Here is a 44,277-nt window from a genome sequence, read left to right on the forward strand (position 1 = left end):
TGGCCGCGGGCAGCGCCCCGACGGCGCTGCTCGGTGCGCTCGCGTGGGCCGTGATGACGGCGACGTACTGCCCGATGCTGCGCTACTACCGCCAGCCCTTGTGGCTGGCTCCGCTGCTGCCGTTCACCGCGTTCCTGTATCTCGTGATGACGGTGGACTCGGCCGTGCAGCACTACAGGGGTCGTGGCGCGGCATGGAAGGGGCGTACCTACGCCCGGCCCGATGCCGTGCCCGAACAGCAGTGAACGGGGCGCTACGACGCGCTACTTCCGGCCGGGCGTCCAGTTCATGCCCCACCCGTAGACGTGATCCACGGTGCGCTGGGGGCTGACGCCCCGGTCGGGGACGAGGTAGCGGGCCTCGCGCTGGACGGTCAGATCGCCGCCGTCGCTGGTGATGAGGGCGAGCGCGCACACCGTGGAGGGGACCGTGCACTCGTCCAGGGAGAAGTCGATGGGCGCCCCGTTCAGCGGTTGCAGGGTGACGGTCGCGTGGAGGTCGGCGAAGCTGCGCGCGCCTTCGTAGATCGTCACGAAGATCAGGATGCGGCGGAAAGCGTCCTTGTGGTCGAGGTTGATGCTGAGGTTCTCACCGGTGGCGACGGTTCCGCTGCGGTCGTCGCCGTCGAGATGGATGTACGGGGGCTGGTGCAGCGACCCGAAGGCGTTGCCCAGGGCCTGGACGACTCCTTTGCGTCCGTCGGCGAGTTCGAAGAGGGCACACAGGTCGAGATCGAGGTCCCGGTGGTTCGCCGTCGCCCGGCCGCGCTTGCTCCCCCAGCCGCTGAACTGTTTGCGCATCTCCCAGTTGAGGTTCACGCGCATCGCGCCGGACGTGCCGCCCTGTTTCGCGAGGGACACGGTGGGCGCCGACTTGGTGAGCGTGATCTTGGACAGTCGTACGGGCTCGGGTGCGAGCGGCGCCGCTGCGGGCGGCGGGCCCACCGGAGCCGCCGGGGCCACGGGGGCTGCCGGGGCCGGCGCGGCCTGTTGCGGCTCGTCCACGCTGATCCCATAGTCCGTGGCGAGCCCTTCGAGGCCGCTGTCGTAGCCCTGGCCGACCGCGCGGAACTTCCAGGCGCCCTGCCGCCGGTACAGCTCGCCCAGCACGAAAGCGGTCTCCACCGTCGCGTCGGCGCTGTCGAAGCGGGCCAGCTCGGTACCGGCGGCCGCGTCGACGACCCGGATGTACAGGCCCGGCACCCGGCCGAACGTGCCGCCGTCCGCGGACGCGGCGAGGACCACCCGCTCGATGTCCGGCTCCACGCGCGCGAGGTCGACGGAGAGGGTGTCCGTCACCGCGCCGTCCTGGGTGCTCTTGCCGTCGTGCCGCACCGCGCCCGACGCGTGCGCGGGCTGGTTGTAGAACACGAAGTCCGCGTCGGAGCGCACCTTTCCGGAGACAAGGAGGAGCGCCGAGGCGTCGGCGTCGGGCACCCCGGGACCGGAACGCCAGCCCAATTCGACGCGTACAGCCGGGGCCGGCACCGCGACATTCGAACCCTTAGCCATTGTCATGTCTGCCCCCAAAGTTCATCTCCGGATTCCCCCGCCAACCTATTCCCCGGACCGTAAAAGACCCCTGAGACGCGTGCGAAGATCGTCCGCCGACGACCGCCGGTCAACCCTCGGTAACCCGTCAGGAACGCCGCATTTACACGATCCCGACGCCGCGCGACGACCGTTTTCCCCAAGTTCGCTCACATTGGGGACGTGCCGTCACTGCCGACACGCAAAAGAACCCTCTTATCGGTCTACCCCAACGACCACATCGTGGGCTTAACTTATGTGCCATGACCTCCCCCCGCTCCACCTATGGCGGCGGTTACTACTCCGCGCCGTCCTTCCCGGACACTCCGATCTACGATTCCCTCGTCGCCGAGCGGGGCACTCCCCAGATCGCCCCGATCCGGGTTCCCTCCGCTTACGACACCGGCAGCCATCTGCCCGCCCTGCCGTCGGCCCTGCCCGCGCTCCCGTCCGCGCCGTCGCCGCAGTACGGCTACGGAGCCCAGCAGCACGCTCCGATGCAGCACGCTCCGATGCAGGCCGCCCCGATGCAGGCCGCCCCGACCGCGTACATCCCGCAGCAGGCCGCGGCCCCGCGTGGTTACCAGCAGCAGGCGCAGCCACAGCGCCCGGCGCCCGGTACCGGCTACGAGGCGATGCGTCCGGCCGCGCCCCGGCCCGCCCCGGCGCCGTACGAGGATCCGTACAACCGCCAGCAGTACCGCGGTTACTGAGCCACCGGATCCCGACGGATTCGCTCCGCCCGCGCAGGGGGCCCTCGGTGCCGGCTGGCAGGATGGCCCCATGTCGCAACCTGTACTCAGTTCGATACACATCCACCCGCTGAAAGCGGTTCGGGGGCACGCACCGCGTGAGGCGGTCGTGGAACCGTGGGGGCTCGCGGGGGACCGCCGCTGGGTGCTGGTCGACGCCGAGGACAAGATCGTCACGCAACGCCAGCATCCGCGTCTGGCGTTGGCCGCCGCCGAGCAGCTGCCCGGCGGCGTCCGTGTGTCCGCGCCCGGCAGGGAGCCGCTGACGGTCGAGGTGCCCGAGCCCGCCGGGCCCGCCGCGACGACCACGATCCAGGTCTGGAAGGACAAGGTCGAGGCGGTGCTCTGCGACCCGGCGGCGCACGCCTGGTGGAGCGCCTACCTGGAGACGGACATCCGGATGCTGCACCTGGACGACCCGGCGACCAGGCGGCCCCTGGACCCCGCGTACGCACGGCCCGGCGAGACGGTCAGTTTCGCCGACGGGTACCCGCTCCTGGTGACCACCCTCTCCTCCCTCGACGCCCTCAACTCCTTGATCGCACAGGGCGACCATGCCGACGAGGGCCCGCTGCCGATGAACCGTTTCCGGCCGAATGTGGTGGTCTCCGGCACCGCGCCCTGGGCCGAGGACGACTGGTCGCGCATCGCCATCGGCGAGGTCGCCTTCCGTATCACCAAGAAGTGCGGCCGCTGTGTGGTCACCACCACGGACCAGGAGACCGCCGAGCGCGGCAAGGAGCCGCTGCGCACGCTGGCCCGCCATCGCCGCTTCGGTGACCAGCTCTGTTTCGGGACGAACCTGGTGCCCGAGGGGCGCGGCCGGGTGCGCGTGGGGGATCCGGTCACGGTGCTCGAATAACCCTCCTCCGGGAGGGGAACCCGGTGGCCCGGCACGCTCGTTGAAGGACAATGGCAGCGTGCTGTCATCGAGAGTCCAGACGGGGGCGGAAGGGGGTGCGGGCCGTGCGGGCGATCACCGGGCTCTGGCGCTGGCGCCACAATCCGCTGCGCCGTGGGACGGACCTCGCGGAGGCCTGGGTCGCACTGGTCGCGCTGGTCCTCGTCGTCGTCGCCGCACCGGTCGTCGGCACCGTCGCGGGTTCCCTGTCCCGCGACGCCCTGTACCGCTCGGTCCAGGAGCAGCACGACCGGCGCCACGAGATCACGGCGACGGTGGTCAAGAAGGTGGCGCAGCCGCCGCTCGACCCCGACCCGGAGACCTCCACCGCGCGGGACGCGCACAGCCGGGTCGTCGCGACCTGGACGGCGCCGGACGGTTCGGCCCACCGTGACCGCGTCGTCGCCGGGCTCACCTCCCCGCGCGCGGGCGACACCTTCCCGCTGTGGACCGACGAGAAGGGCCACGTCGTGGGCCGCCCGCTCGACCGGGCGACCGCCACCACGCACGCGTTGCTCGCCGGGTTCGGTGCGGCCGTCGCCCTGATCGGCCTCGTGGAGGGCGCCCGCCGCCTCGTCGTATGGCGCATGGTCCGTCGCCGGTACGCGCGCCTGGACCGCGCCTGGGACATCGCCGGCCCCGACTGGGGCAGGACGGGCACGGGCAGCTGACAGGGTTCGGCTCCGGTCAACTGCCGTGCTCCGCGCACGCTACGGTGGACCCACCTTTCGCAGGACAGACGCCGGGCAGGGCACGGGCAGGGCGTGAAGACGACCCGCGTACGACGAGGTGGGGGCAGATCAGCGCCATGGCACAGGGCACGGTCCAGGTGACGCACACGGGCACATCGCGGTGGCGGCGCCGCACGGGTGAGTACGCGTCGCTGTCCGCCGCTCTGGAAGCAGCCGGTGACGGAGACGTCCTGACCATCGCGGCGGGCACGTACAGAGAGAATCTGGTCGTCCAGCGGGCGGTGACCCTGCGCGGCCCCGAGGGGTCCCCCGGCTCGGTGCGCATCGCGCCCGTCGACGGGGTGCCGCTGACCGTGCGGGCCTCGGCGACCGTGCAGGACCTGCACGTCGAGGGGCAGGACGCGGCGGCGCCCGCGCTGCTCGTCGAGGAGGGTGCTCCCGAACTCGTCGACATACGGGTGGTCACCCGGTCCGCGTCCGGGATCGAGGTGCGCGGCGGCGCCCGGCCGACCGTGCGGCGCTGCGTCGTGGACAATCCCGCGGGCATCGGCATCGCCGTCCTGGACGGCGGGGGCGGTGTGTTCGAGGAGTGCGAGGTCGTCGCCGCCGGACAGGCCGGTGTCGCCGTACGGGGCGGCGCGCACCCGCGCCTCGAGAGCTGCCGGGTGCACCACACGAGCGGTTCGGGTCTCTCCGCGACCGGCGAGAACAGCGGTCTGGAGGCCGTGGGCTGCGAGGTCTACGAGGTCAAGGGCTCGGGTGTGCAGATCACCGGCCGGGCCGCCGCCCACCTCACCGACTGCGACGTGCACCGCACGACGGCCGACGGTGTCACGCTCGACACGGACGCGGTGCTCACGCTCGCCGACTGCCGCATCCACGACATCCCGGAGAACGCGATCGACCTGCGCTCCCGGTCGGTGCTCACGCTGACCCGGTCCACGGTGCGGCAGTTCGGGCGCAACGGTCTGTCGGTGTGGGACCCGGGCACGCGCGTGGACGCCAACCAGTGCGAGATCTTCGACAGCACCGGTGACTACCCGGCGGTGTGGGTGAGCGACGGCGCGACCGCCGTCCTCGACGCGTGCCGGGTGCACGACGTGCCGGACGCGCTGTTCGTCCTCGACCGCGGTTCGCGCGTCGACGTCGTCGACAGCGACCTGAGCCAGGTGCGCAACACCGCCGTGTCGGTGAGCGACGGGGCGACCGCGCAGCTGGACGACTGCCGCATCCGTGAGGCCGCGACCGGCGCCTGGTTCCGCGACCACGGCAGCGGCGGCACCCTCGCCAACTGCACGGTGGACGCGACGCAGACGGGCATCATCGTCACCAAGGGCGCCGACCCCACGATCGAGCGCTGCACGGTCACCTCCCCCGCGGAGGCCGGCTTCTACGTGTCCGCCGGCGGCCGGGGCAGCTTCACCGGCTGCCGCGTCACGGGCAGCGGCGGCTACGGCTTCCATGTGCTCGACGGCTGCCGCACGACTCTGAAGAAGTGCCGTACGGAACGGTGTGCACGCGGGGGCTACGAGTTCGCCGAGGACGGCCCTCTCGTGGAGGAGTGCGCCAGCGACGAGAGCGGCGGCATCCGCCCCGGCGGCGCGTCGGCGGCCCCGGAACCGGCTGTGCAGACCGCCACGCAGACGGTCGGGCTGCTGAGCACCCTGCCCGACCAGCGGCCCGCCGCGCCCCAGGACGCGGCGCCGAAGCCCTCGCGCACGTCGAAGGACGTCCTCGGCGAACTCGACGCCCTGGTGGGCCTGGAGAGCGTCAAGCGGGAGGTACGGGCGCTCACCGACATGATCGAGGTCGGGCGCAGGCGGCAGCAGGCGGGCCTCAAGGCGGCGTCCGTGCGACGCCACCTGGTGTTCACGGGCTCCCCCGGCACCGGCAAGACGACGGTGGCACGGCTGTACGGCGAGATCCTGGCCGGGCTCGGCGTCCTGGAACAGGGGCATCTCGTCGAGGTGTCCCGCGTCGACCTGGTCGGCGAGCACATCGGGTCGACCGCGATCCGCACCCAGGAGGCCTTCCAGAAGGCCACGGGCGGCGTCCTGTTCATCGATGAGGCGTACGCCCTCTCCCCCGAGGACTCCGGGCGCGACTTCGGCCGTGAGGCGATCGACACGCTCGTGAAGCTCATGGAGGACCAGCGGGACTCCGTCGTCGTCATCGTCGCGGGCTACACCGCCGAGATGGAGCGGTTCCTGACGGTCAACCCCGGTGTGGCGTCCCGCTTCTCACGGACCATCACCTTCTCCGACTACGTCCCCGAGGAGCTGCTGCACATCGTGGAGCAGCAGGCCGAGGAGCACGAGTACCGGCTCGCCGACGGGACGTCGGAAGCGCTGCTCAAGTACTTCACAGCGCTCCCGAAGGGTCCGGCGTTCGGCAACGGACGCACCGCGCGCCAGACCTTCGAGTCGATGGTGGAGCGGCACGCGGGGCGGGTCGCCCAGGTCGACGAGCCGAGCACGGACGACCTCACCCTCCTCTACCCGGACGATCTGCCCGAGCTGCCCTGAGGATCCGCCTCCGGCCGTGGCTGCGGGACGCCCGGCTTGAGGCGGGCCAGGAGACGCGCCCGCTCCTCGGCGAAGGCCGGATCGGCCTGGTAGTCGCCGTGGCCCAGGATCGGTGCGGGCAGCGGGTGTTGCTCGGTGCGGCCGTAGGCGAGCGGGTCGAGCAGCGCCGGGCGGTCGACCTGTGGGCCGCACTCGCCGGTCAGGTTGATCGGGCCGCCTATGGGGTCGGTCTTGCGGTGCAGGTTGCGCCAGCAGTCGACCTGCCGGTGCAGCGACGCCAGAGCGGCGGGCCCGAAGTGCGCCGGGAACCACCGGCCGTACAGGCGCTCCAGCGGCGACCCATAGGTGAGCAGTCCGACGCGCTTCCTTACCGAAGGGTGCAGTTGCCAGGCGGCCGCGGCGGCGAGGACACTGCCCTGCGAATGACCGGACAGGATCAGACGGCCGCCCGTGGTACGCGTCCAGGTGGCCATGCGCCAGGTCAGGTCGGGGACGGCGCGCTCGGCGTAGCACGGGGGCGCGAAGGGGTGCGCGGCGCGCGGCCAGAAGGTGCCCACGTCCCAGAGGATGCCGATGGTGCGGCGGGCGGAGGGGTCCTTGTAGGCGCGCCGTCCCCAGGTGACGAACAGTATGAAGCCGAAGCCGATCAGCCAGGACCCGAGCGCCTGAGCGGTGTCCGCCGCGCCCTGGACTATGGAGTAGGAGCCCTCGGCCGCGGTCCCCGGCACCTCTCCGGTGGACCAGGCGCCGACCACGGCGAGGACGCCGAGCAGCAGCGTCACCGACGAGACGACCCCGATCATCAGGGGCGCCCGGTCGGTGAGGGCGGCACGCGCGCGCGTGCCCGCGATGCGCTCGGTGCGCGTCGGGTCCGCGGGTTCGCCGTTGTCGCCGGCCCGGTCGTGGAGGTGGTAGTCGAGCCGGACCTGGGCCGTCTCCCGCTTCCTCAGGCGCATGGTGCGGACGGCGAGCGCCGCGCACAGGACGGCGAGGACGACCAGCAGGGGCGGGATCACGGACGCCTGCCAGGAGAGCAGGGCCGGCGGGCCCTCGATGAGTCCGTTGGTGCCGTCGAGCCAGTCGGCGACACGCTGCGAGATGCCGCCCGTCATCACGCCGCCCAGGGCGCAGGCGAGCATGGCGGTCGCGGGGCCGCCGAGGCCGCGCAGGGCGGTGCGGGGGTCCCGGGCCCTGCGGTAGATCACCTTCGCGACGACGGCGAGGGCCACGATCAGGGCGATCTCGACGAGGGCGATGCCGCCGAAAGCCGCGTCGCCGGGCAGGCGCCCCGACGAACGCCACTCGGGGCGGGACCAGCCCGCGTAGAGCATGCTCAGCGCGAGCAGGGTGAGCGCGCCGTACGGGAGGATGCGCACGAGCGTGCGGTCGAGGGTGATGTCCAGCGTGTTCTCGCTGCGTCCCCGGTGGACGACGACGCCGATGACGGCGAGCGTCCCCGCGAGCAGGGCGCCGACCAGGACCCAGCCCAGGACGTCCAGGAGCGGCGGGCCGCCGGGCGCCCGGTCGTGGCGGGCCGCGGACGTGCCGACGGCCGCGGCGACGGTGAGCAGGCCCGCCGCGGAGTGCGCGGCGCGCAGCCGGGCGACGAGGCGGCGCCCGTACCAGAACCCGGGCCTGCCGAGCGCCGTGCTCGTCTCGCCGTAGTCGGGCTCGGGCTGCTGCGGCAGGGGGAGCTGGGACTCGTACGCGCTCCAGGTGCGGTGCGAGAGGTACCAGAGCAGGGCCGTCAGGGCGGTGGGCGCGAGCGCGGCCAGCGCGAGCCGGCGGCCGGGCTGACTCCACCAGCCGCCGTCGCCGTGCGCGTCCACGGCGAGGAAGCCGAGCCACGCCCGCTGCCCGCCGCAGGCCGCTGTTCCCGCGCACTGCCATGCCGTCAGATCGAGCGCGACCTCGCACGCGGTGGCGACGAAGAGGACGGTGAGGGTGAGTCCGGTCAGGCGGACGAGCAGGCCGTAGAGGCGTACGGCGCCCGATCTGCGCAGGGCGTTGGGCCGCATCCAATGGGCGAGGTTGACGACCATGAAGGGCAGCAACAGCAGCCACAGGGCCCGTGATCCGTTGCCCGAGGTGAGGTTGCACCAGACGTACGCCTCGGGCACGGGCTTGCCGCGGTAGTCCTCCGCCCGGCTCTCCGCGTCGGCGTCCTCGACCCGGCGGAAGACCGCCGCGGTCTCGTCGCCCGACACCCGGACCGTGCGCGGGTCGTCGAGCATCTCCTGGGGTGTCGTGCCGCCGACTCCGTGGACGAGGAGTTCCAGGGCGGTCTCGTCGGCCGGCGGTGTCTCGTCGGCCGGCGGTGTCTCGTCCGCCGCCGGCGCCTCGCCGTTCGTCCGGTTCTGCCGGCTCGTTCGGTTCTGTTGGCTCGTTCGGTTCTGCTGGTTCTCGTGCTTCATGATGTGCGTCCCCCGTTCTTGACCCATTGACAGGATCCCGGCTCAGGACTCGCGCGCGTACCCCCCGTCACGGAATCTCCCCGATCGTTGTGGCACCGATGTGCAGGCCGCACGCGCGGGCGGTGGTACGGCTGTCGGTGGCGCGTGCGAGGATGACGCAGCAGAGCAGGCCGGGTGGCAGGCGGTATCGGGTGAAGGGATCCGACGGGACGTGAGCGAGAATCAGAACCTCCTCGCAGAGCAGCGCCGCGCCCTCATCCTCGACGAGGTCCGCCGCCGCGGCGGCGTCCGGGTCAACGAACTGACCAGGAAGCTCGGCGTGTCCGACATGACGGTCCGCCGCGACCTCGACGCGCTGGCCCGGCAGGGCGTCCTGGAGAAGGTGCACGGCGGAGCCGTCCCGGTCGTCGAGGCGAGCACCCACGAGCCCGGCTTCGAGGCGAAGTCCGGCCTCGAGCTGACCGCCAAGGAGGACATCGCGCGCGCCGCGGCGACGCTGGCCGCGCCCGGCACCGCGATCGCCCTGTCCGGCGGTACGACGACATACGCGCTGGCCCAGCAGTTGCTCGACGTACCGGACCTGACGGTGGTCACCAACTCGGTGCGGGTCGCCGATGTCTTCCACGCCTCGCAGCGCAGCTCGGGCACGCGGCAGGGTGCGGCGACCGTCGTGCTGACCGGCGGAGTGCGCACACCCTCCGACTCGTTGGTGGGGCCGGTCGCCGACCAGGCGATCGCGGCGCTCCACTTCGACGTGCTCTTCCTCGGGGTGCACGGCATAAATCCGGAGGCCGGTCTCTCCACGCCGAACCTCGCGGAGGCGGAGACGAACCGGCGGCTCGTGCAGTCCGCGCGGCGTGTGGTGGTCGTGGCCGACCACACCAAGTGGGGGACGGTGGGCCTGAGTTCGTTCGCCTCCCTCGACCAGGTCGACACGCTGGTGACCGACGGGGGGCTGCCGGTCGAGGCGCGGGCCGAGGTCTGTGAGCATGTGCGGCTCGTCGTCGCCGGTGAGCCGGGCTCCGGTACAGACATCTGACGAGCCGACAGCTAGGGTGACCGTGCCCGTCGCACGGTGGCCGCGCCGCGCCACGTCGACCCTCTGTTCCGCTTGCCCGTCGGAGCGTCCTGTTCCCGTCGGGGCGTCCTGTTTGGGGGCTGAACGTTCATGGCACGCCGGCTTCGTCCCGTTGGCCTCGATTTCGTCGAGAGCGCTCCGCTGCGGCTCGTGTTCGCCCGTGAGGTGTCGGTCCCGCCGGGGGCCGTGTACCGGGCGCTCGCCGAGGATGTCGCGGGGTGGCCGCAGTGGTTCTCCGCGGTGACGCTGGCGCGGCCGTTGGACGGGGGCGCGCGGCGGGAGGTTCGGCTCAAGGGTGGGACGCGGTTCCTGGAGACGGTGGTCGCCGCCGAGCCCGACGCGGTGTACGCGTATCGGGTCGATCAGACCAACGCGCCAGGAATACGCGCCCTGTTGGAGGAGTGGCGGATCGAGGCCGTGCCCGGGGGGACGCGGGTGCAGTGGACTTTTGCGGCGGATGGGGTGTGGGTGTTCCGGGTGGGGTTGCAGGTGGGGCGGGGTGGGCTTGGGCGGGCGTTTCGGGGGGCGGTTGCCGCGCTTGAGCGGCGGGTGGGTGTGGGACCCGGCTCTGACGCCGGCGCTGGTCCCGGGGGCTGAGGTTGCGGGGCGCCGACCCGGACCCCGCTCCTCAATCGCCGGAGGGGCTTGATGTGGGGCGCCGCCCCGAGCCCCGCTCCTCAATCGCCGGAGAGGCTTATCGGGGCCATGTTCCCGTCGTCAGTAGTACGTCGATCGTTTGTGCGTACGGGGTGATGTCCAGGCCCTGTTGCTTCAGCCAGGCGTCCGAGTAGTACTTGTCCAGGTAGCGGTCCCCCGGGTCGCACAGCAGGGTGACCACGCTGCCCTTGTCGCCCTTCGCCACCATCTCCGCGACGATCTTGAGCGCGCTCCACAGGCCCGTGCCCGTCGAGCCTCCCGCCTTGCGGCCGATGCTGCGCTCCAAAGCGCGGACGGCGGCGACGCTCGCCGCGTCGGGGACCTTCATCATGCGGTCGATGGCGCCGGGCACGAAGCTCGGCTCCATGCGGGGGCGGCCGATGCCCTCGATGCGGGAGCCGCAGTCGCTGCTGGCGTCGGGGTTGTTCTCCGTCCAGCCCTCGAAGAAGCAGGAGTTCTCCGGGTCGGCGACGCAGACGCGGGTGTCGTGCTGCATGTAGTGGACATAGCGGGCGAGGGTCGCCGAGGTGCCACCGGTACCGGCCGTCGCCACGATCCAGGTCGGGCAGGGATAGCGTTCCAGTTCCATCTGCCGGTAGATCGACTCGGCGATGTTGTTGTTGCCGCGCCAGTCCGTGGCCCGCTCGGCGTACGTGAACTGGTCCATGTAGTGGCCGCCGGTGCGCTCGGCGAGAGCGGCCGACTCCTCGTACATGGTTCTGGGGTCGTCGACGAAGTGGCACCGGCCGCCGTGGAACTCGATCAGTCGGCATTTCTCGGCGCTCGTCGTACGCGGCATCACCGCGATGAAGGGCACGCCGATCAGCTTCGCGAAGTACGCCTCCGAGACCGCCGTGGAGCCGCTGGACGCCTCGATGACGGGACGGTCCGGCCGGATCCATCCGTTGCACAGTCCGTAGAGGAAGAGCGAGCGCGCGAGGCGGTGCTTGAGGCTGCCGGTGGGGTGCGTCGACTCGTCCTTGAGGTAGAGGTCGATGCCCCAGTGCTCGGGGAGCGGGAAGCGCAGCAGATGGGTGTCCGCCGACCGGTTGTGGTCGGCCTGAACCTTTCGGACGGCCTCTTTCAGCCACGTTCGGTATACGGAATCCGTGTGGTCGACATCGAGCGTCGGGATCGGCTCGCCGGCCGGGCCGTCGCCCGCGGGACAGCCCTGCTGCATCGTGCTCACCGCGCGGCTCCTTCGCGTCGTTGCGCGCGTCGGTCCGGGCGGGATCTCACGAGACGGGGTGCCGAACGGACCGGTGCGGGGCCGGTCGGAAGTGACCGGACGTCTCGATCATAGACACCTTACGTACCCTTCTCACCTGCATAAACATGCCTTTGAGAGCCTCAAAGGCACACCTGGCACAGGCGGCCCGCGTAGGGACGAGGGGGCGCATATTCGCAATGCGCCTGCTGCTTCACGCCGCGTCCACATGCGTACTGGTGCTCCCGGGCAAGTGAGTGCAGACTGCACCGCACAAAGGCATCGAGGGGGCGAAACGGCATGGCGGAGCCGGAGTTCACGGCGACGGGCGTGCGGATCGGGCGGCGACTGCGCTCGCTGACCCGGGCCGGACAGATCCGGATCACGGGTGGCAGGCTCGAACTGCTCACGAGTTACGGCAGTGAGATCGACAGCGCACCCCTGGATGAAGTCCGCGCGGGCAAGCCCTGGTTCGGCTCCGACGACCGCGCCACGGCGGAGGTCGACGGCCGGCGGTATCTGCTGCGTCTCGGCGGCCAGAGCGCGGACGCCGGGCCACCGGCGGCCCGGCGGTTCATCGAGGCCGTCCGCAGCGCCGCGGCACGCACCACCTGACGTCCCTCGCCCCCGGCAGCAGCAGCCGAAGTTGCACGCCCCCGCCCCCTGGGTCACTCTGGTCACACATCGCTACTCAGGGTGCACCGGCGATAACGCTGCGAACCAGCCCGCCGGACATGGAGCGGGCGGTCCTGCCACGGTGCGATCGTCCCGCTCGATCCGTTCTCGTCTTCTTCCGGACCTCATTCGGGGAGTCGCAGCCGTGATCAGCCAGCCCAGCAGGCATTGCACGGTGGAGCTCCAAGCCCTGCCGTCGCGGATCGGCCAGGTCCGCAGAATCGTATCGGCGCAGTTGCGCTACTGGCATCTCGATCCCTTGATAGACCTCGCGGCACTCGGCGTCACCGAGCTGCTGACCAACGTCCACCGGCACGCCGAGCCGGACAAGATGTGCACCGTGGAGATCGAGCTCCTCAAGAGCCGGCTCACGCTGTCGGTCCATGACCACGACCCACGGCTTCCCGTGGTGCGCGACCTGGACGGGCTCTCGACCTGCGGCCGCGGTCTCGCGATGGTCGCGGCGCTCAGCGAGAACTGGGGTGTGCGACCGCATACGGACGGTGGCAAGGTCGTCTGGTTCAGCCTGCCCGCCCCGACCCCGGCGGTGGCCCTGCCCCCGTCCCCGCTCTACGGTCCGGCGGCCACCCTGTGTACCGACGCGCCCGAGCTGCGCGTGTCGGAACATACTCCCGCCCGGTCGGCCGTCGCAGGCTGACCGGGCGGTGACGAACTGCCTGTGTGTGCACGTCGGTCGTCGGCGCTCGCGGTGACGACCGACGTGCATACGCGCGTCGGTCGTCCGTACGTCACTCGGTGGCGATCGCGCGCAGTACGTTCAGGCGCGCTGCCCTGCCCGCCGGTCGCAGGCCCGCCACGGCGCCGGCCGCGAGCCCGGTCAGGGCCACGACGACGAGGTGTGCCGGCGGCAGTGCGAACGCGAAGGCGCTGTCGCTCGCCCCGTCGGAGGCCCTGACCAGGACCCAGCCGAGGAAGCCGCCGAGGACGAGTCCGCCGGCCGTGCCGAACGCGGCGACGAGCACCGACTCCCAGCGGACCATGGCCCGCAGCTGGGCCCGGGTCTGCCCGACGGCCCGGAGCCGGCCCAGCTCCCGGGTGCGTTCGTGAACGGCGAGGGTGAGCGTGTTGGCGATGCCGAGCAGCGCGATGAGTACCGCCAGGGCGAGCAGTGCGTAGACGAGGGTGAGCATCATGTCGGTACCGCTCGCCGAGGACTGTGCGTACTCGTCGCGGGTCTGTACGTCCGGATTGCCGTACGCTTTCGCGACCTTCTCCACCGCCGCGGTGCCCTCCGCCGTGCTGACGCCGTCCTTGAACGTGACCGAGACCAAAGTGTCCGCGTCCTGGGTGCGGTGCGGTGTCCAGGCCTCGCGGCTGATGACGTAGTCGCCGACGAGTTCGGAGCGGCCGTAGACGGCGCGGACCGTGAAGGGCCGTGTCCGGCCGTCGGTGAAGGCGAGCCGGGTGGTGTCCCCGACGTCGAGGTGCCGTTCGTCGGCTTCGGTGCGGGTGAGGGCGATGCCGTTGCCACCGAGGCCGTCCAGGGAGCCCTCGACCGCGCCCAGGTCGAAGGCCGCGGCGAGGGCGGCGGGGTCGGTGACGGTGAGGGCGCGGCCCTCGCCGTCGATGTCCGCGACGCCCTTGCCGAGTCCGACGGCCGTGGCCACCTCCGGCCGCTCGGCGACGGCCGCCGCGAGCCGGGGGCTGAGGCCGCTGCCGCCCGCCCCGAAGGAGGGGGTGGAGACGGCGACGTCCCCTGCGAAGGAGCGGTCGACGGTCTGGTTCATGGTCGCTTTGAGGGAGGCGCCGAAGACGGTGAACAGGGAGAGCACGGCGACGCCGATCATCAGGGCGCCGGCGGTGGCGGCGGTCCGTCGCGGGCTGCGCAGGGCGTTGCGGCGGGCCAGGCCGCCGGTGACGCCGCGGAGTCTGCCGAGCGGGCCGCCGAGGACGCGTACGGCGGAGGTGGCGGCGACCGGGCCGAGGACGATGAACGAGGCGAGGACCAGGACGGCGCCGGTGCCCGCGAGGACGAGGGACGGCGAGGCCAGTACGCCGAGGAGCGTGAGGGCGACCGCGGTCAGGCCGAGGGCGGTGCCGAGGACGGCGCGGCGGCGCGAGGTGCCCGAGTCGTCGACGGCGGTCTCCCGGAGCGCGGCGAGCGGTGCGGTGCGTCCCGCGCGCCGGGCCGGCAGCAGGGCGGACCCCAGGCAGACGGCGACTCCGACGATCAGCGGCAGCAGCATGGACAGGGCGCTGATCCTCAACTCCCCTTCGGGGAAGGGGAATCCGAGGGCGGGGAACAGCGCTTGGAGTCCGGCCGCGACACCGATGCCGGCCGCGAGCCCGGCGGCCGAGGCGAGGACGGCCACGGCGCCCGCCTCCAGGAGCGTCTGAGCGGTGACCTGGCGGCGGGAGGCGCCCAGGGCCCGCAACAGGGCGTTCTCGCGGGTGCGTTGGGCCACCACGATCGCGAAGGTGTTGTGGATCGAGAAGGTCGCGACGAGGAGCGCGATGCCGGAGAAGACGAGCAGGAACGTGGTGAACAGATTCAGGAACTGGCCGGAGATCATGTCGGTGTTCTCCCGCGCGGACTCCTGCCCGGTGATGGCCTCGACTCCCTGCGGCAGCCGGGCCTCCAGGGTGTCGACGAGTTGCCGCTGACTCACCCCGGGGCCCGCCCTGACCTGGATGGACGCGGCCTCGCCCGGCTTCGCCGTGAGGTACTTCCCGGCGTCGGCGCGGGTCATCCCGGTGAAGGTGACCTGGGCCATGCCGTCCTCGCCGCCGAACGTGGCCAGGCCGACGATCGTGACCCGTACGGGGTCGGGTGTCCGCAGGGTCGTCGTGGAGCCGATCTTCAGGCCGCCCTTCTCGGCGGCGCCGCGGTTGACGACGACTTCGCCGCTCCTGCGCGGGACGTGGCCCTCGGCGAGCCGGTACGCGTTGAGCTTCGGGTCGTCGATCCAGTTGCCGGCGAGGGTGGGCGGGCCCTGACCGCCGATGGGTTCGCCGTTAGCGCCGACGAGTTGACCGGCGCCCTGGATGTTCGGTGCCGCGGCGGCGACACCGGGCTCATCGGCCAGGTCGTCGGCGAGGGAGGCGGCGACCGGCCGGCGGGTGCCCTGGCTCTCGCCGGGTGCGGTGATGACGTTCGTGCTGCGGACGACGGCGTCGGTGCCGCTGCCGGCGCCCGCGAACATGTCGTCGAAGCTCGCGCGGAGCGTGTCGCCCATGACGAGCGTGCCCGTGAGGAAGGCGACGCCGAGCAGGACGGCGGTGAACGTACCGGCGAAGCGCCTCTTGTGCGCGGACAGGGATTTCAGGCCGAGCCGGGCGGCGGCGTTCATGACGGCCCCTCCTCCCGGGACGTGGTGGCGTCGAAGGCCTTCATCCGGTCGAGGACCTTCTCGGCGGTCGGGTGCTCCATGCGGTCGACGAGGCGGCCGTCGGCGAGGAAGACGACCTCGTCGGCGTGGGCGGCGGCGACCGGGTCGTGGGTGACCATGACGACGGTGCGGGCCGAGCCGCGGACGGCGCCGCCGAGCAGGCCGAGTACCTCCTCGCCTGAGCGGGAGTCGAGGTTGCCGGTGGGTTCGTCGGCGAAGACGACATCGGGCCGGTTCGCGAACGCCCGGGCCACGGCCACGCGTTGCTGCTGTCCGCCGGAGAGCTCGGCGGGCCGGTGGCGGAGGCGGTCGCGCAGACCCACGGCGTCGATGAGCGCGTCGAGCCACTCGCCGTCGGGGCGGACGCCGGCGAGGTCCGTCGGCAGCGTGATGTTCTCGGCGACGGTCAGGGTCGGCACGAGGTTGAACGCCTGGAAGACGAACCCGATCCGGTCACGGCGCAGCAGGGTCAGACGCCGGTCGTCCAGCGCGCTCAGCTCGGTGTCTCCGAGGTACGCGGAGCCCTCGGTCAGTGTGTCCAGTCCGGCCGCGCAGTGCATCAGCGTGGACTTGCCGGAGCCGGAGGGCCCCATGATCGCGGTGAACCGGCCCGTACGGAACTCGACGCTCACGCCGTCGAGGGCACGGACCGCGGTGGCACCGGATCCGTACACCTTGACGGCGTTCTCGACGCGCGCCGCGGTGCGGGCGAGTGTCGCGGTGGTCATGCCACACCGCCCTTGGACGGCGTGCCGCCGGTGGCGTAGTGCCCGAACTCCTCGTTCAGGACGGTCAGCCGGCGCCAGTACTCGTCCTCGTCGATCTCGCCAGCGGCGAAGCGGCGGCCGAGCACGGCGATCGGCGAGTGCTCCTCGACGCGCGGCGCGGGCCGCCACGGTCCGCGCCGACCGCGCCACACGGTGCGCCGCAGCAGGGTGACGCCGCCGAACACGACGGCCGCCCAGATCAGCGGGAAGAGAAGGATCCACGGGCCGGGGCCGTCGCCGCCGAAGTGCGCGAGGGTCTGCATCTGACTCATCTCCCAGAGGGGTTTCGCGGGTGTGCTGTGCGTGATGAGTCGAGCGTCGCGCCGGGAGGGGGTCCGGGTCGTCGTACGGCCAGCGGCACCGCGCGTACCTCCGCGGGAGTACGAGCAGGGGTGCGGGCCTGCTCCCGGCCCCCGCGCCCGCCCGCTCCTACCGGCTCCGGCCCACCCTTGCCGACTGTAACTACTAGTATGTACGGTGACGTCATGAGCAGCACTCAGGACCGACTGATCGAGACCACCCGCGAGCTCTTGTGGGAGCGCGGCTACGTCGGCACCAGCCCCAAGGCGATCCTCCGGCGCGCGGGGGTCGGCCAGGGCAGCATGTACCACCACTTCACGGGCAAGGGAGATCTCGCCCAGGCCGCGATCCGGCGTACCGGTGAGGAGATGCGGGCCACGGTCGACCGGCTGCTCGACGCCGGAGGCCCGGCGTACGAGCGGATCGCGGCGTATCTGCTGCGGGAGCGCGACGTCCTGCGCGGCTGCCCCGTCGGCCGGCTCACGATGGACCCGGACGTGCTCGCCAGCGAGGAACTGCGCGCACCCGTCGACGAGACCATCGCCCACGTCAAGGCGCGGCTCGCAGAAGTGCTCCAAGAGGGCGTCCACAGCGGCGAGTTCGCCGCACACCTGGTGCCGCGCGATCTCGCCGCGACGATCGTGGCGACCGTGCAGGGCGGCTATGTGCTGGCCCGCGCCTCCGGCGACACGGACGCCTTCGATGCGGGGGTACGCGGCCTGCTCGCGCTCCTCGCCCGCGCCCCGGCCCGCACCTCCCCCGCCCCTTCGACCGACTGAGGAAGCCGACGTGCACATCACGCGCACCCACCCCGACACGCGGCAAGGACCGGCCGAGAACTTCACCGGCCCGGTCTGGCTCGACGAGCTCGCGGCACCCGAACTCCCCTCCCGGCTCAGGCTGTTCAACGTCCACTTCGCTCCCGGGGCGCACACCGCCTGGCACACCCACCCGCACGGCCAGGTCCTGCACGTCCTGGACGGCGAGGGGCGGGTGCAGCGCGAGGGCGGCCCGGTGGAGGTGATCCGGGCGGGCGACACCGTCTGGATCGAGCCGGACGAGTGGCACTGGCACGGCGCCGGGCCGCGCAGCTTCATGACGCATCTGGCGGCCGTCGAAGCGGCGGCGGACGGGACCACCGCCTGCTGGGGCGCGCACGTCGGCGACGACGAGGCCTACCCGGCGCTCTGAAGCAGGCTCCGAGGAGGGGGCAGGACCATGCATGCGATGCAGTACGAGATCACACTCCCGGCCGACTACGACATGGGGGTCATCCGCGAACGGGTGGCGACGCGGCACGGGTTCACGGACACGTTCGCCGGGCTCGGCGTCAAGGCGTATCTGATCCGCGAGAAGGGCGTCGACGGATCGCCGGTCAACGCGTACGCGCCGCTGTATCTGTGGCGCACCGCCGAAGGCATGAACACGTTCCTGTGGGGCCCGCCGTTCCAGGGTCTCGCGGCCGACTTCGGGCGGCCCGTGGTCCAGCACTGGGCGGGCGTGGCGTACGAGGAGGGCGCGGCGGCCGGCGGTACCGCGAGATCGGCGGTGCGGCGGCGCACTCCGGTCGAAGAGGGCGCCGAACTCCCCGAACTGGTCGCACGATCCGTGGACGAGATCCAGCAACTTGTCGCCGAGGGTGGGGTGTTGTTCGCCGCTTCCGCCGTCGACCCGCGTACATGGGAGCTGTTGACCTTCTCCGTCTGGGACCACGACTCCCCCAAGGCGTCCGGCGACCGATATCAGGTGCTGCACCTGTCGCAGCCCGAACGGGAACTTCTGCCGCGCGGGAGGCAGTGGTGAGCGGGTTCGTTCGTACCGTCCAGGGCGATGTGCGGCCGGGTGAGCTGGGCGTCGTCGACGCCCATGACCACCTCTTCTTCCGCAGTCCGCTGCTGCCGGGGCAGGAACTGGACGACGTCGGCCTCGCCCGGCGGGAGCTGGCGGCGTACGCGGCCGTCGGCGGCGGGACCGTCGTGCAGTGGACCCCGTACGGGCTCGGGCGCCGGGCCGAGGAGCTGCCCGCCCTCGCGGCGGCGACCGGGGTGCGCATCGTCGCCGCGACCGGGATGCATCAATCGGCGCACTACGCACCGGAGTTGCTCGCCTCCCGCGCGGACGACCTCGCGGCGCTGTTCGTACGCGAGCTCACCGAAGGCATCGCGGACAGTGGCGTCCGGGCCGGTCTGATCAAGGTCGCCGGCGGGTTCCACGCGCTGGACGCGCATGCACGGTGGACGATGCGGGCCGCCGCCGAGGCACACCACGCCACCGGGGCGCCGATCGCCGTCCACCACGAGCTGGGCACGGGCGCGCTGGACGTACTGGACCTGCTGTGCGGGGAGTTGGCGGTACCGGCCCGGCGGGTGATCCTCGGGCATCTCAACCGCTCGCCCGATCTCGTGACGCAACGGGAGGCGGCCCGGTCGGGTGCGTACCTGGCCTTCGACGGCCCCTCGCGGGCGAACCACGCCACGGACTGGCGCATGCCCGACGCGATGGTGGCCCTGGCCGAGGCCGGGTACGCGGACCGGCTGCTGCTCGGCGGCGACACGACGACCGCCGGCGCGCGGTCGGTGAGCGGCGGGCCCGGGATGCCGTATCTGCTGCGCCGGGTGCGGCCGCGACTGGTCGAGGCCCTGGGCGAGGGGACGGTGGAGCGCGTGCTCGTGGGCAATCCGGCGGAGGCGTTCGCGGTGGACTGGGCCTGAGAACCGGTCTTCCGAGGTGGCCCGGCCGATGGGCGGGACCGGCCGGGACGGGTTCAGGTCCCGGAGAGCGCGCCCAGGGGATCGTCGAGTACGGGCTGCCAGGCCAGTTCGGCGGCCCCGACCAGGCTGTTGTGGTCCAGTGTGCACGCCAGGATGGGGACGCCGCCGCTGCGTCCCCACAGGCTGCGGTCGGCGACGACGGCGCGCAGTCGCTCCGGGGCGGCGTCCAGGAGGGTGCGGTGCAGTCCGCCGAGGATGATCCGGTCCGGGTTGAGGATGTTGACCAGGCCGGCGAGGCCGAGACCTAGCCGGTCGACGAGCGTCTCGACGGCCGTGCGCACCCCGAGGTCGTCCGGGGCCTCGCGCAGCAGCCCGTGCGCCTGTTCGAGGAGTGAGCCGTCAGGGTCCGGGGTGCGGCCCGCCGCGGTGAGGAAGGCCAGCGGGTCGGCCTCCACGTCCAGACAGCCGCGGCTGCCGCAGTGACAGGGCCGGCCCTCGGGGTTGACGGTGAGGTGCCCGACCTCCAGGGCGAGACCCGAACTGCCCGTGTGCAGACGGCCGTCGATGACGAGGGCGCCGCCGACACCGCGGTGCCCGGTGGCGACGCAGAGCAGGTCGCGGGCGCCGCGCCCCGCGCCGTGGCGGTGCTCGGCGAGCGCGGCGAGGTTCACGTCGTTCGCGGCGAACGCCGGGATGCCGGGCGCGGCCTCGCCCACGCAGTCGGCGAAGATCTGCCGCACCGGGGACCCGACGGGCCAGGCCAGGTGCAGCGGGTTGAGGGCGGTGCCCTCGGGTTCCGCGACGGCGGACGGCACGGCGAGCCCCGCGCCCACGCAGCGCCGCCCGGTGGTCTCCAGGAGCCGCAGGCCCGCCTCCACCGCGGAGCGCAGCACGTCCGCCGGGTCCGGGTCGATGATCTCGCAGCCGGGGGTCGTGGCGACGATGTGACCGCCGAGCCCGACGAGAGCCGCGCGGTACCCGTCGGAGTGCACCTGGGCGGCCAGGACCACCGGCCCGTCCTCGGCGACCGAGAGGCGGTGCGAGGGGCGGCCCTGCGAGCCGGCCGCGGCGCTCGGCCTGGCGTCGATGCGGATGAGGCCGAGCGCTTCGAGTTCGGCCGCGACGGCGCCCGCCGTGGCGCGGGTCACGCCGAGTTCGGCGGTGAGGACGGCGCGGGTCGGGGCCCGTCCGGTGTGGACGAGTTCGAGCGCGGGACCGAGCGCGCTGCGGCCCCGCTCCAGGCGCGGTGGCCGCGCGGCACCGTCGCCCGCCGTGTGGCCCCCGGTCCCGGAGGCCGCCCTGCCGCCCATCAGCAACTCCTCGCCCTGATCACGGTCAGGAATGGTATCCGGTGAACGCGGGGCGCCCGGTCGGTGAACACCGGCACCGCTCACATACCGCTGACGCGCAAGGTGATGTTGAGCCGTCCTTCCAGACCCAGTTCCGGCGGGGCGGTGCCGCGCAGGGTGCGCGGAACCCCGTGGTAGGCGAACCGGGAAGGACCGCCGAACACGAAGAGGTCCCCGCTGTGCAGCTCCACGTCCGTGTAGGGCTTCGTCCGGGTCTCGGTGTTGCCGAACCGGAAGACACACGTGTCACCGAGGCTGAGCGAGACGACGGGCGCGGCGGACTTCTCGTCGCGGTCCTTGTGCAGGCCCATGCGGGCGTCCGCGTCGTAGTAGTTGATCAGGGCGATGTCGTAAGTCTCCGTGGGGGCTTGTCCGCCGTACGCGACGTGCACCGCGCGCCGGCCGAGATCGGCCAGTTCCGGCGGCATCGCCTTCACCGGCCGCCCGTCCCCGTCGACGGCGGTGCGCGCGTACCCGTACGGGAACCAGTGCCAGCCGAGCCCGAACTGCCTCACGGTCATCCGGCCGCCGCCGGGAAGGCGCACCTCGCGCAGCCCCGCGGGCGGCCTGGCCCACGTCCGGCACGACGCGACGAGCGCACGCTGCTGCGCCGGGTCGAGCCAGTCCGGGACGTGGACGGCGCCGGGGGCGATCTCCTCGGGCGCACGGGCGAACAGTCCGGTCATGCCCACCATTTTGCGCCCTGGGCGTCAGGGCGACCTGCCCCTTCCGGGGGTCGCCCGCGTGTGCGCCCCGGCGGTCGGACTGCCGGGGCGCACACAGGGTTGCTACGGCGACGGGCTCAGCCCCGCAGCACCGTGATCAGTTCGCCGACGGTGCGGGACATGGCCTCGCGCCCGACCGTCAGGTACTTGCGGGAGTCGACCGCGTCGGGGTGCGTCGCGAGGAACTCCCTGATGGCGGCGGTCATCGCGATGTTCAGGGCGGTCCCGACATTGACCTTGGCGATGCCGCCCCGCACGGCCGCCGCCAGCTCGTCGTCGGGCACCCCGGAGGAGCCGTGCAGCACGAGCGGTACGTCGAGGTCCCGCAGGCCCTCGGCGAGTTGCTCGAGGAGGTCGTGGTCGAGGGCGGCGGTGCGGGTGGTCATGGCGTGCGAGGAGCCGACCGCGACGGCGAGGGCGTCCACGCCCGCGTCGGAGACGAACGCGCGGGCCTCCCCCGGGTCGGTGCGGGCGCCGGGCGCGTGCGCGTCGAGCGGCGCGGCCCCGTCCTTGCCGCCGACCTCGCCCAGCTCGGCCTCCACCCACAAACCGTTGGCGTGCCCCCAGTCCGCCGCGGCGCGGGTCGCCGCGAGGTTCTCGTCGTAGGAGAGACGCGCGGCGTCGTACATCACCGAGCTGAAGCCGGCGTCGGCGGCCTGCCGCAGCAGATCGTCGCTCTGTACGTGGTCGAGGTGGAGGGCGACGTCGACGCGGGCCCCGTCGGCGACGGCGGCCGCGGCGCGGGCCAGCGGCTGGAGGCGGCCGTAGCGGTAGCGGACCGCGTTCTCGGAGATCTGCAGGATGACGGGCGCGTCGACGGCCTCGGCGCCCGCGACGACGGCCTCGATGTGTTCGAGGGTGATGACGTTGAAGGCGGCGACGGCGCCGCGGCGGGCCGCGGCCGCGCCGACGAGCGTCCCTGTTGCTGCGAGGGGCACTGCCCCTCCTTTCACATGGTCAAGTGTCCGGTGGGAGCGATCAGTTGGCGCCGAGGATCACGGAGCGCGTGAGGTGGCGGGGCTGGTCGGGGTCGAGGCCCTGGCGCGCGGCGACCGCGACGGCCAGGCGCTGGGCGCGCACGAGTTCGGCCAGCGGGTCGAGCCGGCCCTCGACCCAGAGCGCGCCGGTCGCGCCGACCTGCTCGGCCAGACCCTCGGGCGCCTCGCCGAGCATCCAGGTGGCGGTGCCCGCGGTGGTGACGCTGATCGGGCCGTGGCGGTACTCCATCGCCGGGTACGCCTCGGTCCACGACAGGGAGGCCTCGCGCATCTTCAGCGCGGCCTCGTTGGCCAGGCCGACGGTCCAGCCGCGGCCGAGGAAGGTGAACTGGCCGCACTCCACGAGCCCCGCGGGCAGCGGCTCGGCGAGCGCGGTGCGCGCGTCGGCCACGGCCTGCTCGGTGTGCAGGCCGAGGTGGGCGCGGAGCAGGGTGAGCGCGGTGGTGGCGAAGCGGGTCTGCACCACGGACCGCTCGTCGGCGAAGTCGAGGACCACGAGGTCGTTGGCGGCCGTCTTGATGGGCGTGTCCGGGTCACCGGTGATCGCGGTCGTGCGGACCGTGCCCTTGAGGGCGGCCAGCAGGTCCAGGACCTCGGTCGTGGTGCCGGACCGGGTCAGCGCGATCACCCGGTCGTAGGCCCGGCCGGCCGGGAACTCCGACGCCGCGAACGCGTCGGTCTCGCCCTGCCCCGCCTGCTCGCGCAGCGCGGCCGCGGCCTGCGCCATGAACCAGGAGGTGCCGCAGCCGACGATCGCGACCCGCTCCCCGGCCGCCGGCAGGGCCGCCTCGTGCGTACGGGCCAGTTCCGCGGCCCGCGTCCAGCACTCCGGCTGGCTGTTCAGCTCGTTCTCGACGTGACTCATGCCGTACCCACTCCCCGATCGGACGTGCGGGCGCGGGCGCGCCACGCGCTGGTGCATGTGATGCTTGTTCATGCAAGATATAGATAGCTTTCAATCACTATCAAGCATTAGCGCGCAAACGGTTAAGGTCGTCCGACCGAGTAGATCGACGTGAGACGTGAGGAGGCCGCGGATGTCCCGCGACGCCCGCTGGAAGTCCCTCCTGGAGCTGCTCGTCGAGCGCGGTCGCCTCGATGTGGAGGTGGCGGCGGCCGAACTGGGCGTCTCCGCCGCGACGATCCGGCGCGACTTCGACCAGCTCGCCGAGCAGCAGATGCTGGTGCGCACGCGCGGCGGCGCCGTCGTGCACGGCGTCAGCTACGAACTCCCCCTGCGCTACAAGACCGCGCTCGGCGCCGCCGAGAAGCAGCGCATCGCCAAGGCGGTCGCCGAACTCCTCACCCCCGGCGAGGCGGTGGGCCTGACCGGCGGCACGACGACGACGGAGGTCGCGCGGGCGCTCGCCGTCCGGCCCGACCTCGCCTCGGGCACCCCGGCCCTGACCATCGTCACGAACGCCCTGAACATCGCCAACGAGCTGGCGGTACGCCCCCAGTTCAAGATCGTGCTGACCGGCGGCGTCGCCCGTCCGCAGTCGTACGAGTTGATCGGACCGCTCGCCGACGGCGTACTCGGCCAGGTCACGCTGGACACGGCGGTGCTCGGCGTCGTGGGCCTCGACGTCACGCACGGCGCCTCCGCGCACGACGAGGCGGAGGCCGCGATCAACCGGCTGCTCTGCGAGCGGGCGGAGCGGGTCGTCGTCGCGGCGGACTCCAGCAAGCTGGGCCAGCGGGCGTTCGCCCGGATCTGCGCCGTGAGCGAGGTGGACATCCTGGTCACGGACACCGCGGCCGACAAGGAGACGCTTGCCCGGTTCGAGGAAGCGGGGGTCCAGGTCGTCGCGGTCTGAACCGACGGAACGGCCGTAGGGGCAGTTGCCGGGGCAGTTGACAGGCGGTCGTAGAACCGGTCTTCGGACCGAGCAAGGCGCGCGGAGCCCACACCCCGCGCGCCTTTCGCGTGCCGTACCCCCTCAGCAACCCCCTTGTCCCGAACGGAACCCCCGCTCTACTCTGACTTTGTGCCGCTACTGAACAAACTCCGGTCCGTCAGCGCCGACGGACCGCACTCCTCGCCCCTGTCCCGCCTGCGTACCGTCATCACCGTCTTCTTCGCCCTCGACGGCTTCGTCTTCGCGGGCTGGGTGGTGCGCATCCCCGCGATCAAGGAGCAGACGGGGGCATCCGCCAGCGCGCTCGGGCTCGCGCTGCTGGGGGTGTCGGCGGGCGCGGTCGTGACGATGATGCTGACGGGCGGGCTGTGCCGCCGGTTCGGCAGCCATGCGGTGACCGTGGCCTGCGCCGTGCTCCTCCCCCTCACCGTCGCCCTGCCTCCGCTGACGCACTCGCCGCTCACCCTCGGTCTCGTCCTGCTGCTGTTCGGAGCGGCGTACGGCGGGATCAACGTGGCGATGAACAGCGCGGCCGTCGACCTCGTGGCCGCGCTCGGCCGGCCGGTCATGCCGAGCTTCCACGCCGCGTTCAGCCTCGGCGGCATGGTCGGATCCGGCCTCGGCGGACTGGTCGCGGGGCACCTCTCCCCCACCCGGCATCTGCTGGCCATCACCGTGATCGGGCTCGTGGTCACCGCGGCGGCCGCCCCGGCCCTGCTGCGCCACACACCGCCGCGCCCCGCGGAACGGGCCCGTGACGCCGAACCCAAGGTGCCGCACGTACGTGCGACGGCCGCCGACGCCACCCGCCGCGCCGGCGGCCGGACCCGGGGCCTGGTTCTCGTCTTCGGGCTCATCGCCCTGTGCACGGCGTACGGGGAAGGGGCCCTGGCCGACTGGAGCGCGCTGCACCTGGAACAGGACCTGCACGCCCACCCGGGCGTCGCCGCCGCCAGTTACTCCTGCTTCGCGTTCGCCATGACGATCGGCCGACTCTCCGGGACGACGCTGCTCGAACGGCTCGGCCGGACCCGGACGGTGGTGTACGGCGGGGCGACCGGCGCGGCCGGAATGCTGCTCGGCTCGCTCGCGCCCTCGGTGTGGCTGACCCTCATCGGTTTCGCGGTGACCGGGCTCGGCCTGGCGAACATCTTCCCCGTCGCGGTCGAGCGGGCCGGGGCGCTGGCCGGCCCGACCGGGGTCGCCGCGGCGTCGACCCTCGGCTACGGCGGCATGCTGCTCGGGCCGCCCGCGATCGGCTTCATGGCGGACTGGTTCTCCCTGCCGACGGCCCTGACCAGCGTGGCGCTGCTCGCGGCGGTGGCGGCGACGATCGGCTTCACGACGCGCCACGCGGCCGCGGCCTGACGGTCCCGGGGTACGCGTCTCATTGTTCGAAATCCCTGCCGCCGGGCGCACTTCACCCGGCACACTCGCCCCATGGAGATTGCGGAGCACCTACATGTCCTGGACACGGAGGGCCGGCGGCTCGCGGTGGCCGCCGAACGGGCGGGCGTCGACGCCAAGGTGCCGACCTGCCCGGACTGGCAGATCCGTGACCTGCTGCGGCACACGGGCATGGTGCACCGCTGGGCCGCGGCGTTCGTCGCAGAGGGGCACCAGGGGTTCCACCCCGACGGAGGGCTGCCCGATCTCGACGGGGAGCCCTTGCTCGACTGGTTCCGCCAGGGACACACGTATCTGGTCGACACGTTGACGCAGGCGCCGCCGGACGTGTCGTGCTGGGCGTTCCTGCCGGCGCCGTCGCCGCTCGCCTTCTGGGCGCGGCGGCAGGCCCACGAGACGACGGTGCACCGCGTGGACGCGCAGTCGGCGCTGGCGACCGCGCCGGACCCGATCGCCGAGGACGTCGCGGTCGACGGGATCGAGGAACTCCTGCGCGGGATGCACGCCCGGCAGAAGAGCCGGGTGCGTTCCGCCGAACCCAAGGTGCTGCGGGTACGCGCGACGGACGCGGACGCGACCTGGACGGTACGCATTTCGCAGGACCCGCCGGTGACCGAGCGGGGTGAGGCGGGCGAGGCGGACTGCGAACTGGCGGGCCCGGCCGCACGTCTCTACTTGTCGCTGTGGAACCGGCTGCCGTTCCCGTCCCTGACGGGCGACGCGACGGTGGCCGCGCTGTGGCGGGAGCGCTCGGCGATCACCTGGGGCTGACCGGGACCGCGACGGACCACGGCCGGGGGCCGTCAGACATCGGGCACGGCGGGGGTCGTCAGACATCGGGCACAGCGGAGGCCGGCAGACAACGGGCACAGCGGGGGCCGTCAGGCGCCGGGCTCCAGCATCCGGCTCAGGACGGCCCGCTGCAACGGCCGTACCTCGCCGTGCAGTTCGCGGCCCTTCGGGGTGAGACAGACCCGCACCCCGCGCCGGTCCTCGCTGCACATGCCGCGCTCCACGAGCCCGTCCTTCTCGAGGCGTCCGATGAGGCGGGACAGGGCGCTCTGGCTCAGATGGACCTGCGTGGCGATCTCCTGCACCCGAAAGCCCGACGTGCCGTCCTCCGCGCTGCCTTCGGCGAGCACGTCGAGGACCTCGAAGTCGCTGGCGCCCAGGCCGTGCTGATGCAGCTCACGGTCGAGCTCGCACATCGTGCGCGCGTGTACCGCCAGGATGTCCCGCCACTGCCCCACGAGGCCCGACGCGGCCCCCGCTTCCGACTTCTGTGCCGCCATGAGCGCACCGTAGCAGAAAAACGCCTTTTGTTGCATCGGCATTAAATGCACTTGCATTCAATGCATGCGCATGTACCGTGCTGCGCATGACTTCTCCGCTCACCACCGCTCCGTCGTCCCCGGAGCCGTCCGCGCAGGATCAGGGGCACTGGTCGCCCCGCTTGTGGGGGACCCTGCTCGTCCTCTGCGCCGCGATGTTCCTCGACGCGCTCGACGTGTCGATGGTCGGCGTCGCCCTGCCCTCGATCGGCTCGGAACTGGGCCTGTCGACCTCGACGCTGCAATGGGTCGTCAGCGGCTACATCCTCGGCTACGGCGGCCTGTTGCTGCTCGGCGGCCGCGCGGCCGACCTGCTCGGGCGCCGCCGCGTCTTCCTCATCGCGCTCGGCGTCTTCGCGGTGGCGTCGCTGCTCGGCGGACTCGTCGACTCCGGGCCGCTGCTCATCGCCAGCCGCTTCATCAAGGGCCTGAGCGCCGCCTTCACCGCGCCCGCCGGACTGTCGATCATCACGACGACGTTCGCCGAGGGCCCGGTCCGCAACCGCGCCCTGTCCATCTACACCACCTGCGCCGCCACCGGCTTCTCCATGGGTCTCGTCCTGTCCGGCCTGCTGACGGAGGCGAGCTGGCGTCTGACCATGCTGCTGCCCGCCCCGATCGCCGTGATCGCGCTGTTCCTCGGTCTCAAGCTGATCCCGCACAGCGCCAAGGAGGAGAACCACCGCGGCTACGACATCCCCGGCGCCATCACCGGCACGCTCGCCATGCTGCTGCTGGTCTTCACCGTGGTCCAGGCACCGGAGGCCGGCTGGGGATCGGCCCGCACCCTGCTGTCCTTCCTCGCCGTCGCCGTGCTGCTCACTGCGTTCGTCCGCATCGAGCGCCGCTCGCCCGGACCGCTGATCCGGCTCGGGGTACTGCGCTCCGGCTCCCAGATCCGCGCCCAGATCGGCGCGATGACCTTCTTCGGCAGTTACGTCAGCTTCCAGTTCCTGGCGACCCTCTACCTCCAGTCGCTGCTCGGCTGGTCCGCGCTGAGCATGGCCCTGGCGTTCCTGCCGGCGGGCGCCCTGGTGGCCCTGTCGTCCACGAAGGTCGGCGCGATCGTGGACCGCTTCGGCACACCCCGGGTGATCGCCGTGGGCTTCGCCCTCATGGTGCTCGGCTACGCCCTGTTCCTGCGCATCAGCCTCGATCCGGTCTACGCGGCCGTCATCCTGCCGACGATGCTGCTGATCGGCGCGGCCTGCGCCCTGGTCTTCCCGTCCCTCAACATCCAGGCCACGAACGGCGTGCACGACGACGAGCAGGGCATGGTCTCCGGTCTGCTCAACACCTCCGTGCAGGTCGGCGGCGCGATCTTCCTCGCGGTGGTGACCGCCGTGATCACCGCGAACGCCCCCGAGGGTTCCTCGCCCCAGGCGCTCCTGGACAGCTTCCGCCCCGGCCTGCTGGTGGTCACCGCCGTCGCTCTCGTGGGCCTGCTGGCGACACTGACCGGCCTGCGCACGCGTCGCGCCCAGGACACCGTCGTCGTCATCAAGTCCGTGCAGCAGGAGGCCGAGGAGGCGCGACTCGCCCTGCGCGACTGACACCGGCACCGACGCCGGGCCCGGGGCACACGCCCCGGGTCCGCCACGGTCAGCCCAGCCAGCCGGGCCGTACCAGGCCCGACTCGTAGGCGAGGACGACCAGTTGGGCGCGGTCCCGGGCGCCCAGTTTGACCATGGTGCGGCTCACGTGGGTCTTCGCGGTGAGCGGGCTGACGACCAGCCGGCGGGCGATCTCGTCGTTGGACAGACCGATACCGACGAGCGCCATCACCTCCCGCTCCCGCTCGGTCAGTCCGGCCAGCGACGCGTCGGCCGCCGGCTCCTTGGACCGGACCGCGAACTCGGCGATCAGACGCCGGGTGACACCCGGCGAGAGCAGCGCGTCCCCGTGCACGACGGCTCGTACGGCGCGCAGCAGTTCCTCCGGCTCCGTGTCCTTGACGAGGAACCCGGAGGCGCCGGAACGAATCGCCTCGAAGACGTACTCGTCGAGCTCGAAGGTGGTGAGCATGACCACCTTCACCGCGCGCAGCTCCGCGTCCTCCCCGATCCGGCGAGTCGCGGCGAGCCCGTCGAGGAGCGGCATCCGGATGTCCATGAGGACGACGTCGGGCCGCAGTTCGCGTACCGCGCGCACCGCCTCCTCGCCGTCGGCGGCCTCGCCCGCGACCTCGATGTCGCTCTGCGCGTCGAGCAGCGCCTTGAATCCGGCGCGGACGAGCGATTGATCGTCTGCGAGCAGTACGCGGATCAACGGGGGGCCTCCGATGACGAGGATGCGGAAGAAGGTGGCGGAGGAGGTGGAGGTAGAGGAGGAGGTAGAGGAGGAGGTGGAGACGAGGGTGCCGATGGCGTGGCGGTGAGCGGCAGTTCGGCGACGACGCGGAAGCCGCCGTCGGGGCGCGGGCCCGCTTCGATCGTGCCACCGAGGGCGGCGGCCCGCTCCCGCATTCCGGCGAGCCCGTTGCCGCTGCCGCCCGCGTCGGCCTGGCTCGCGGGACCGTCGTCGTCGACGGTGAGCGTCAACAGGCTTTTCGTGTAGTGCAGTTGGACCCGGGCCCGGCGCGAACCGGAGTGCCGTACGACGTTGGTGAGCGCCTCCTGCACGATCCGGAACGCGGCGAGATCGGCGCCCGGCGGCAGCGCCGGCCGCTTCCCGTCCGTGCGTACGTCGACGGTGAGTCCCGCTCCGGCCGCCTGCTCGACGAGCTCGGGCAGCCGGTCGAGCCCCGGCGCGGGCGCCCGCGGCGCGTCCCCGGGCGCCCTGAGCGTGTCGAGTACCTGCCGCACCTCCCCCAGCGCTTCCTTGCTCGCCTCCTTGATGGTGGTTAGCGCGGTCCGGGCCTGTTCCGGGTCCGAGTCGAGCAGGGCGAGCCCGACACCCGCCTGCACGTTGATCACCGAGATGGAGTGCGCGAGTACGTCGTGCAGCTCACGGGCGATGCGCAGCCGCTCCTCATCGGCCCGCCGCCGCGCGGCCCGCTCGCGCTCGACCCGTTTCTGCTCCCCTTGCTCGCGCCGCACCCGGGTGAGTTCGGCGACGGCCACGACGGCGAGGACCCACGCGGCGACGACTCCCTCCTGCCCCCAGGACCCGGGCCCGTCGGTGGACGGCGGCAGCCGCGCGTACAGCCAGTGCGTCACCAGGAGGTGCCCGAGCCAGAACAGTCCGACGGCGCACCATGCCGCGCGCCTGCGCCCGGCGACGATCGCCGCGAAGCATCCCAGCGCCACCATGAGGAACACCGGCCCGTACGGGTAGCCGCAGCCGAGGTAGACCGTCGCGCAGACCGCCGTGCCGAACGCGACGGTCACCGGATGCCGGTGCCGCCACAGCAACAGCAGGCAGCCCGCGAGCAGCAACAGCCGCCCGTACGCGTCCAGGTCGGTGCGGCCGCTCTGGTGACGCCCCGCGTAGTTCGAGCCGATCAGGACGGAGAGGGTCACCAGCGCCGTGGAACGCCACGGCCATCGGTCGCCACCGCCTGCGCCCCACCACGCGCTCCCCCGGCGCGGTCCGTGCCGCAGCCACGGCGGCCCGCCCCATGCCCGGCCCGGGCCGCCGTCGCCCACTCGCTGCTCGTCCATGCCGCCACGCTAAGGCGCAGGGACCGCGCGGGGCGTCCGCCGGGCGAGGTGATCACACGTACTTCCCTGGGAGTACGCCGTGGAGTACGTCGGCAGGTAGGTCGGGGAGTACGTCGGGACGTATGCGGGCCGGTGCTTCCGGGTCCGGCTACTTCACCAGGCCTACGCCGTGGGCGAGCCCGGTCGCGGCATGGGTGAAGAACGCGGCACGGTCCTCGACGACCTTGTTGAACTGGCCGAACACCTCGAACCCGACGAGCCCGTACAGCTGGGCCCACGCGGCGACGAGCGCGGTCATCACCTCCGGCGGCAGGTCCGGCGCGAGATCCGCGGCGATCCTGTCCGCCTCGGCCCGCACCCCGGGCGTCAGCGGCGGCAGCGCCACACCCTTGCCCTCGTAGGCCTCCCGGAGGATGGCGATGAGCAGCAGGCCGACCCGGGAAGCGGCCGGGACCGTCGTCGCGGGGGCGGTGTAACCGGGTACGGGCGAGCCGTAGATGAGCGCGTACTCGTGCGGGTGCTCCAGCGCCCATGCCCGCACGGCCTGGCACACAGTGACCCAGCGGCGGGCCGGCGTAGGCCCCTCGCCCGCCTCTCCGGCCTCGCCGATCGCACGGAACGCGGCGTCCGCTTCCTCGGCGGCCGCGCCCAGGGAGTCGTAGGCGTCGATGATCAGTGCCGTCAACAGGTCGTCGCGGCTGGGGAAGTAGCGGTACAGGGCCGAGGAGACCATGCCGAGCTCGCGGGCTACGGCGCGCAGCGAGAGCTTGGCGGCGCCGTCGGCGGCGAGCTGCCTGCGCGCTTCGTCCTTGATGGCGGCGGTGACTTCCTGCCGCGCGCGGGCGCGGGCTCCCTGTGTGGCGCGTGCGCCTGGGGGCGTGCTGCGGCTCGTAGTCATGGGGACAGTGTCGCATGGAGGCGGAGCACCGCACACGTTTCGGAGCAGTGCACGTGTTTCGGAACAGTGACCGCGTTTCGGAGCGCCGCGCCGAAATGAGAGCAGTGCTCTTGCTTTGGATCACCGAACTCGTGCACACTGCTCTCAAGCGAGAGCAGTGCTCTCGAACTTCACTTCTTGGGGGTCCCGATGTCCACGTCCACGTCCTCATCCACGTCCACGTCCTCATCCACGTCCACGTCCGCACACGCACACGTGCAGAAGCCCGGCTGGTTCACCGTCAACGTCCTGAACCGTTCCGTGGCGTGGCTGACCCGCCGGGGCCTCAGCGTCTGGGGCTCCCGGGTGCTGGCCGTCCGCGGCCGCAAGAGCGGCGCCTGGCGCACCACGCCGGTCAACCTGCTGACCGTCGACGGGCAGCCCTATCTCGTCGCGCCGCGCGGCCATGTGCAGTGGACCCACAACATGCGGGCCGCGGGCGGCGGGGAACTGCGTCTGGGCAAGAAGGCCGACGCGTTCACCGCCACCGAGGTCGCCGACGACGACAAGCCCGCGCTGCTGCGCGCTTACCTCAAGCGCTGGAAGGCGGAGGTCGGCGTCTTCTTCAACGGGGTGGGCCCGGAGTCGTCCGACGAGGAACTGCGCCGCATCGCCCCCGACCACCCCGTCTTCCGGGTCGAGCTCAAGAGCTGACCGGGCTCAAGAGCTGACCGAGCTCGCGAGTCGGCCGAGCACGCGAGTCGGCCGCGTTCGAAAGCAGACCGAACCCGGGAGCTGACCGAACTCAGGAGTCGACCGCTTTGCGGTCGAGCCGCGACAGCGCTCGCCCCGCCATCGGGTGCGTGCGCACGAGCTCGCCGAGGGTCGTCGAGCCGCGGGTGATCCTCGCGAACGCGTTCCACGCGGGGCGGAAGCCGGTGAGGACCGCGTGCAGCAGCCCCGGCTTGCGCTCGAAGAGGGTCAGCATGCGCTTGCCGACGGCCATCTCGACGCCGAGCCCGGCCTTGATGGCGAACGCGTAGTTCAGCGCCTGGCGGCGGGCGTCCACCGCGTCGTGCGCCTCGGAGATGCGCACCGCCCACTCCCCCGCGAGCCGCCCCGAGCGCAGCGCGAACGAGATGCCCTCGCGGGTCCACGGTTCGAGCAGCCCCGCCGCGTCACCGCAGACCAGGACCCGGCCGCGGGAGAGCGGCGAGTCGTCGGCGCGGCAGCGCGTCAGGTGCCCGGAGGAGATCGAGGGCTCGAACCCGGCGAGCCCGAGCCGCCCGATGAAGTCCTCCAAGTACCGCTTGGTGGCGGCTCCTTCGCCCCGGGCCGAGATCACGCCGACGGTCAGGGTGTCGTCCTTGGGGAAGACCCAGCCGTAACTGCCGGGCATCGGGCCCCAGTCGATGAGGACACGGCCGCGCCAGTCGTCGGCGACCGCTTCCGGGACCGGGATCTCCGCCTCCAGGCCGAGGTCGACCTGGTCGAGCTTGACCCCGACGTGGGCCCCTATGCGGCTCGCGCTGCCGTCCGCGCCGACCACGGCCCGGGCCAGGACCGTCTCGCCGTCCTGGAGGACCACGGCTACGGTGCGCCGGTCGGGCACCTCGCTGCCGTGCTGCTCGACGCGCGAGACCGTGGCGCCGGTCCGCAGTTCGGCGCCCGCCTTCTGGGCGTGCTCGACGAGCTGGGCGTCGAACTCGGGCCGGTTGATGAGCCCGAACAGCATGCTCCTGGAGCGCCGGGTGCGCGCGTACTTGCCGTCCAGGGAGAACGTCACCGCGTTGATCCGGTCCTTCAGCGGCAGCTCGAAGCCCGGCGGCAAGGAGTCCCTCGACGGGCCGATGATGCCGCCACCACACGTCTTGTAGCGCGGGATGTCCGCTTTCTCCAGGAGCAGGACCCGCCGTCCGGCGACCGCGGCCGCGTACGCGGCGGACGCCCCCGCCGGGCCCGCGCCCACGACGACGACGTCCCACACCTCCAGGGCCTGCTCGCCGTCGGCCCGCTCGTCGTCCATGTCGTTGCCGTCCGTCGAGTTCTCGCTGCTCACGATGGTCTACTGCTCCCGATCCAGCTGCCTGCCGCACGTTTCCCTGGCATCCTACGGCGGGCCGCCGCGAGAGCCGCTGTGGGAGGATCATCGGCACACTCTGCACAACGTCGCACCTACGAGGAGCGTGCCCATGTCGCCGCATCCGATCGCCGAGACCGTCGCCTCCCTGCTGCCGCGGGCCAAGGCCGAACTGGCCGAACTGGTGGCCTTCAAGTCGGTGGCGGACTTCGCTCAGTACCCGAAGATCGAGAGCGAGGGTGCCGCGAACTGGGTCGCGGACGCGTTGCGCGCCGAAGGCTTCCAGGACGTGGCGCTGCTCGACACCCCCGACGGCACGCAGTCGGTGTACGGCTACCTGCCCGGACCTGAGGGCGCGCCGACGGTGCTGCTCTACGCCCACTACGACGTACAGCCGCCGCTGGACGAAGAGGCGTGGGTGACGCCGCCCTTCGAGCTGACCGAGCGTGAGGACGGCCGCTGGTACGGGCGCGGCGCCGCCGACTGCAAGGGCGGTGTACTGCTGCACCTCCTGGCGATCCGCGCCCTGAAGGCGAACGGCGGGGTCCCGGTCCATGTCAAGGTCATCGCGGAGGGCTCGGAGGAGCAGGGCACCGGCGGCCTGGAGCGCTACGCCGAGCAGCACCCGGAGCTGCTGAGCGCCGACACGATCGTCATCGGCGACGCGGGTAATTTCCGCGTCGGCCTGCCCACCGCGACCGCGACGCTGCGCGGGATGACCCTGGTCCGCGTCCAGGTCGACACCCTTGAAGGCAACCTGCACTCGGGGCAGTTCGGCGGCGCGGCGCCCGACGCACTGGCCGCGCTGGTGCGCGTACTGGACTCGCTGCGCGCCGAGGACGGTTCCACGACCGTCGACGGTCTCGGGGCGGCGGAGTCCTGGGACGGGCTCCAGTACGAGGAGGACGCGTTCCGCAAGGACGCGAAGGTGCTCGACGGGGTCGAACTGATCGGTTCGGGCACGGTCGCGGACCGCATCTGGGCGCGGCCCGCCGTGACCGTGCTCGGCATCGACTGCCCGCCGGTGGTCGGCGCGACGCCGTCCGTGCAGGCCGGCGCCCGTGCGCTGATCAGCCTGCGGGTGCCGCCGGGCGTGGACGCCGCGGAGGCGACGAAGCTGCTGATGGCCCACATCGAGGCACACACGCCGTGGGGCGCCCGTGTCCAGGCTGAGCAGGTCGGCCAGGGCCAGCCGTTCCGGGCGAACACCACGAGCCCCGCCTACACCGCGCTGGCCGACGCGATGGCGGAGGCGTACGACGGCCAGGAGATGCAGTACGCGGGCCAGGGCGGCTCGATCCCGCTCTGCAACACCCTCGCCTCGCTCTACCCGGAGGCGGAGATCCTCCTCATCGGCCTGAGCGAGCCGGAGGCGCAGATCCACGCGGTGAACGAGAGCGTCTCGCCGGACGAGTTGGAGCGGCTCTCGGTGGCGGAGGCGCGCTTCCTCCAGAAGTACGCGGCCGCCAACTGACCCGACGGGTTCTCTGCCGAGAGCCGAGGAGTACGCGGTCGTGTCCGCGGTCTTCGTACGGTCGCTCCATGACGACCTACAAGCTGACGGACACGATCGACCTCACTCCCCGGCTCCGGCTCCTGCGCTTCCCCGTGGGCCAGGCGTATCTCTGGCGCGACGGCACCGAGCTGACCCTGATCGACGCGGGCGCGGCCGGGGCAGCACAGGCGATCGCCGAGGCCGTACGCGACTGGGGGCACGCCCCTGGGGACGTACGGCGGATCGTTCTCACGCATCATCACGAGGATCACGCGGACGGCGCCGGGGAGTTGGCGCGGCTGAGCGGGGCCGAGGTGTACGCGCACCGGCTCGAAGCGCCGTACGTGCGGGGCGAGGCCCCGGAGCCCGAACTGGTGATGGAGGAGTGGGAGCGGCCGATCCACGCGGCGGCCCTGGCCCGGCTGCCGCCCCGCCCGACGCACCCCGTACGGCCCGACCGCGTACGGGAGTTGGCGGACGGGGACGTCCTGGACTTCGCGGGCGGGGCGCGGGTGGTGGGGGCGCCAGGGCACACCGACGGCTCGATCGCGATCGAACTCCCGCAGCACGGCGTCCTGTTCACCGGCGACGCGGTGGCCGTCTCGCCGGTGACCGGAGAGGTCGTTCTCGGCGTGATCAATCTGCACCACGAGCAGGCGGTCGCGTCCTTCCACCGGCTCGCCGCGCTCGACAGCGACGTGGCGTGCTTCGGGCACGGGGACCCGGTGCTGGGCGGGTCGGCCGCGGTGCTGCGGGCGGCGGCAGCACCGTACGAACTGGCCTGAGAGCCCGTCCTCGGCGCCGTCAGCCGACCGGGACCCCGGCCTCCAGATAGTGCACGGCGCCGCGTTCCCGCGCGCGCAGAGCCCAGCGCAGCCGTTCGAAGCGCATCGGCGGGAGCAGGCCCGCCGCCTCGCGCTCATCGACGAACCGCCAGGCCCGCAACTCCGGTCCCGGCAGCAGGACCTGGCGCGCGGCGTCGTCCGTCAGACGCCCGCCGTCGAAGAGCAGCCGCAGCCCGCCGTAGCGGGGCGGCGCGGGCGGCTCCCAGTCGATCGCCAACAGCTTGGGTACGTCGAGGAGTTGGATGCCGGTCTCCTCGGCGACCTCGCGCATCCCCGCGCGCGCGGGCGCCTCGCCCCGCTCCACGACGCCGCCGGGGAACTCCCAGCCCGGCTTGTACGTGGGGTCGACGAGCAGCACGCGCCCCTGTCCGTCGAAGAGGAGCACGCCCGCGGCGACGGTCTCGGCGCTCGGTTCGGGGGTCTGCACGATGTCGCACAGGGGAGCGTCCCCGGAGCCCACCGCGGCGGCGATCCGCACGGCGGTGTCGTACGGGGTGAGCGCCCCGTTGTCGACGAGGTAGGCGTCGGCGGTCAGCCAGCCCGCGAGGGCGGCGCGGTAGGGCTCGATGTCGGCGGGGGGTTCGCCCCCGGGGTCACGCGCGCGCAGGATCGTTTCCCCCGGCGCAAGGAGCACATGGCACACAGGGATCCGCCGGGCGGCGAGCCCCCCGAAGATCTCGTCCCGGTACTCCTGGCGCAGCAGCCCGGCCGGCACCACGAGCACGCCGCCCAGCTCGGCGAGCAGGGCCGCCGCGGTGTCCACCACGAGGCGGCGCCAGATCGGCAGCTCCTGATGCTCGCTGACCTCGGCGAGCCGCTTGGCCGGCAGCAGCCGCTCCAGCTCGCCGTCGATCACCTCGAGGTCGAAGAGCGTGCAGTTCGGGATCAGATCGCTCAGCTCCCGTGCGGTGGCGGTCTTTCCCGCGCGGGACGCACCGTTGACCCAGACGATCACGGTTCCCCCTCTTCCATTGGCCCCCTGTGGCTTGCCCGCAACACCCTGCCGCGGAAACCAGCCGCAGATGGGGGGCGGTTCCGTGGCCGAAATCAGAGGTGCGGCGCCGCCTGTTGATCACCCCGTGGACCCGGGCGGTTCATAAGTCGGAAGCACACTGTCAGTGGCACCGGCTAGTCTCTTCACATGATCCCCACCGAGAGCCGTGCCCCCGTGCGGTCTGCCGACGAGCTGAACGAGCAGATCCGCGGCCTCATGGCGCGCTCCGGCGGCCGGTTGAGCGAGTCGCAGCGCCGGGAGTACGAGGTACTGGTCGTCGAGTGGGCGGCCGCCGTCCGCGGTGAAATCGTGAAGGCGGCCTGATCCGGACGCCGCCGCGGCAGACTTCCGGCCCCGGCTCCCCGCGGGCCTGTCAGGTCCCGGCCGCCAAATGGCGCAGACCGTCCCGTGCGGCCGGGGACAGCGCCGACTCGTCGAGGCCGGCGAGCGGGAGCCACTCCACCGCCTCCGTCGTCCCCTCCACCTCGACGACCTCCGGCACATCACCCTTGAGCTCGACGGCGTAGAACAGGGCGATCAAGTGCCAGTGCACGCCGCCCCGTCGGACCGTGTACGCCCGGCTGTCGAGGAGGCGGGCGTCGACGAGTTCCAGGCCCGTCTCCTCGCGGAGCTCCCGCTCCAGGGCCTCCGTGGGCTGCTCGCCGTGGTCGATGCCGCCACCGGGCAGATGCCACAGCCCGGGTGCGAAGACGGGCGAGTTGTCCGCGAGACGGGCGAGCAGGACGCGCCCCTCCCTCACCACGAGCGCGTACGCGGAGACACGTGTCCGCTGCGGAATGTCCATGCTACTTCCCCTCCCCGGAGCTGCCACGTCGACAAAGCGACCTGGCCGCCCGCCGTGATCATGGCAGGGGCACTCTACGGGGCTCCCGACCGCCGCCTCAGGGATGTCACGGCGGGCAGGAGCCCCGGAGCCGGGCCCGGAAGGCCGGGGCGCCCACCGCTGCCCGACGGCGGACCACCGGCCCATGTCCGGCCTCCCGGTGTTCCCGCTACAAAGTCAAGCGCAGCCGCGCGGACGGCAGAAGCGTGTGCGACCGCGCCGTCGCGACACGCCGTTCACACCGGGTGTGTTTCGAGCACACCCCCTGCCCTGCGCAACCGCCCGGCACCCCCGCGCGGTCACCCGGCGAGAGCCGCCCGGATCTGGCGTGCCGTCTGTTCCGCGATCCGCGGGCTGGTGGCGGCGTACGCCGTGTACGCGGAGAGCCCGGTCGTCAGGGCCCAGCCGCGCCCGCGCAGCCAGGTCGCCTCGTCGACGCCGAGCGCCCCGCGGAAGACCGCGCGGGCGCGCGGGGACATCAGCGTGAAGGCGATCATGAGGTCGACGGAGGGGTCGCCCAGGCCGAAGCCGCCGAAGTCGATGACCGCACTGAGCCGGCCGCCGACGGTGAGCAGGTTGCCGGTGTGGAAGTCGCCGTGGAACCACACCGGTGGGCCCTGATGGCCGGGACCGGCCAGCGCCGCGTCCCACAGTGCTGTCAGCGCGGGCGCGTCGAAGACGCCGGAGACCGCCGCGATGGCGGCGCGCGTGCCGGCGTCCCGCTCCGCGAGTTCGGAACCGGGGTCGGCCCGGCCGCCGTCCCCTCCCCCGCCCTCGGCCTCCCCCCGGCCGCCCGCATCGCCGGGGTCGAAAGCCCGCAACGCCCGTAAGAAGGCGGCCAGTTCGCGTGCCGTGCCGGTCGAGTCGCCGAGGCCCTCCACCGTCGCCACTTCGCCGTCCAGCCAGCGGGTCACCGCCCACGGCCACGGGTAGCCGAGCGCGGGCCGGCCCACCGCCACCGGCTCGGGCACCGTCAGGGGCAGCCCCGGGGCGAGCCGGGGCAGCCAGTACCACTCCTTCTCCGCCTGCCCGATGGCCCCGGAGTGCCGGGGCAGACGGACCGACAGCTCATCGCCCAGACGGTGGATGACGTGGTCCGAGCCGGCTGGGTCGAGCAGCCGCAGCGGCAGCCCGGACCACTGCGGAAACTGGGCGTCGACGAGGCGGCGGACGAGCGAGGTGTCGATACGGGGCCTGCGGTCGGGACCGGGCGCAGTGCTCAACTGGGCTTCTCCTGGAGGAAAACGGGGTACGACGAAGTGGTCCGGGCCGGACCATCACAGCGCTCCGGACTCCGCGTGTCGAACGACTTTCCCGTGCAGTGGCCTCTTTAGAAGTCAAGCACTTTATGCTCAGTTCACCCCATCAAGTGACGTGTAGCTGTCGGGAATCGTTACGCCACAACACGGTGCGGAATATGCCGATACCGTGGCCGACCAGGCGCCCCAGCCCCCGGCGACCTCCCCATTCGTTCGCACGAAACATGCGGCAGCGCGGACGGCTCCCTGGAGCCGGACAAGTGCTCGGCCCGGGGGGACCGATGCGACAGGGCAACAAACAGGACTATGTCTCCGACGGCTTCGGAGACTGCGACGGCACCGCCGACCTGACAGGCGCCGAGGAATCCCTGCACCCTCCCGTGGTGCGGACATCCGGCGACTGCGCCGTCGTCGAACTCATCGGCGAGATCGACCTTCTCGCCTTCCAGCGGATGGCACCGCTGGTCGACACAGTGGCGGCGGGCCCCTACCGCGTCGTGGCGATAGACCTGACCGGCACCACGTTCTTCGACTGCTCCGGGCTCTCCCTCCTGGTGCGCGCCCACCGCAGAGCCGTCGAGCATGGCGGCCGCGTCACCGTGGTCTGCCGCCACCGTCTGACACTCCGCATCATCGAACTCGCGGGGCTGACAGAGGCGCTGAGGCCGGTCGCGACCCTGGAGGAGGCCCTCAGATAGAGGTCACCCTGCGTGAGCACTCCGGATGCGGTGTGCGTAGACCGCTCATAACGTGGCACTCGTCCCAGCTCACCAACCAAGGAGCGATCATGGGCGAGAGTGCCATGGACAAGGCCAAGGGCAAGGCCAAGGAGATGGCCGGTCAGGCCACGGGCAACGAGCGTATGAAGTCCGAGGGCAAGGTCGACCAGGCGAAGAGCGACGCGCGCAAGGCCGCCGACAAGGTGCGTGGCAAGGCCGAAGGCGCACGCGACTCCATGCGTGACGGCAAGTAGAGCAACACCGTGCGTGCCCCCTCACTCTTGAGGGGGCACACGCATGTTCTGCCGGACGGGCCACAGAGCAAGCACGGCGGGGCAGGCCCGGGCGCCCGCCGCAGAGCGGAATACGGGTGAAAAAGCGTGCCCCGCACACTTCCTGACGGCCTGTCATCCAGTCCGCCGGACTGCCACCGCAGCCGTCACACCGCCTGCCGCTGCACCTCGCCCCGCGCCGAGTCGGACCGCAGGGCCGCGGCCGCCGCGCCCACCAGACCCGCGTCGGTACCCGTCGACGCCGGGGCCACCGTGAGCCGCTGCACGAATGAGAGCGTGGCGTAGTCGCGCAGCGCGCGGCGCAGCGGGACGAAGAGGACGTCGCCGGACTTCGCCACTCCCCCTCCGATCACCGCGATGTCGATCTCGACGAGGGTCGCGGTCGCCGCGATACCGGCGGCCAGGGCCTGCGCCGCACGCTCGAAGGAGGCCACGGCCACCGGGTCACCGGCGTGCGCCGCGCGGGCCACCGCCGCGGCGGACGCGTCCCCGTCGGCCCCCGGGCGCCAGCCGTCGGCGAGGGCCCGGCGGGCGATGTTGGGGCCGCTGGCGATGCGCTCGACGCAGCCGCGCGCGCCGCACGGGCACGGATCGCCGTCGAGGTCGACGCTGATGTGGCCGATGTGCCCGGCGTTGCCGGTGGGGCCCGGGTGGAGTTGGCCGCCCAGGATCAGGCCGCCGCCGACGCCGGTGGAGACCACCATGCACAGCGCGTTGTCGTGTCCCCGCGCCGCGCCCTGCCAGTGCTCGGCGGCCGTCATCGCCACACCGTCGCCGACGAGCTCGACCGGCAGGCCGCCCGCGATCTCCCGTACGCGCGAGACCAGCGGGAAGTCCCGCCACCCCGGCACGTTGACGGGACTCACGGTGCCGGCCGAGCGGTCCACGGGCCCCGCACTGCCGATGCCGACGGCCCGCGTACGGGGCCACAGCTCGGACACCGTCAGCTCCGCCAGGACCGCGTCCACGGCGCCCATCACCGTCTCACCGTCCTCCTGCGCGGGAGTCGGCTGCTGCGCTCGCGCCAGGATGCGGCCCCGGTCGTCCACGAGGGCGCCGGCGATCTTGGTGCCGCCGATGTCGAGCGCGGCGACGAGGTCCATGTGCATCAGTGTCAGATCCCCTGGAGAAAAGGCAGGTCGGAGAAGGAAAGTCTAGGAAGCGAATCGGAGCGGTGGACAGTCTCTCCCGCATCTGACAACGTTGTCCAGGCCCTATGCTCGACGCCACACGCCCATACAGGATGATGAGCCCTGTTGAATCGGGTCCGTCACCTCTCCCGGGTGGCCGGCTCATCCCGTCAGCGACGACAGGACAGGACAGCGCATAGTGGACCGCACCGCCCGCCGCACCGAGAACCGCTACGGCAATCGCCCGACCATGAAGGACGTCGCCGCGCGCGCCGGGGTGGGCCTGAAGACGGTCTCCCGGGTCGTCAACGGCGAGCCGGGCGTCACACCGGACACGGAGCGCCGCGTACAAGAGGCGATCGCCGCACTGGGCTTCCGGCGCAACGACAGCGCGCGGGTCCTGCGCAAGGGACGTACGGCAAGCATCGGACTGGTCCTGGAGGATCTGGCGGACCCGTTCTACGGTCCGCTGAGCCGCGCCGTGGAGGAGGTCGCGCGGGCACACGGCGCACTCCTCATCAACGGCTCGAGCGCCGAGGACCCGGACCGCGAGCAGGAGTTGGTGCTCGCCCTGTGCGCGCGCCGCGTGGACGGCCTCGTCGTGATCCCGGCCGGGGACGACCACCGTTATCTGGAGCCGGAGATCGCGGCCGGTGTCGCGACCGTGTTCGTGGACCGGCCCGCCGGGCGGATCGACGCGGACGTGGTGCTCTCCGACAGCTTCGGTGGCGCGCGGGACGGCGTGGCGCATCTCATCGCGGGCGGCCACCGGCGGATCGGCTTCATCGGCGACCAGCCGCGCATCCACACGGCCGCCGAGCGTCTGCGCGGCTACCGGGCGGCGATGGAGGACGCCGGGATACCGGTCGACGAGCGGTGGATGTCGCTGGGCGTCACCGATCCCGAGCGGGTGCGGCGGGCCGCCGAGGAGATGCTGAAGGGGCAGGAGCCCGTCACGGCGATCTTCGCGGGCAACAACCGTGTGACGGTGACCGTGGTCCGCGTCCTGGCCGAGCTCGACCGCCGTGTCGCTCTCGTGGGCTTCGACGACATCGAGCTGGGCGATCTGCTCCAGCCGGGCGTCACCGTGGTCGCGCAGGACGCGGCGCAGCTGGGCCGGACCGCGGCCGAGCGGCTGTTCCGCCAGCTCGACGGGGCGACGCTGCTGCCGGAGCGCATCGAGCTGCCCACGCGGCTGATCCAGCGCGGTTCGGGCGAGCTGCCGCCGGCGTGACGCACGTGTACGGCCCGCCGGCGGGTTGTCCCCGGCGGGCCGTATCGGCTTCGGTACGGGCTACTTGGCGGTCACCGTCAGGTCGCCGCGGCGCGGCCCCGCGTAGCTCTCCAGGTCCGCCCGCGTGAGACCGGAGAGCCGGGCCACCTCGGCGACGTCGAGCGCGCCGCAGTCCAGGCCGCGCAACAGGTACCCGGCGAGGGCCTTGGCGGTCGCGGGCTCGTCGGCGATGTCGCCGGAGGCCTGGCGCGCGTACGCGGCGAGCCGGGCCGCTGCCTGCTCGAACCCCTCGCGGTAGAAGGCGAAGACGGCCGCGTAGCGCGTCGGGATGTGGCCCGGGTGCATGTCCCAGCCCTGGTAGTAGGCGCGGGCGAGGGCGCGGCGGGTGAGCCCGTAGTGCAGGCGCCAGGCGTCGTGGACCTTGGCGGTCGATCCGACGGGCAGCACGTTCGTGGAGCCGTCGGAGACGCGGACCCCCGTACCGGCGGCGGCGACCTGCATGACGGCCTTCGCGTGGTCGGCGGCCGGGTGGTCACTGGCCTGGTACGCGGCGGAGACGCCGAGGCAGGCGCTGTAGTCGAACGTGCCGTAGTGCAGGCCCGTCGCGCGCCCCTCGGCGGCGTCGATCATGCGGGCCACGGCGGCGGTGCCGTCGGCGGCGAGGATGGACTGACTGGTCTCGATCTGGATCTCGAAGCCGAGCCGCCCGGCGTCGAGGCCGTGCTGCTTCTCGAACGCCTCCAGGAGCCGGACCATGGCCGTGACCTGCTCCGGGTACGTCACCTTCGGCAGCGTGAGCACGAGCCCGTCGGGCAGACCGCCGTGCTCCATGAGGCCGGTGAGGAAGATGTCGAGGGTGCGGATGCCGCGGTCGCGGACCGGGGCCTCCATGCACTTCATGCGGATGCCCATGTACGGAGCGGCGGTGCCGTTCTCGTACGCCTGCGAGATGACGCGCGCGGCACGGGCGGCCGTCTCGTCCTCGTCGGCCGAGGACGCGGGGCGGTAGCCGTCCTCGAAGTCGACGCGCAGGTCCTCCACGGGTTCGCGCTCCAGCTTCGCCCGTACGCGGCTGTAGACCGGCCCGGCGAGTTCGTCGGCCAGTCCGAGCACCGCGGCGAAGGAGGCGGCGTCGGGGGCGTGCTCGTCGAGCTGCGCGAGGGCCTGGTCGCCCCAGGAGCGCACGGTGCCCGCGTCGAAGGCGTCACCGGGGACGTAGACCGTGTGGACCGGCTGCCGGGTGCCTGGGTCTCCGGGGTAGCGGCGCTCCAGCTCCGCGTCGACCGGGGCGAGTGAGGCGCTGATGCCCTCGCTGACCGCGCCCGCGAGGCTCGTCGACACCTTCTCCTGCTGACCCATTCCTGCACCCTCCATACGCTCACTGTTTCCGCTTCACGGAATCAACAATCCGTATAGCGAAGTTAACGGGCGGGCTGACCGGCGTCAATGGTCCTCTTGCATGGTCCCGGTACGCGGACGGGGCCGCGCGGCGATGAACGCCACGCGGCCCCGTCGAAGCAGCGGGACAGGTCAGCCCTTGCGGGACTTGACCTCTTCGGTGAGCTGGGGGACGACGTCGAAGAGGTCGCCGACGACGCCGTAGTCGACCAGGTCGAAGATCGGGGCCTCGGCGTCCTTGTTGACCGCCACGATCGTCTTCGAGGTCTGCATACCGGCC

44 protein-coding genes and 1 pseudogene (1 of these 45 running past the window's edge) are annotated in these 44,277 nt (G+C 72.3%); 24 read left to right on the top strand and 21 right to left on the bottom strand.

Annotated features, from left to right (window positions below; all coding sequences use genetic code 11):
• Positions 1-245: the 3' end of a glycosyltransferase gene (locus ABD366_RS08005; protein ID WP_324767231.1), read on the top strand. 931 nt of this gene lie to the left of the window's left edge; 245 of the gene's 1,176 nt are visible here — the last part of the coding sequence; its start codon lies beyond the left edge, outside the window; the stop codon is at positions 243-245.
• An 18-nt stretch (positions 246-263) separates the two neighbouring features.
• Here ABD366_RS08005 and ABD366_RS08010 read toward each other — a convergent pair whose 3' ends face one another.
• Positions 264-1,511 carry a TerD family protein gene (locus ABD366_RS08010; RefSeq protein ID WP_324767239.1) on the bottom strand — a complete coding sequence of 416 codons (1,248 nt, stop codon included), beginning with the start codon at positions 1,509-1,511 and terminating at the stop codon, positions 264-266.
• A 281-nt stretch (positions 1,512-1,792) separates the two neighbouring features.
• On the opposite strand from ABD366_RS08010, the gene ABD366_RS08015 reads away from it, so the two are divergent.
• The 4 genes from ABD366_RS08015 (at position 1,793) to ABD366_RS08030 (ending at position 6,399) form a co-directional block, all read left to right on the top strand.
• Positions 1,793-2,242 (top strand): DUF6643 family protein, encoded by a 450-nt coding sequence (locus ABD366_RS08015; protein WP_324767230.1) that lies wholly within the window; start codon positions 1,793-1,795, stop codon positions 2,240-2,242.
• A gap of 70 nt (positions 2,243-2,312) precedes the next feature.
• Positions 2,313-3,143 (top strand): MOSC domain-containing protein, encoded by an 831-nt coding sequence (locus tag ABD366_RS08020; RefSeq protein WP_324767228.1) that lies wholly within the window; start codon positions 2,313-2,315, stop codon positions 3,141-3,143.
• Between the two features lie 104 nt (positions 3,144-3,247).
• Positions 3,248-3,853, top strand: coding sequence for an Rv1733c family protein (locus ABD366_RS08025; protein ID WP_324767227.1), 606 nt, complete (start codon positions 3,248-3,250; stop codon positions 3,851-3,853).
• A gap of 137 nt (positions 3,854-3,990) precedes the next feature.
• Positions 3,991-6,399 (top strand): right-handed parallel beta-helix repeat-containing protein, encoded by a 2,409-nt coding sequence (locus tag ABD366_RS08030; RefSeq protein WP_324767226.1) that lies wholly within the window; start codon positions 3,991-3,993, stop codon positions 6,397-6,399.
• Here ABD366_RS08030 and ABD366_RS08035 read toward each other — a convergent pair.
• Positions 6,369-8,813: a hypothetical protein gene (locus tag ABD366_RS08035; protein ID WP_411293647.1), complete on the bottom strand. Its 2,445-nt coding sequence runs from the start codon at positions 8,811-8,813 to the stop codon at positions 6,369-6,371. The two genes, ABD366_RS08030 and ABD366_RS08035, sit on opposite strands and share 31 nt — an antisense overlap.
• A 211-nt stretch (positions 8,814-9,024) precedes the next feature.
• Between ABD366_RS08035 and ABD366_RS08040 the strand changes: the two genes are divergently transcribed.
• Positions 9,025-9,852 carry a DeoR/GlpR family DNA-binding transcription regulator gene (locus tag ABD366_RS08040; protein ID WP_324767224.1) on the top strand — a complete coding sequence of 276 codons (828 nt, stop codon included), beginning with the start codon at positions 9,025-9,027 and terminating at the stop codon, positions 9,850-9,852.
• Positions 9,853-9,981: 129 nt separating this feature from the next.
• Complete coding sequence (locus tag ABD366_RS08045; RefSeq protein WP_324767223.1) at positions 9,982-10,488, top strand: SRPBCC family protein; 507 nt, start codon at positions 9,982-9,984, stop codon at positions 10,486-10,488.
• 97 nt (positions 10,489-10,585) lie between these two features.
• Here ABD366_RS08045 and cds1 read toward each other — a convergent pair whose 3' ends face one another.
• Positions 10,586-11,728 (bottom strand): L-cysteine desulfhydrase Cds1, encoded by a 1,143-nt coding sequence (gene cds1, locus ABD366_RS08050; protein WP_324767237.1) that lies wholly within the window; start codon positions 11,726-11,728, stop codon positions 10,586-10,588.
• A 327-nt stretch (positions 11,729-12,055) separates the two neighbouring features.
• Here cds1 and ABD366_RS08055 point away from each other — a divergent pair, with 327 nt between their 5' ends.
• Entirely contained in the window at positions 12,056-12,370 is a 315-nt protein-coding gene (locus ABD366_RS08055) for a hypothetical protein (protein ID WP_324767222.1), read from the top strand.
• A gap of 205 nt (positions 12,371-12,575) precedes the next feature.
• Positions 12,576-13,088: an ATP-binding protein gene (locus tag ABD366_RS08060; protein ID WP_324767221.1), complete on the top strand. Its 513-nt coding sequence runs from the start codon at positions 12,576-12,578 to the stop codon at positions 13,086-13,088.
• Between the two features lie 91 nt (positions 13,089-13,179).
• Here the strand turns inward: ABD366_RS08060 and ABD366_RS08065 are convergent, their stop codons facing one another.
• The 3 genes from ABD366_RS08065 to ABD366_RS08075 are packed head-to-tail and all read right to left on the bottom strand — an operon-like array spanning position 13,180 to position 16,810.
• The gene (locus ABD366_RS08065) at positions 13,180-15,741 is read right to left on the bottom strand and encodes an ABC transporter permease (protein WP_324767220.1); all 2,562 of its coding nucleotides are present in this window, start codon (positions 15,739-15,741) and stop codon (positions 13,180-13,182) included.
• Entirely contained in the window at positions 15,738-16,508 is a 771-nt protein-coding gene (locus ABD366_RS08070) for an ABC transporter ATP-binding protein (RefSeq protein ID WP_324767219.1), read from the bottom strand. The genes ABD366_RS08065 and ABD366_RS08070 overlap by 4 nt, the downstream gene beginning before the upstream one ends.
• Entirely contained in the window at positions 16,505-16,810 is a 306-nt protein-coding gene (locus tag ABD366_RS08075; protein ID WP_324767236.1) for an SHOCT domain-containing protein, read from the bottom strand. Before ABD366_RS08075 ends, ABD366_RS08070 begins: the two co-directional genes overlap by 4 nt.
• A 207-nt stretch (positions 16,811-17,017) precedes the next feature.
• On the opposite strand from ABD366_RS08075, the gene ABD366_RS08080 reads away from it, so the two are divergent.
• From ABD366_RS08080 to ABD366_RS08095, 4 genes are read left to right on the top strand one after another with little or no spacing between them, the layout of a single operon-like run.
• Entirely contained in the window at positions 17,018-17,626 is a 609-nt protein-coding gene (locus ABD366_RS08080; RefSeq protein ID WP_324767217.1) for a TetR/AcrR family transcriptional regulator, read from the top strand.
• Between the two features lie 10 nt (positions 17,627-17,636).
• Positions 17,637-18,038, top strand: coding sequence for a (R)-mandelonitrile lyase (locus ABD366_RS08085; RefSeq protein WP_324767216.1), 402 nt, complete (start codon positions 17,637-17,639; stop codon positions 18,036-18,038).
• Positions 18,039-18,065: 27 nt separating this feature from the next.
• Entirely contained in the window at positions 18,066-18,650 is a 585-nt protein-coding gene (locus ABD366_RS08090) for a DUF4865 family protein (RefSeq protein WP_324767215.1), read from the top strand.
• Positions 18,644-19,558, top strand: coding sequence for a phosphotriesterase family protein (locus tag ABD366_RS08095; protein ID WP_324767213.1), 915 nt, complete (start codon positions 18,644-18,646; stop codon positions 19,556-19,558). Before ABD366_RS08090 ends, ABD366_RS08095 begins: the two co-directional genes overlap by 7 nt.
• Positions 19,559-19,611: 53 nt before the next feature.
• Here the strand turns inward: ABD366_RS08095 and ABD366_RS08100 are convergent, their stop codons facing one another.
• The 4 genes from ABD366_RS08100 to ABD366_RS08115 all read right to left on the bottom strand — a co-directional run bounded on the left by ABD366_RS08100 (position 19,612) and on the right by ABD366_RS08115 (position 23,495).
• Entirely contained in the window at positions 19,612-20,868 is a 1,257-nt protein-coding gene (locus ABD366_RS08100; protein WP_344441353.1) for an ROK family protein, read from the bottom strand.
• An 80-nt stretch (positions 20,869-20,948) separates the two neighbouring features.
• Positions 20,949-21,593, bottom strand: coding sequence for an alpha-ketoglutarate-dependent dioxygenase AlkB family protein (locus ABD366_RS08105; RefSeq protein ID WP_324767274.1), 645 nt, complete (start codon positions 21,591-21,593; stop codon positions 20,949-20,951).
• Between the two features lie 116 nt (positions 21,594-21,709).
• Complete coding sequence (locus ABD366_RS08110) at positions 21,710-22,570, bottom strand: class II fructose-bisphosphate aldolase (RefSeq protein ID WP_324767275.1); 861 nt, start codon at positions 22,568-22,570, stop codon at positions 21,710-21,712.
• A gap of 40 nt (positions 22,571-22,610) precedes the next feature.
• Positions 22,611-23,495 carry an SIS domain-containing protein gene (locus ABD366_RS08115; RefSeq protein ID WP_324767276.1) on the bottom strand — a complete coding sequence of 295 codons (885 nt, stop codon included), beginning with the start codon at positions 23,493-23,495 and terminating at the stop codon, positions 22,611-22,613.
• Positions 23,496-23,667: 172 nt separating this feature from the next.
• On the opposite strand from ABD366_RS08115, the gene ABD366_RS08120 reads away from it, so the two are divergent.
• The 3 genes from ABD366_RS08120 to ABD366_RS08130 all read left to right on the top strand — a co-directional run bounded on the left by ABD366_RS08120 (position 23,668) and on the right by ABD366_RS08130 (position 26,667).
• Complete coding sequence (locus ABD366_RS08120) at positions 23,668-24,447, top strand: DeoR/GlpR family DNA-binding transcription regulator (RefSeq protein WP_324767277.1); 780 nt, start codon at positions 23,668-23,670, stop codon at positions 24,445-24,447.
• 171 nt (positions 24,448-24,618) lie between these two features.
• Positions 24,619-25,857 carry an MFS transporter gene (locus tag ABD366_RS08125; RefSeq protein WP_324767278.1) on the top strand — a complete coding sequence of 413 codons (1,239 nt, stop codon included), beginning with the start codon at positions 24,619-24,621 and terminating at the stop codon, positions 25,855-25,857.
• Between the two features lie 72 nt (positions 25,858-25,929).
• The gene (locus tag ABD366_RS08130; RefSeq protein ID WP_324767279.1) at positions 25,930-26,667 is read left to right on the top strand and encodes a maleylpyruvate isomerase family mycothiol-dependent enzyme; all 738 of its coding nucleotides are present in this window, start codon (positions 25,930-25,932) and stop codon (positions 26,665-26,667) included.
• A gap of 110 nt (positions 26,668-26,777) precedes the next feature.
• On the opposite strand, the gene ABD366_RS08135 is transcribed toward ABD366_RS08130, so the two are convergent.
• Positions 26,778-27,188, bottom strand: coding sequence for a MarR family winged helix-turn-helix transcriptional regulator (locus ABD366_RS08135; RefSeq protein ID WP_324767280.1), 411 nt, complete (start codon positions 27,186-27,188; stop codon positions 26,778-26,780).
• A gap of 86 nt (positions 27,189-27,274) precedes the next feature.
• Here ABD366_RS08135 and ABD366_RS08140 point away from each other — a divergent pair, with 86 nt between their 5' ends.
• Positions 27,275-28,780 (top strand): MFS transporter, encoded by a 1,506-nt coding sequence (locus tag ABD366_RS08140; protein WP_324767281.1) that lies wholly within the window; start codon positions 27,275-27,277, stop codon positions 28,778-28,780.
• A 49-nt stretch (positions 28,781-28,829) separates the two neighbouring features.
• Here ABD366_RS08140 and ABD366_RS08145 read toward each other — a convergent pair whose 3' ends face one another.
• The 3 genes from ABD366_RS08145 to ABD366_RS08155 all read right to left on the bottom strand — a co-directional run bounded on the left by ABD366_RS08145 (position 28,830) and on the right by ABD366_RS08155 (position 31,727).
• Positions 28,830-29,495: a response regulator transcription factor gene (locus ABD366_RS08145; RefSeq protein ID WP_324767282.1), complete on the bottom strand. Its 666-nt coding sequence runs from the start codon at positions 29,493-29,495 to the stop codon at positions 28,830-28,832.
• Positions 29,492-30,829, bottom strand: a complete 1,338-nt coding sequence (locus tag ABD366_RS08150; protein ID WP_324767283.1) for a sensor histidine kinase — start codon at positions 30,827-30,829, stop codon at positions 29,492-29,494. Before ABD366_RS08150 ends, ABD366_RS08145 begins: the two co-directional genes overlap by 4 nt.
• A 148-nt stretch (positions 30,830-30,977) precedes the next feature.
• Positions 30,978-31,727 carry a TetR/AcrR family transcriptional regulator gene (locus ABD366_RS08155; protein ID WP_324767284.1) on the bottom strand — a complete coding sequence of 250 codons (750 nt, stop codon included), beginning with the start codon at positions 31,725-31,727 and terminating at the stop codon, positions 30,978-30,980.
• A gap of 189 nt (positions 31,728-31,916) precedes the next feature.
• On the opposite strand from ABD366_RS08155, the gene ABD366_RS08160 reads away from it, so the two are divergent.
• Entirely contained in the window at positions 31,917-32,420 is a 504-nt protein-coding gene (locus ABD366_RS08160) for a nitroreductase family deazaflavin-dependent oxidoreductase (RefSeq protein WP_324767285.1), read from the top strand.
• Positions 32,421-32,511: 91 nt separating this feature from the next.
• On the opposite strand, the gene ABD366_RS08165 is transcribed toward ABD366_RS08160, so the two are convergent.
• Positions 32,512-33,732 carry a geranylgeranyl reductase family protein gene (locus ABD366_RS08165; RefSeq protein ID WP_324767299.1) on the bottom strand — a complete coding sequence of 407 codons (1,221 nt, stop codon included), beginning with the start codon at positions 33,730-33,732 and terminating at the stop codon, positions 32,512-32,514.
• A gap of 166 nt (positions 33,733-33,898) precedes the next feature.
• Between ABD366_RS08165 and ABD366_RS08170 the strand changes: the two genes are divergently transcribed.
• Positions 33,899-35,260, top strand: coding sequence for a dipeptidase (locus ABD366_RS08170; protein ID WP_324767286.1), 1,362 nt, complete (start codon positions 33,899-33,901; stop codon positions 35,258-35,260).
• Positions 35,261-35,328: 68 nt separating this feature from the next.
• The gene (locus tag ABD366_RS08175) at positions 35,329-36,066 is read left to right on the top strand and encodes an MBL fold metallo-hydrolase (protein WP_324767288.1); all 738 of its coding nucleotides are present in this window, start codon (positions 35,329-35,331) and stop codon (positions 36,064-36,066) included.
• Positions 36,067-36,085: 19 nt separating this feature from the next.
• On the opposite strand, the gene ABD366_RS08180 is transcribed toward ABD366_RS08175, so the two are convergent.
• Entirely contained in the window at positions 36,086-37,081 is a 996-nt protein-coding gene (locus ABD366_RS08180) for an NUDIX hydrolase (protein ID WP_324767289.1), read from the bottom strand.
• A gap of 186 nt (positions 37,082-37,267) precedes the next feature.
• On the opposite strand from ABD366_RS08180, the gene ABD366_RS08185 reads away from it, so the two are divergent.
• Positions 37,268-37,444 (top strand): hypothetical protein, encoded by a 177-nt coding sequence (locus ABD366_RS08185; RefSeq protein WP_324767290.1) that lies wholly within the window; start codon positions 37,268-37,270, stop codon positions 37,442-37,444.
• Positions 37,445-37,493: 49 nt separating this feature from the next.
• On the opposite strand, the gene ABD366_RS08190 is transcribed toward ABD366_RS08185, so the two are convergent.
• Both ABD366_RS08190 and ABD366_RS08195 read right to left on the bottom strand, forming a co-directional pair.
• Positions 37,494-37,925: an NUDIX domain-containing protein gene (locus ABD366_RS08190; RefSeq protein ID WP_324767291.1), complete on the bottom strand. Its 432-nt coding sequence runs from the start codon at positions 37,923-37,925 to the stop codon at positions 37,494-37,496.
• 338 nt (positions 37,926-38,263) lie between these two features.
• Positions 38,264-39,187 carry an aminoglycoside phosphotransferase family protein gene (locus tag ABD366_RS08195; protein ID WP_324767292.1) on the bottom strand — a complete coding sequence of 308 codons (924 nt, stop codon included), beginning with the start codon at positions 39,185-39,187 and terminating at the stop codon, positions 38,264-38,266.
• A gap of 317 nt (positions 39,188-39,504) precedes the next feature.
• Between ABD366_RS08195 and ABD366_RS08200 the strand changes: the two genes are divergently transcribed.
• Together ABD366_RS08200 and ABD366_RS08205 are read left to right on the top strand one after the other, a co-directional pair.
• Positions 39,505-39,921 (top strand): STAS domain-containing protein, encoded by a 417-nt coding sequence (locus tag ABD366_RS08200; protein ID WP_324767293.1) that lies wholly within the window; start codon positions 39,505-39,507, stop codon positions 39,919-39,921.
• A gap of 89 nt (positions 39,922-40,010) precedes the next feature.
• Positions 40,011-40,196, top strand: coding sequence for a CsbD family protein (locus ABD366_RS08205; protein WP_324767294.1), 186 nt, complete (start codon positions 40,011-40,013; stop codon positions 40,194-40,196).
• A 185-nt stretch (positions 40,197-40,381) separates the two neighbouring features.
• Here ABD366_RS08205 and ABD366_RS08210 read toward each other — a convergent pair whose 3' ends face one another.
• On the bottom strand, positions 40,382-41,344 hold the full coding sequence (locus ABD366_RS08210) for an ROK family protein (RefSeq protein WP_324767295.1): 963 nt from the start codon (positions 41,342-41,344) through the stop codon (positions 40,382-40,384).
• A 220-nt stretch (positions 41,345-41,564) separates the two neighbouring features.
• Between ABD366_RS08210 and ABD366_RS08215 the strand changes: the two genes are divergently transcribed.
• Entirely contained in the window at positions 41,565-42,599 is a 1,035-nt protein-coding gene (locus ABD366_RS08215) for a LacI family DNA-binding transcriptional regulator (RefSeq protein ID WP_324767297.1), read from the top strand.
• Positions 42,600-42,659: 60 nt separating this feature from the next.
• On the opposite strand, the gene ABD366_RS08220 is transcribed toward ABD366_RS08215, so the two are convergent.
• The gene (locus ABD366_RS08220) at positions 42,660-43,958 is read right to left on the bottom strand and encodes a DUF6986 family protein (RefSeq protein ID WP_324767300.1); all 1,299 of its coding nucleotides are present in this window, start codon (positions 43,956-43,958) and stop codon (positions 42,660-42,662) included.
• A gap of 171 nt (positions 43,959-44,129) precedes the next feature.
• Positions 44,130-44,277, bottom strand: a pseudogene (locus ABD366_RS08225) (electron transfer flavoprotein subunit alpha/FixB family protein); the annotation flags it as partial.

It is taken from the genome of Streptomyces kunmingensis, from assembly GCF_039533535.1.
GTDB classification, from domain to species: Bacteria; Actinomycetota; Actinomycetes; order Streptomycetales; family Streptomycetaceae; genus Streptomyces; species Streptomyces kunmingensis.

Coding starts and splice junctions, on each gene's coding strand:
- ABD366_RS08010 (WP_324767239.1), bottom strand. CDS start 1,511: ATGGCTAAGGGTTCGAATGTCGCGGTGCCGGCCCCGGCTGTACGCGTC.
- ABD366_RS08015 (WP_324767230.1), top strand. CDS start 1,793: ATGACCTCCCCCCGCTCCACCTATGGCGGCGGTTACTACTCCGCGCCG.
- ABD366_RS08020 (WP_324767228.1), top strand. CDS start 2,313: ATGTCGCAACCTGTACTCAGTTCGATACACATCCACCCGCTGAAAGCG.
- ABD366_RS08030 (WP_324767226.1), top strand. CDS start 3,991: ATGGCACAGGGCACGGTCCAGGTGACGCACACGGGCACATCGCGGTGG.
- ABD366_RS08035 (WP_411293647.1), bottom strand. CDS start 8,813: ATGAAGCACGAGAACCAGCAGAACCGAACGAGCCAACAGAACCGAACG.
- ABD366_RS08045 (WP_324767223.1), top strand. CDS start 9,982: ATGGCACGCCGGCTTCGTCCCGTTGGCCTCGATTTCGTCGAGAGCGCT.
- cds1 (WP_324767237.1), bottom strand. CDS start 11,728: ATGCAGCAGGGCTGTCCCGCGGGCGACGGCCCGGCCGGCGAGCCGATC.
- ABD366_RS08055 (WP_324767222.1), top strand. CDS start 12,056: ATGGCGGAGCCGGAGTTCACGGCGACGGGCGTGCGGATCGGGCGGCGA.
- ABD366_RS08065 (WP_324767220.1), bottom strand. CDS start 15,741: ATGAACGCCGCCGCCCGGCTCGGCCTGAAATCCCTGTCCGCGCACAAG.
- ABD366_RS08070 (WP_324767219.1), bottom strand. CDS start 16,508: ATGACCACCGCGACACTCGCCCGCACCGCGGCGCGCGTCGAGAACGCC.
- ABD366_RS08075 (WP_324767236.1), bottom strand. CDS start 16,810: ATGCAGACCCTCGCGCACTTCGGCGGCGACGGCCCCGGCCCGTGGATC.
- ABD366_RS08080 (WP_324767217.1), top strand. CDS start 17,018: ATGTACGGTGACGTCATGAGCAGCACTCAGGACCGACTGATCGAGACC.
- ABD366_RS08090 (WP_324767215.1), top strand. CDS start 18,066: ATGCATGCGATGCAGTACGAGATCACACTCCCGGCCGACTACGACATG.
- ABD366_RS08100 (WP_344441353.1), bottom strand. CDS start 20,868: ATGGGCGGCAGGGCGGCCTCCGGGACCGGGGGCCACACGGCGGGCGAC.
- ABD366_RS08105 (WP_324767274.1), bottom strand. CDS start 21,593: ATGACCGGACTGTTCGCCCGTGCGCCCGAGGAGATCGCCCCCGGCGCC.
- ABD366_RS08115 (WP_324767276.1), bottom strand. CDS start 23,495: ATGAGTCACGTCGAGAACGAGCTGAACAGCCAGCCGGAGTGCTGGACG.
- ABD366_RS08120 (WP_324767277.1), top strand. CDS start 23,668: ATGTCCCGCGACGCCCGCTGGAAGTCCCTCCTGGAGCTGCTCGTCGAG.
- ABD366_RS08130 (WP_324767279.1), top strand. CDS start 25,930: ATGGAGATTGCGGAGCACCTACATGTCCTGGACACGGAGGGCCGGCGG.
- ABD366_RS08135 (WP_324767280.1), bottom strand. CDS start 27,188: ATGGCGGCACAGAAGTCGGAAGCGGGGGCCGCGTCGGGCCTCGTGGGG.
- ABD366_RS08140 (WP_324767281.1), top strand. CDS start 27,275: ATGACTTCTCCGCTCACCACCGCTCCGTCGTCCCCGGAGCCGTCCGCG.
- ABD366_RS08150 (WP_324767283.1), bottom strand. CDS start 30,829: ATGGACGAGCAGCGAGTGGGCGACGGCGGCCCGGGCCGGGCATGGGGC.
- ABD366_RS08155 (WP_324767284.1), bottom strand. CDS start 31,727: ATGACTACGAGCCGCAGCACGCCCCCAGGCGCACGCGCCACACAGGGA.
- ABD366_RS08160 (WP_324767285.1), top strand. CDS start 31,917: ATGTCCACGTCCACGTCCTCATCCACGTCCACGTCCTCATCCACGTCC.
- ABD366_RS08165 (WP_324767299.1), bottom strand. CDS start 33,732: ATGGACGACGAGCGGGCCGACGGCGAGCAGGCCCTGGAGGTGTGGGAC.
- ABD366_RS08170 (WP_324767286.1), top strand. CDS start 33,899: ATGTCGCCGCATCCGATCGCCGAGACCGTCGCCTCCCTGCTGCCGCGG.
- ABD366_RS08175 (WP_324767288.1), top strand. CDS start 35,329: ATGACGACCTACAAGCTGACGGACACGATCGACCTCACTCCCCGGCTC.
- ABD366_RS08185 (WP_324767290.1), top strand. CDS start 37,268: ATGATCCCCACCGAGAGCCGTGCCCCCGTGCGGTCTGCCGACGAGCTG.
- ABD366_RS08190 (WP_324767291.1), bottom strand. CDS start 37,925: ATGGACATTCCGCAGCGGACACGTGTCTCCGCGTACGCGCTCGTGGTG.
- ABD366_RS08200 (WP_324767293.1), top strand. CDS start 39,505: ATGCGACAGGGCAACAAACAGGACTATGTCTCCGACGGCTTCGGAGAC.
- ABD366_RS08205 (WP_324767294.1), top strand. CDS start 40,011: ATGGGCGAGAGTGCCATGGACAAGGCCAAGGGCAAGGCCAAGGAGATG.
- ABD366_RS08210 (WP_324767295.1), bottom strand. CDS start 41,344: ATGCACATGGACCTCGTCGCCGCGCTCGACATCGGCGGCACCAAGATC.
- ABD366_RS08220 (WP_324767300.1), bottom strand. CDS start 43,958: ATGGGTCAGCAGGAGAAGGTGTCGACGAGCCTCGCGGGCGCGGTCAGC.